The organism is Pseudomonas sp. ITEM 17296, from assembly GCF_028895205.1.
Lineage (GTDB): Bacteria > Pseudomonadota > Gammaproteobacteria > Pseudomonadales > Pseudomonadaceae > Aquipseudomonas > Aquipseudomonas kermanshahensis.
Window position 1 is genome coordinate 54,864 of record NZ_WJRS01000018.1, and the last position, 57,671, is coordinate 112,534.

At 56.6% G+C, this 57,671-nt stretch carries 41 protein-coding genes, 1 tRNA gene and 2 pseudogenes (1 of these 44 only partly in view); 20 read left to right on the top strand and 24 right to left on the bottom strand.

From position 1 onward, the window contains the following. Positions 1-257: 257 nt before the first annotated feature. Positions 258-392, top strand: coding sequence for a hypothetical protein (locus tag GIB19_RS19130; protein WP_274887643.1), 135 nt, complete (start codon positions 258-260; stop codon positions 390-392). Positions 393-668: 276 nt separating this feature from the next. Here the strand turns inward: GIB19_RS19130 and GIB19_RS19135 are convergent, their stop codons facing one another. Next, positions 669-1,229 (bottom strand): TetR/AcrR family transcriptional regulator, encoded by a 561-nt coding sequence (locus tag GIB19_RS19135; RefSeq protein ID WP_274887644.1) that lies wholly within the window; start codon positions 1,227-1,229, stop codon positions 669-671. A 113-nt stretch (positions 1,230-1,342) separates the two neighbouring features. Then, a complete protein-coding gene (locus GIB19_RS19140) occupies positions 1,343-2,821 on the bottom strand; it encodes an amino acid permease (protein WP_274887645.1) in 1,479 nt (492 codons plus the stop codon). Positions 2,822-2,942: 121 nt separating this feature from the next. Here GIB19_RS19140 and GIB19_RS19145 point away from each other — a divergent pair, with 121 nt between their 5' ends. The 3 genes from GIB19_RS19145 (at position 2,943) to GIB19_RS19155 (ending at position 5,003) form a co-directional block, all read left to right on the top strand. Then, complete coding sequence (locus GIB19_RS19145) at positions 2,943-3,110, top strand: hypothetical protein (RefSeq protein ID WP_274887646.1); 168 nt, start codon at positions 2,943-2,945, stop codon at positions 3,108-3,110. A 59-nt stretch (positions 3,111-3,169) separates the two neighbouring features. After that, entirely contained in the window at positions 3,170-4,339 is a 1,170-nt protein-coding gene (gene metC / locus GIB19_RS19150; protein ID WP_274887647.1) for a cystathionine beta-lyase, read from the top strand. A gap of 590 nt (positions 4,340-4,929) precedes the next feature. After that, a tRNA-Gly gene (locus tag GIB19_RS19155) sits at positions 4,930-5,003 on the top strand. A 265-nt stretch (positions 5,004-5,268) separates the two neighbouring features. Here the strand turns inward: GIB19_RS19155 and GIB19_RS19160 are convergent. The 9 genes and pseudogenes from GIB19_RS19160 to GIB19_RS19200 all read right to left on the bottom strand — a co-directional run bounded on the left by GIB19_RS19160 (position 5,269) and on the right by GIB19_RS19200 (position 17,309). Further along, positions 5,269-5,457, bottom strand: a complete 189-nt coding sequence (locus GIB19_RS19160) for a hypothetical protein (RefSeq protein ID WP_274887648.1) — start codon at positions 5,455-5,457, stop codon at positions 5,269-5,271. Continuing rightward, positions 5,445-5,618, bottom strand: a complete 174-nt coding sequence (locus tag GIB19_RS19165) for a hypothetical protein (RefSeq protein ID WP_274887649.1) — start codon at positions 5,616-5,618, stop codon at positions 5,445-5,447. The genes GIB19_RS19160 and GIB19_RS19165 overlap by 13 nt, the downstream gene beginning before the upstream one ends. A gap of 251 nt (positions 5,619-5,869) precedes the next feature. Beyond that, positions 5,870-6,353: pseudogene (locus GIB19_RS19170) on the bottom strand (DUF3732 domain-containing protein); the annotation flags it as partial. A gap of 879 nt (positions 6,354-7,232) precedes the next feature. After that, positions 7,233-13,865 (bottom strand): DUF3320 domain-containing protein, encoded by a 6,633-nt coding sequence (locus tag GIB19_RS19175; RefSeq protein WP_274887650.1) that lies wholly within the window; start codon positions 13,863-13,865, stop codon positions 7,233-7,235. A gap of 681 nt (positions 13,866-14,546) precedes the next feature. Next, on the bottom strand, positions 14,547-14,900 hold the full coding sequence (locus GIB19_RS19180) for a hypothetical protein (RefSeq protein ID WP_274887651.1): 354 nt from the start codon (positions 14,898-14,900) through the stop codon (positions 14,547-14,549). 182 nt (positions 14,901-15,082) lie between these two features. Beyond that, the gene (locus GIB19_RS19185; protein WP_274887652.1) at positions 15,083-15,532 is read right to left on the bottom strand and encodes a hypothetical protein; all 450 of its coding nucleotides are present in this window, start codon (positions 15,530-15,532) and stop codon (positions 15,083-15,085) included. Between the two features lie 185 nt (positions 15,533-15,717). After that, the gene (locus GIB19_RS19190; protein ID WP_274887653.1) at positions 15,718-16,536 is read right to left on the bottom strand and encodes a hypothetical protein; all 819 of its coding nucleotides are present in this window, start codon (positions 16,534-16,536) and stop codon (positions 15,718-15,720) included. A gap of 115 nt (positions 16,537-16,651) precedes the next feature. After that, entirely contained in the window at positions 16,652-16,849 is a 198-nt protein-coding gene (locus GIB19_RS19195) for an MbcA/ParS/Xre antitoxin family protein (RefSeq protein WP_274887654.1), read from the bottom strand. A 61-nt stretch (positions 16,850-16,910) separates the two neighbouring features. Beyond that, positions 16,911-17,309, bottom strand: coding sequence for a DUF6957 family protein (locus GIB19_RS19200; protein WP_274887656.1), 399 nt, complete (start codon positions 17,307-17,309; stop codon positions 16,911-16,913). A gap of 607 nt (positions 17,310-17,916) precedes the next feature. Here GIB19_RS19200 and GIB19_RS19205 point away from each other — a divergent pair. From GIB19_RS19205 to GIB19_RS19235, 7 genes are all read left to right on the top strand, one after another. Further along, the gene (locus tag GIB19_RS19205) at positions 17,917-18,369 is read left to right on the top strand and encodes a helix-turn-helix domain-containing protein (RefSeq protein WP_274887657.1); all 453 of its coding nucleotides are present in this window, start codon (positions 17,917-17,919) and stop codon (positions 18,367-18,369) included. 855 nt (positions 18,370-19,224) lie between these two features. Next, the gene (locus GIB19_RS19210; protein WP_274887658.1) at positions 19,225-19,992 is read left to right on the top strand and encodes a restriction endonuclease-related protein; all 768 of its coding nucleotides are present in this window, start codon (positions 19,225-19,227) and stop codon (positions 19,990-19,992) included. Further along, positions 19,976-23,044: a hypothetical protein gene (locus GIB19_RS19215; protein WP_274887659.1), complete on the top strand. Its 3,069-nt coding sequence runs from the start codon at positions 19,976-19,978 to the stop codon at positions 23,042-23,044. Before GIB19_RS19210 ends, GIB19_RS19215 begins: the two co-directional genes overlap by 17 nt. Next, positions 23,041-25,407: an RNaseH domain-containing protein gene (locus GIB19_RS19220; RefSeq protein ID WP_274887660.1), complete on the top strand. Its 2,367-nt coding sequence runs from the start codon at positions 23,041-23,043 to the stop codon at positions 25,405-25,407. The genes GIB19_RS19215 and GIB19_RS19220 overlap by 4 nt, the downstream gene beginning before the upstream one ends. Positions 25,408-25,462: 55 nt before the next feature. Then, the gene (locus tag GIB19_RS19225) at positions 25,463-27,031 is read left to right on the top strand and encodes an ATP-dependent nuclease (RefSeq protein WP_274887662.1); all 1,569 of its coding nucleotides are present in this window, start codon (positions 25,463-25,465) and stop codon (positions 27,029-27,031) included. Beyond that, on the top strand, positions 27,016-28,041 hold the full coding sequence (locus tag GIB19_RS19230; protein WP_274887663.1) for an AAA family ATPase: 1,026 nt from the start codon (positions 27,016-27,018) through the stop codon (positions 28,039-28,041). Before GIB19_RS19225 ends, GIB19_RS19230 begins: the two co-directional genes overlap by 16 nt. Positions 28,042-28,163: 122 nt before the next feature. Further along, positions 28,164-28,448 carry a hypothetical protein gene (locus tag GIB19_RS19235; protein ID WP_274887664.1) on the top strand — a complete coding sequence of 95 codons (285 nt, stop codon included), beginning with the start codon at positions 28,164-28,166 and terminating at the stop codon, positions 28,446-28,448. 235 nt (positions 28,449-28,683) lie between these two features. Here the strand turns inward: GIB19_RS19235 and GIB19_RS19240 are convergent, their stop codons facing one another. From GIB19_RS19240 to GIB19_RS19250, 4 genes are all read right to left on the bottom strand, one after another. Then, entirely contained in the window at positions 28,684-29,583 is a 900-nt protein-coding gene (locus GIB19_RS19240) for a DUF2971 domain-containing protein (RefSeq protein WP_274887666.1), read from the bottom strand. 880 nt (positions 29,584-30,463) lie between these two features. Further along, positions 30,464-30,709, bottom strand: a complete 246-nt coding sequence (locus GIB19_RS28485) for a DUF7380 domain-containing protein (RefSeq protein WP_446731396.1) — start codon at positions 30,707-30,709, stop codon at positions 30,464-30,466. 263 nt (positions 30,710-30,972) lie between these two features. Further along, positions 30,973-31,248: a hypothetical protein gene (locus tag GIB19_RS19245; RefSeq protein ID WP_274887667.1), complete on the bottom strand. Its 276-nt coding sequence runs from the start codon at positions 31,246-31,248 to the stop codon at positions 30,973-30,975. A 538-nt stretch (positions 31,249-31,786) separates the two neighbouring features. Beyond that, positions 31,787-32,140 (bottom strand): hypothetical protein, encoded by a 354-nt coding sequence (locus GIB19_RS19250; RefSeq protein WP_274887668.1) that lies wholly within the window; start codon positions 32,138-32,140, stop codon positions 31,787-31,789. A gap of 232 nt (positions 32,141-32,372) precedes the next feature. Here GIB19_RS19250 and GIB19_RS19255 point away from each other — a divergent pair, with 232 nt between their 5' ends. Then, positions 32,373-32,732: a hypothetical protein gene (locus GIB19_RS19255; protein ID WP_274887669.1), complete on the top strand. Its 360-nt coding sequence runs from the start codon at positions 32,373-32,375 to the stop codon at positions 32,730-32,732. Here the strand turns inward: GIB19_RS19255 and GIB19_RS19260 are convergent. Further along, positions 32,670-33,521 carry a hypothetical protein gene (locus GIB19_RS19260; protein WP_274887670.1) on the bottom strand — a complete coding sequence of 284 codons (852 nt, stop codon included), beginning with the start codon at positions 33,519-33,521 and terminating at the stop codon, positions 32,670-32,672. The genes GIB19_RS19255 and GIB19_RS19260 overlap by 63 nt on opposite strands. 1,612 nt (positions 33,522-35,133) lie before the next feature. Between GIB19_RS19260 and GIB19_RS19265 the strand changes: the two genes are divergently transcribed. The 3 genes and pseudogenes from GIB19_RS19265 to pncB all read left to right on the top strand — a co-directional run bounded on the left by GIB19_RS19265 (position 35,134) and on the right by pncB (position 39,237). Beyond that, on the top strand, positions 35,134-37,368 hold the full coding sequence (locus GIB19_RS19265) for an nSTAND3 domain-containing NTPase (RefSeq protein ID WP_274887671.1): 2,235 nt from the start codon (positions 35,134-35,136) through the stop codon (positions 37,366-37,368). Between the two features lie 334 nt (positions 37,369-37,702). Beyond that, positions 37,703-38,041 (top strand): annotated as a pseudogene (locus GIB19_RS19270) (isochorismatase family protein); the annotation flags it as partial. Continuing rightward, entirely contained in the window at positions 38,038-39,237 is a 1,200-nt protein-coding gene (gene pncB / locus GIB19_RS19275) for a nicotinate phosphoribosyltransferase (RefSeq protein WP_274887673.1), read from the top strand. The pseudogene GIB19_RS19270 and the gene pncB, both read left to right, overlap by 4 nt. A 24-nt stretch (positions 39,238-39,261) precedes the next feature. On the opposite strand, the gene GIB19_RS19280 is transcribed toward pncB, so the two are convergent. Further along, complete coding sequence (locus GIB19_RS19280) at positions 39,262-40,149, bottom strand: LysR family transcriptional regulator (RefSeq protein ID WP_274887674.1); 888 nt, start codon at positions 40,147-40,149, stop codon at positions 39,262-39,264. Positions 40,150-40,261: 112 nt separating this feature from the next. Between GIB19_RS19280 and GIB19_RS19285 the strand changes: the two genes are divergently transcribed. Both GIB19_RS19285 and ppnN read left to right on the top strand, forming a co-directional pair. Next, positions 40,262-41,323, top strand: a complete 1,062-nt coding sequence (locus GIB19_RS19285) for a YeiH family protein (RefSeq protein ID WP_274887675.1) — start codon at positions 40,262-40,264, stop codon at positions 41,321-41,323. Between the two features lie 50 nt (positions 41,324-41,373). Further along, entirely contained in the window at positions 41,374-42,747 is a 1,374-nt protein-coding gene (ppnN, locus tag GIB19_RS19290) for a nucleotide 5'-monophosphate nucleosidase PpnN (RefSeq protein ID WP_274887676.1), read from the top strand. Between the two features lie 381 nt (positions 42,748-43,128). Here the strand turns inward: ppnN and GIB19_RS19295 are convergent, their stop codons facing one another. Together GIB19_RS19295 and pssA are read right to left on the bottom strand one after the other, a co-directional pair. After that, the gene (locus GIB19_RS19295; protein ID WP_274887678.1) at positions 43,129-44,289 is read right to left on the bottom strand and encodes a GGDEF domain-containing protein; all 1,161 of its coding nucleotides are present in this window, start codon (positions 44,287-44,289) and stop codon (positions 43,129-43,131) included. 84 nt (positions 44,290-44,373) lie between these two features. Further along, positions 44,374-45,687: a CDP-diacylglycerol--serine O-phosphatidyltransferase gene (gene pssA, locus GIB19_RS19300; RefSeq protein ID WP_446731397.1), complete on the bottom strand. Its 1,314-nt coding sequence runs from the start codon at positions 45,685-45,687 to the stop codon at positions 44,374-44,376. A 173-nt stretch (positions 45,688-45,860) separates the two neighbouring features. Between pssA and GIB19_RS19305 the strand changes: the two genes are divergently transcribed. Then, entirely contained in the window at positions 45,861-46,853 is a 993-nt protein-coding gene (locus tag GIB19_RS19305; protein WP_085274324.1) for a GlxA family transcriptional regulator, read from the top strand. 120 nt (positions 46,854-46,973) lie between these two features. Here GIB19_RS19305 and GIB19_RS19310 read toward each other — a convergent pair whose 3' ends face one another. From GIB19_RS19310 to katG, 3 genes are all read right to left on the bottom strand, one after another. Next, positions 46,974-48,308: an MFS transporter gene (locus GIB19_RS19310; RefSeq protein ID WP_186682572.1), complete on the bottom strand. Its 1,335-nt coding sequence runs from the start codon at positions 48,306-48,308 to the stop codon at positions 46,974-46,976. A gap of 122 nt (positions 48,309-48,430) precedes the next feature. Next, positions 48,431-49,642, bottom strand: a complete 1,212-nt coding sequence (locus GIB19_RS19315; protein ID WP_265969071.1) for a M24 family metallopeptidase — start codon at positions 49,640-49,642, stop codon at positions 48,431-48,433. A 245-nt stretch (positions 49,643-49,887) separates the two neighbouring features. Then, positions 49,888-52,146: a catalase/peroxidase HPI gene (gene katG / locus GIB19_RS19320; protein ID WP_274887682.1), complete on the bottom strand. Its 2,259-nt coding sequence runs from the start codon at positions 52,144-52,146 to the stop codon at positions 49,888-49,890. A 460-nt stretch (positions 52,147-52,606) separates the two neighbouring features. Between katG and GIB19_RS19325 the strand changes: the two genes are divergently transcribed. After that, positions 52,607-53,512, top strand: a complete 906-nt coding sequence (locus GIB19_RS19325) for a LysR family transcriptional regulator (protein WP_027595347.1) — start codon at positions 52,607-52,609, stop codon at positions 53,510-53,512. 12 nt (positions 53,513-53,524) lie between these two features. On the opposite strand, the gene GIB19_RS19330 is transcribed toward GIB19_RS19325, so the two are convergent. Further along, entirely contained in the window at positions 53,525-54,403 is an 879-nt protein-coding gene (locus tag GIB19_RS19330) for a DMT family transporter (protein ID WP_027595346.1), read from the bottom strand. Positions 54,404-54,650: 247 nt separating this feature from the next. On the opposite strand from GIB19_RS19330, the gene GIB19_RS19335 reads away from it, so the two are divergent. Beyond that, on the top strand, positions 54,651-55,475 hold the full coding sequence (locus GIB19_RS19335; RefSeq protein ID WP_099453760.1) for an aldo/keto reductase: 825 nt from the start codon (positions 54,651-54,653) through the stop codon (positions 55,473-55,475). Positions 55,476-55,579: 104 nt separating this feature from the next. Here the strand turns inward: GIB19_RS19335 and GIB19_RS19340 are convergent, their stop codons facing one another. Next, positions 55,580-57,671: the 3' portion of a putative bifunctional diguanylate cyclase/phosphodiesterase gene (locus GIB19_RS19340; RefSeq protein WP_274887684.1), read on the bottom strand. The gene runs 41 nt beyond the window's last position; only the last 2,092 of its 2,133 coding nucleotides appear in the window; its start codon lies beyond the right edge, outside the window; the stop codon is at positions 55,580-55,582.

Consider the following 57,671-nt stretch of genomic DNA (forward strand, 5'->3'; position numbering starts at 1 on the left):
CTTGCAACGCCTCATGCGAAATTCACGTCATTACGCATGATTGAGGTGACAGTATCGATACGTGGCCAGCGAAACGTGGGACGAAGGCGCCTGTCCATGACTGCGCGCCTACCTACAGGTAGCTCACTGTAAGCATTGAATGGACGCTGGACTGCACACCCAAGGTGTATCGAGTGACTACAGCTCGGGAGAGGGTTCGGTGCCCCTATCGGGTCGACGAAGCTCAGGATGCCCTCGCTAGCGTCTCCAGAAACAGCTTGAGCAAATTACTGCCGGACACCTACGCCAATGCCGATGCCGATGCCGATGCCGATGCCGATGCCGATGAGACTGTTGTTCTCATCGTCGGCTGGAAAACTGTGGGAAACACACAAATACCGACCGGTAGGTAGCTTTTCGACGGGTATTGTTAAATCACCTGATTTAGGTCTGCTCAGCGACGTCGTCGCGGCTTTGAGCATTGGCTATACGCGCGGGGTATGCACCGCTCGTCCGGATGGGCAGCAGGTGATAAAGAATAGTAGGAACAAATGGCCGTAAGGCTGGGAGAACGGAGGCAGGCAGAAGGAGAACGGGCTACAAAGGAGATCTACATGGGTGACGCCCACCCTGACAGGTGGGCAATCAGGTACGAATTACGATGCATTGATAGGTGTGAATCGCACCAATCAGACAATGATACTTCTCATAATCAAGCTGAAGCCGGATTGCGAGCCTACTTTATCGCTCATCGCCCAAGAAACAAAACTGTCACCTTCTAGAATGTTCAAAATCGCTCTTGAAATTTCTTTTGGATTTAGATCGCCGCGTATCAGATTTTCAGCTTGACCTTGGATCAAATTGCTTTCTAACCACAGGAGATGAATTTGGAAAAACTTTTGTGTAAGCTCTTTGAGACTTTCTGGCAAGGCGGACAACTCTGCTGCAAGCGCACCACAGAGAGGTAGCATTCCATTTTCCGAGCTATCAACAAACAATGAGGCGAAAGCCTCTAAGCGGACTAGCGCATCAGCATTTTGTTCATTGATTAAAGCTAGATTTTTCTCAAACCTAAAGAGATAGCTCTCAATCACCGCGATCCCGAGCCCTTCTTTCGTCGGAAAGTGATGATGGATGCTTGCTTTCTTAATACCAATTTCATCCGCTAAATCTGCATAGCTAAATGCTGCGTAACCCTTGGTACGCAATAGTAATTCAGCAGTAATGAGGAGATCGGAACGCGTGCTCATGACTTTACCTTGATTTTCTGATAGAGCCATATTAACTGCATTAGGGCAGTGATTCAACTCATAGAGCGATAAGGGGGCACCATGAAACGCCCCCTAATCGCCCAAAACCATTTTTATGTGGCCTGTACGGCTTTCACCTCTTCATCAGCCCTGACTTTCGCACGAACGACTCTCGACCACCCAATGAGTAGGACAACTGCTATCACCGGAATCGAAAGGACAGTATACGTACCATTAGGGTAGTCAAAGCCCAAGAGAACTAGCACAGCAAGCAGGAAAGCAAGGGTCAACCATGAGGTAAACGGCGCGCCTGGCATTTTGAAATCCACCATTGCGACCTCCCCTTTTTTTACTGCACGCCGATACCTTAACTGCGACAGAACAATAAAGGCCCATGTAGAAAGTATACCCAAGGAAACCATATTCAACAGCAATTCGAACAATTGGGATGGAATCAAGTAATTCAGAAATACACCAAACACGTTAATACCCATGGTCACTAGGATTCCCATGTAAGGTACCCCTTGTGAATTCATACGCTTGAACATTTTTGGTGCAGAGCCCCCCATCGCAAGCGACCTCAAAACCCGCCCAGTTGCATACAGCCCTGAATTCAAGCTTGAGAGCGCAGCTGTCATCACAACAATATTCATGATGGAGCCAATACCTGGAACTCCGAGCATTTCAAAAAAAGTTACGAAAGGACTAACATTCGCACTATAAGCTGTCCACGGAAGAACAGTAACCAACAAAAATACAGAGCCAACGTAGAATAGGCTTATCCGCCAAATTACGCCATTGATTGCTTTGGGAATAACACTCTTGGGATCCGCCGTCTCGCCAGCCGCAGTTCCAACCAACTCTATACTCGCATATGCGAATATAACACCCTGCACAATTATTACCGCCGGCAGTAAACCATGGGGGAAAATACCACCGTTGTCTGTAATTAGGTGCAACCCAGGTATAGTCCCACCCACCTCATGACCCGTAGCAAAAAAGTACGAGCCCACAATCAAAAAGATGCTAATTGCGGCAACCTTTATCACCGCAAACCAAAATTCCATCTCCCCGAACCACTTCACACCCACCATATTCATCAGTGTGACTACGCCCAATGCGCTTAGTGCAGATACCCACTGGGGCACCTCTGCGAACACCCCCCAATACTTCATGTAAATCGCAATCGCGGTTATATCGACAACACCTGTCAGTGCCCAGACTAGAAAATACATCCAACCTGCGACGAAGGAAGCACGCTCACCCATAAACTCACGAGTGTAAGAAACAAAGCTCCCACTACTCGGCCTGTGCATTACTAATTCACCAAGCGCCCTGAGTATGAAAAAAGCGAAAACCCCGCACACCAAGTACACAACAGCGAGTGCGGGCCCTGCGATCTGCAACCTGGCACCGGCCCCCAAAAACAAGCCAGTACCAATTGCCCCTCCAAGCGCCATCATCTGCACATGCCGCTTCTTTAAGTGCTTTGAATATCCGCTCTCGTGAGATTCGAGCCATTCTGACTGACTTTTTAGATCGCCACTTTTAGCTTTGAATGCGGACTGCGATGTTTCAATTTGGCTTTTCATGTGTCACCTAAGCGATGAATTTGCAGTTTTTGTATTATTTCTTGCAAACCTAAACTTGCGGCAGATTCCAACACAACTATGAAGTATTATATTTTTAAATGTCGCAACACCGAAGCATTGAATGAAAAACCCGCTCAACCCCCAGGCGAACATGACGACACAACAAAAACCTACCATCCAAATGGTTGGCTTTCAACAAAAAATTGAAAACCAACCTATTCTATTGAATTTATTGGGAATTTTCCTTGATCCCAACCACATGGTAGACATTTATCAACGAAATGAATAACCTTGAACCTGCCGGTGGCGCTCTCGCCCACACCCTAAGCCAACGTTCTGGAAGGTAAGATGAACAAATACAATAACGTACAAACGTTACTTGCTCAGGCCTCCGTCCAACCTGAGCAACACCATGGGTTTGTCAACACGCCAATTTATCGGGGCTCTACGGTGGCATTCCCCACCTGTGAGTCGATGCGTGAGGGGCGCCAGAAATACGTATACGGCCGCTGGAATAACCCCACTACGGAGGCCTTGAGTCAGGCATTGCGCCAACTTGAGGGAGCGGAAGGCACAGTGATATGCCCATCAGGCCTCTCGGCCTGTACTACCGCCATTCTTGCGGTGGTCGGCGCTGGCGATCATTTGCTCGTGGCCGACAATGTATATGCTCCTATAAGGACATTCTGTGAAAGCGAAGGTCGGCGCCTAGGAATCGAAGTCTCGTTTTATGACCCCACAATAGGGTCAGGCATCATTGACTTTTTGAGGCCAAATACTAAAGCTATCTACACAGAGTCACCTGGCTCTTTAACTTTGGAAATTCAAGACCTTCCAGCAATTGCCAAGATCGCTCATGCGCACGACATACTCGTAATTGCTGACAATACTTGGGGTACACCACTTTACTTCCCGTCAATAGATCTCGGTGTCGACTTGTCCATCATGGCAGCGACAAAGTATATTGTCGGCCATTCCGACGCTGTCATCGGAACGGTATCGGCATCCAAGCGAGCCTGGGATCGCTTGAAGCGCTATCACTTCAACATGGGGCTGTTTGCAAGCCCTGATGACGTGGCCCTCGCGCTCAGAGGACTGCGAACATTAGATGTCCGGCTTGAACGACACTTCAAGAACGCAACTATTGTGGCTAAGTGGCTGGATAATCACCCTGATGTTGAATCAGTCTATTACCCTGCCTTAGAGTCCCACCCTCAACACCACCTATGGAAGCGAGACTTTAAGGGTGCTTCAGGCTTGCTTTCATTTGTCCTCAAGCCGTCAACGCAAGCAGCGGCAGATGCGCTGCTAGATAACTTGTCATTGTTCTCTATCGGCTACTCCTGGGGTGGCTATGAAAGCTTGGCAATGATAGCAAACCCGAGTCTCGTAAGAAGCGAAACCGCCTGGGAGGTAGAGGGACACCTAGTTAGGCTTCACATTGGACTTGAAAGCCCACATGATCTTATTGAAGACCTAGAGTTAGGCTTTTCCAAGTACAACTCGCTAAAATATTAAGCTCGCGAAATATTTTAAGCGCAGCCTGAAATATTAGGCTGCGCCTTACAACTTTGTTATAATTTGAAGAGCATTCCAATCACTAACACATCCAAACTTGACAATACACCTACCTAGTGATAGGTTTAATTTTCGCCTTGTACCATTCGACATAACTTGATGAGGAAGAGTATTATGGACAAAAACGGCAACCCACCCAATCGGCCAACTTTTCGAGTTAGCATCAACCGATCATCCGCCAACAAAAGAGTTCGCTACATAGAAGGAACCCAGATTGATCCAAATGAGTGCGTATTTTGTGTGCCAGATCTGGATGATGACGTCGTTGACATAGCTGACCGCGTGCCTGACGACAAACTTAATAGAAACCCAAGCTAATCGAGTGAATTCTCACTAGCACTTACAGTTATACCAGATTTGTATTGCAAATTGTCTCAGAGAATTCGTCAGCGAATTGCACGCATTAAAGCAACAGGCCAACATACACTTATGGGACGCCATACCACGCTGAGTGTGAGAGTACAGCGCACCGAGATGTTGAAGGAGCCCCTAAAGTGTCTTACCGTATCTGCGCTAGTAGGTTGAAATAAGCGGGTATAGTCGAATGGTACAACTATAGCTTCCCAAGCTATCGGTGAGAGTTCGATTCCCTCTACCCGCTCCAACCCTCGTTCTAGAGCCTCTCGCCCCTCAAAGATTTACATTTTCCTTGCCCTACTCCTTTCACGGGTGCGAACAGTTCACCTAGAGTCGCTGATAAACATGCCTGAAGTCAGGATAAAATTCAGCGTTTCCTTTGCTCACCAAACAGCAGCAGAGCCACGCAGCAGGCTGACGGCCCTACCTTCACGCGCTCATCCACTGCAAACTGTTCAGTATCCCTTCCTGCCAACCGCGGCGGCGCGCACCAGGCTTGCCCCTCGCCGCACCTAGCATTCGGTTTCACTGAACTCGTCAAAAGCCTCTGCCGCCCTCCCAACGCTATGCAGTTGGCAGCAATGAAACCCGGTATTCAGGCGACCGACCTCCGCCAGGTTCAAGCCTTTCATATGATCACCGAACATCACGCCCAGCACCTTATTGATGGTTGAAACGTTGTGGAAGGTCAGGTCGGCCAAGACCCCAGCGCGATGGATTCCACCAGTTGGGGCTGTTCTGCGATCTCCTTCAGCGTCACTGTGATCCCCCTCAACTTCTGGTAACAAGCAGCAAGCGACATCAACAGGGCTTCGTCGCTCACAATCAGCTTGCGTACCACCGAGCTGATCAGCACCTCCATCAACGTCACGTTGTGCGCGTAGGCCAGTTCGTAAACAGCAGGTGGAGCTCCGCGACGCGCATTTTTTCGGGGAGCACTGTCCAGGCAGCATTGTTTCACGACAGTCGTTCGCAATCGTGGAATGGGTATAACGAAACCTTAAATGGCCTGGCCATATTTCCATTAAGCCTATTTAGCTGTCCTATCGCCCCCGTTAAAACGCTAAAGGCGATCGGCTACCGTCCATGGCTGCCGACTGCCCCAGTGATCAATCAGTCCGCAATAAACCCACCGTGTCGCCATTTCGCCCGCACGAAATCCTTGAAGTTGTAGTCGAGGCCCAGATCGAGTCCATCGGCGTGATCGCAGACGATGATCTGTGGCATCACCCCGTTCTCACGCGCCGTGTCATCGCATAATTTGGCCATCTGCGTGAACATGTTTGACACGGCATCAATATCGTCATGCAGCTCGACACCCCGGGTGTCCTCAGCGCGAAAAATCTCGGCCTCGAACTCTGCCCCTCGTCCTTGGACGGGAAGTACACCTGGGTAAGTTGATCCAGGAAGAGGATGGGTGGGATTGCGCACTTGTCAGCCTGGGCGGCGAACGGGTAATGCAGCGCCATGAACAAGGTGAGGGGTGAGTACACCCAGTTGGGGCCACTATCGAGCGCAGGAACACTTTCTTGTGCGCCTCTTTCTCGTGCCACAGGTCGAACGTGTTCACATCGAAGCGCAGAGATCCCACCGTCCAGGGGAAATTTCCGAGATTTCTCGAAGCAGCGAGGCTCTCCATCGAAGGCTGCCCTCTAGGGCTCCAACTCTTAAAAAAAGCCCGGAATTTGTGATGCCGATCACAAAATTGAGCAGAATTTCAAATTCTTCCCTATAAAAATTTTTTGGGGGACGGAGTTCTTATATTTGAGAGCCAAAAAAAAGCGGGGATCTGCGTCGCACCTATTTCTTGATTTTTCCTAGCTAATCGCCGCTCGCTTTTCCCAGCATTTCAGCACTCCGTGATTCGGAAAGTATCCCGAGTCGGACTGCCGACACGGTCTAGCCCCCACCGGGGGCTTGGGCAGGTCGTCTGGTTCGGCCTTTAGGCCGGCTGCTTTTCACTTTGGGATCAAATACAAGGCGCAATGCGCAACAGCGGGAGTCTATTTGGCGTGATCGAAATTTTCCGGTCAGTGTCGGACAACACCTAGCTGTCTCTACCGGCTTTCACGACATCATGGTGCTGCGCAAAATTGACTCGTCGATGCTCCTGATGCAGGTTTTCACGATTGACAGCTAACGCTCACGGACGCGAAAGGCGTCTGTGAAATCCGTGTCTCGCAGCCAATCCCTCCAACACGCCACGCACCTCGATGACCCTACCAGGTTGCTTAAGGTCATTATGCACACGTTGAAGGCGCGTAATCCCTGACGCACCAGCAAGCCTTCCTACTCCAAGATTCGGAATGCCATTTGCCCAGTCATCCTTGAGACGCCTAGAAGCTCAGCGATAGGGATTTCCAGCACCCTTTGCCCCGCAGCCAACTCACCGTCCATGAGCATGCACTGGATCGATGAAGTGTGCTTGTTAGGGACGCCGCATACGAAAGGGGCGCTTACTCAGCGCCCTTTTCGTTCACCTATTCATAGAATGTCGGATAGCCCTTTCAATGCGTTGGCGGCCCGCATGAGCGAGCTTGCTTACTCCTGCCTCTTTGGCCACTGCATATACGAGCGCATCACCAACGAACCCCCTGTTTAGCATTTCGTCTACCAACGCTCGAAGCTCCTGTAAGCAGATCTCGGCTAATCCTCGTACTGAATCATCGTCTCCAGGTCGACGGAACGTGACTTCACTGTCAGTCCCAATTTGATCAGGCCAATAGAAGGCACCGATCTGCTCTTCATCGTGGGAGCGGAAACGAGCTCTAGCGATTTGATCGACGCGATCACGGATACGCGATCCCGTTCTTACCCAACCATGAGCACGTGCGATACGACGGGCAAGTGCGATGTCTAGTACAGGCCCCTCCTCAGCAACAACCTTTGCAACCAATCTTTCCAGCGTCTGATCGTAGCTTTGATCGAAGAACAGTTCGGGGTTTACACCTTCAACACCCACCGAGAGATCCACCTCCTTATAAACCAGAGGTTCAGTTCGATGGGGCGGCGCGCCATACTCGTCAATTACAGAAGCAGAGGCCACTTTGGCGTATTTGAGCTCTGGGAGTGCACCTTGCGGATCGTTGGCCTCGCTGGCTTCCGATAGCCCTGCCACATCGGTAATGTGATCTACAACCTCAATCACTTCAGCCATAGCAGCATCAATTCTCAGACGTTCAGCTTCGTGGGCAGCGTCGATGACAGTCAGCTTCGCCCGCGACTCGGCGAGCAGCTCTGTGAGGCGCTGATGCACTTTCTCAGCAGTACCCACGGCATCAACCCACCAGTCGGTCGACCAGATCCGTACTATTTCCCAGCCAAGTCCACGCAGCACAAACTCACGCAGCTTATCGCGATCTCGTGCGGTGGCACTGCGATGGTAAGTAGCCCCATCGCACTCCACTCCAGCAAGGAAGCGGCCAGGCGCATCAGGGTGAACAACTCCCAAGTCGATTCGGAACGACGACACGCCAATTTGGGTGTGGATCTGCCAACCTTTTTTGGCCAGGGCTGCAGCAACCGCTTCTTCAAACGGGCTATCGAAACCGCCCACACTACCAAAGTTAGCCTCTGCCAAGGCCTGCGGCCCGCGCTCCGCAAATTCCAAGAAGTGCTTCAGGTCACGAACACCAACGGCCTGCGTGCGAGCAAGGTCAATGTGCTCGGGGCGCAGAGTCGAGAACAGCACAAGTTCCTGACGAGCACGGGTGATCGCGACGTTGAGTCGGCGCTCGCCTCCAGGACGGTTCATCGGGCCGAAGTTCATCGACATGACGCCGGCAGCATCCTTGCCGTAGGTGGTCGAGAAGTAGATGATGTCTCGCTCATCGCCCTGCACACTTTCCAAGTTCTTCACGAACACAGGCTCAAGCTCAGATTCAGCAAAGTAGGAGTCAAGCGACGGATCTTTCCGACATGCCTCATCCAGCATGTCCATGATGAGCTTCTGCTGCTCACCATTGAACGTGACGACACCCACGGTTCGACGGCTCTCTCGGAAGACAGGCGACTGAAGGCGAGCGACGAGGTCAGCGACCAGCGCTCTTGCTTCAATAAGGTTCGTACGTGAACCACCCTTGTCGTAGACACCTGCTACTGGGCACAACCGCACTGCCTTGTCAGCTGTGAACGGTGATGGGAAGGTCACCAGCTTCGAGCCATAGTAACGCTGGTTTGAGAAGGCGATCAGACTCTCGTGGCGACTGCGATAATGCCAGTTCAGGTTACGCATCGGCAGGTTCGCGCTGATGCATTCATCCAGGATGCTTTCGAGATCCGCTTCAACATCTTCGTCATCGGCCGTGGACTCAGCCCGATCGAAGAACGAGGTCGGCGGGAGCTGTTTCGGGTCGCCCACCATAACAACCTGCTTCCCTCGCGCCATCGCACCAATCGCATCCCAGACCGGGATCTGAGAGGCCTCGTCGAAAATGACGAGGTCAAACGGGGTCGAAGCCGGTGGCAGGTACTGAGCGATCGAAAGCGGGCTCATCAGCAAGCACGGCGTGAGTTTCGTGAGCGCCTCTGGTGCCCGAGTCATCAACTCACGCAATGGAATATGCTTGGTCTTCTTGCCCATCTCATGACGCAGCAAGCCCCACTCTGAAGAGCGGCTCACGCTGTCCTGACTCGGCAGGTCAGCACACAGCCGAGCACGGAGCCAGTCCTTCGTCAGCTCGGTGAACTTGTCATCCAGCGCTCGGAAATCGCGGATGCGCTGTTCGTGCTCAACGCTGACAAATGTCCGGATCACTTCCTCGTTATCGACAGTGGTATTCAGCCACCAGCGAGCGTAATTCACCTCGAAGACGCGGCGGACTTTTCCGGAGGTGATCGCTCCGTTTTCCATAGCCTGGACAATTGGGGCGAGGCCAACGGCGAAAGCCTCATCGCGCACCTTCCTCCAGGCACACCAAGCCTTGAGTCTCGCCTCGGAAGAAACTACGGTCTCGCAATTTTTCTTGAGGTCATTCAACGAAAGGTGTGAGGTCTCATCAGCACCGGCCTCGGTGAAGTGACCGATCGAAGTCAGATGCGATGAACGCTCCTGCAACAACGCAAGCTTTTCACGCAGGCCAACGCCGGCGAGAGCTATCGCACCTTCAGGCTCTAGCAGCGCGTTGCCATCGCCCAAGAGCGTTTGAAGGGGAGCCTTGTAAGCTGCAATCTGCTCCGGGTTCAGCGCGAGCTTCGCAACAGCAGTTGCTACCTGCCCTTGGAACGCCACAGCCTGACGTGCAATCTCAAGCTTGGTCTTCAGGTCACTCCAAACCGGTACCAGCTCTCGCAGGTCAGCCAGGTCGGACAGATCACGTTCAACCGCTGCCCTCTGCTTCAACAGGTCGAAGTCACCTTTCAGCAACGCTCCACAGCGGCCCTCCTGCACTTCGGGGTGATCATCAACAAGGCGACCGCGCTCTTCGATATCCCGACGCTCAGCCTGGAAGCGCAGTGCTGCAGTCAGGAGGTCAATGTTGGTGTCCTTGCCGCACCAAAGCTGCTGAGTGCTCGAGCCAAGGTCGGACAAGGCAGCCATATCGCTATCAAGGCGAGTCAGCGTGCGAAGCCGTCGCAGCTCTTCCTTCAATGCATCACCCAGCTGGCCTTGCTCGACCGACTGGAGCCCATCATCGATCCAGTCCGAGTCTGCTTGCTGGAGTCGAATGGCCTCTTGAAGTTTGATCGACGTCGAAAGCTTCTCAGCGTCAGACTTTGAACCTTGCCAAACGGCAACGCACTCGTGCCCTGGCTCAAGCTCATCAATAGCGCGGCGCACGGCACGTATTTCTGCCCAGGTAGCTAGATCCTTACCGTGATCGGCCTCGCCCGCAGTGGTTTGAGTCGGGGCTAGCAAACCCGCGATACGACGCTTACCGAACCAGGACTTTGGCCAGAACGATGCCTCAGCCTCCTTCCACTCTGTCAGCAACAGATCGATGTCGAGCGATTCGATCGTATCGCCATAGGTCGCACTGAGCTGCTGCTTGAGCTCTACAATTTGGCCATGCAGTGCCACCGCCTGAGCTAGCACATCGGTGACACTTTCCGGCCAGGCCGGGCTGAGCTCACCGAATACGGTGCGACGTTGCTGCAGCAGTTCAATACCCTGCTTCGCATCCGCCACAACGCGTGAAGACCAGAGCGGCGAAAGCTTGCCGTTGAGTTCTCGGTGTTGTTCAACCCACGCACAGCCATCGCTCAGTCGTTGGGATATGGAGCGGGCATCAGGCCGCAACGCGAAGCGCCAATCCTGCCCTGCTGCCGCGGGCAGTGCCTGGGAAAGGACTGACAACCCCTCCAGTGCTGTCGCGGTGTATTCCGAAGTCGGGAACCCAACCAACTCAACGAACCGATCAGCCGCCCGCTGCACATCCAGCACAGCAGGCAATACATCGCGAGCTGCCTGCACCAGCTGTTGCTGCCAATGGGGTGACCATTCCGCCTGGCCTATAGCGGACAACGCATTGCCCACTAAATGGCTGTATCCCACAGCCTGCGCGTTCACTTCGAGGCGATCGGCCAACTCTCGCAGCTCGAGCATAGCCTTCTGGTCATGCGTGTCAGGTGACGCCCAACCAACCGGAGCAACAGCTTCATCGCCACCCGAAGTAACGGTGCCAATCGCACCGTAGATGGTGTAACCGTTGCGATGACGCCGGTGCAGCCGCTCCACGTAAATGTTCAGGCTGTCGCGCAGCGTTGCGAGGCGCTGAGCCTCAACCTCCCATGCAGCGGAGTCGACCTGCCCTTTCGCCTCCCAAGCGGACTGCAGCTGGGCCAGCACATCAGTTTTCCGAGCCTTGCTTGAGTGCAACTCGAGGCAGAACTCACCCAAGCCAATCTCACGGAGGCGACGATACACGACATCCAGCGCGGCGATTTTTTCCGAGACGAACAGCACGCGACGCCCTTGGGCAATCGACTGAGCGATCATGTTGGAAATCGTCTGGCTCTTGCCGGTACCGGGTGGGCCAATCAATACGAAGTCTTTGCCCTTGGCTGCCGCCATCACTGCAGCCAACTGAGATGAGTCAGATGGCAGTGGGCAGAAAACATCGGTCGGGCCGTAATCACGATCCAGCGATTGCGCCTCTGGGAACGGTGTATCCGAAATGAACGAGTCGCGTGGGGTATCCAGGAGGTGCTGAACGACAGGGCTCTGCCGCAGGTGCTCAGCGTTCTCGGCCAGATCCTTCCACATGAGGTATTTGGCAAATGAAAACATCGACAGCACGACGTCTTCGCTCAACTCCCACCCTGGGATGTCCTTGATGGCATGTCCGACCTTGTTCCAAATGCCGGCGATATCAAGACCAGAATCGTCCCGAGGCAACTCGTGCTCCAGGGAACCCAAGCCCAACTCGAAGTCCTGCCGAAGCATTTCAATAAGGGTTGGGTTGAAGCGCGGCTCATCATCGTGGAGCACCATGGTGAATCCGGAGCGAGCGCTCTTGCGCTCCAGCGTAACCGGAACCAAAACCAATGGCGCCTTGTACTTCTGCCCCGCCCTGTCCTCACGAGTCCAACTCAGGAAGCCGATGGCCAGGAAGAGCGTATTGGAGCCGCCTTCCTGCAGCGCTGTGCGAGCACCTCGGTACAGTTCGGTGAGTCGAACATCCATCTCGTTGGATGTCAGCGCAACGAACACCTCTCTGCGCTTAAGCGCATCCTCGGCATGCCGGCGACGAACATCCTCACGCTCGCGTTGTTCATACAGAGCGCGCTCCCTTGGATCAGCACCATCCATGAGGTCTGGACGGGTGAGCAGCTTCAGCGACTGACCACTGGCCAGTACATCCTCAAGAGCACCCGGGTCTGGAGACTCGAGCTTCAAAGCCCGCTTGCCCGTCTTGAAGTTGAGAAGGTTGTTTCGAAGCGACAGATCCAGCAGTTTGCGCTGCCAGCGGCCTAGACGATCAGCAGGATCGAGTTTGGAAAGATCTTCGACGACCACCTCATGCACTTCATCAGGCATGTCCAGGCCGTCTTCAACCAGGAGCGGTGCGGCCTCGTCCGAGACTTCCAGAGCAACTCGTGGTATATAAGCCTCGGAGCTCGCCAGGGGCTTGATGCGCTGCAGACGTGCGCGACGTATGTCGAGCAGCATCTCGAAGTCGCTGTCTGAGTCTTCAGCTATCTGCTTCGCTCCGCGCTCGACGGCATAGGAGAAAGACGGAGCAAGGTTCTGAGTAACAAGGGTGGTCTCGAAAAGAACCAGCTCGCGCAGCTTCACCCGTTTGCGCACCGCGGTCACATCATCAACCAGCGCCGTTGTAAACTCCTCCGGCTTCATCCACAGACCCACGAAGGCATGCCCCCGGGTAAAGACGATCACAGGGTTCAGCCCAATTTGCTCAAGAGCTGCACAGAAAAGCAGAGTGAGATCCATACAGGTCGCCAAACCAGTGTCGGCGATTTGGCTGGGACTGCGCACCTTTTGGCCAGTCTGCTCAAAGCTCGCCGGTGGCAACGCGTAATCAAGCTTCATTCGTGCCACGGCGCCCCAGACTGCTGACGCCAGCTGCCAGACACGCTTCGCACCACCCTCGTAGCCATCGAGCGCCGAAGACTTCTCACTGAGGCGCAGCAATTCAGCCGTCTGCTTCAACAACCGTTCAACTGCCGGATCATTGGGTTGTACGAAAGCGGCAGTCATATCTGGGATATGACGAAGCCCACCCCACTGGTTACGCGGCAAAAGGTCTACAACCTGCTCTAGGCGAGCAACTTCCTTCCGACCACTCTCGGACGCCTTGTCATCAGCCTCAAGTGCAAAGGTAAAAGTGGAAAGCTCGGCCTCTGTAAGGCGACTGAGCAAGGGGCCATCCAAGACCAGATCAAGCCCCGGAATAATTCGAAAGCTGTCAGGTGCGACTTCGTCGATTCGCCAGACCTTGGCCTTGAACACCTCAGGCTCTGAAGTCAATGTCAGAGTCACATTGACGAAGCGGTCTTCGGTCTCGTTCGCGATGCGAAGCTCTCGAATCACAGGAATGGCGTTTTGGAAGTCCGCAAGGTTCAGCTTCGCCACCAAGGTGGCCAGGATTTTGACTTCTTTAGGTGCGATTTCTTCTTGAGCAGCGAGGGGCTGAACGATGTCGTCCATGCGCAACCTTCCTTGTCGTGATGCCCAAGGGAGTGCCGGAATTGGCCGGCCAGAGGGCCCCTCTTGAGCTAATGGCAGGATGATAGCGTTTCCTGATTCAGGCGTAATGATCCTTTGGTCGTTGAAATGCGCACGACTCCATACAGCACACCCGATAGGCAGGCTAGCTACGAGGAGAACCCTGCGAGACAGATCTATTGGTCAGCTCACCGCGAATCCCCTTCGCTACGAACTGACTTCATCCAAAATAGGCACCAAAAACGTGATGGATATCACATTTTACAAATAAGTCGCCTCTTTGATCTGTCAATTTTTTTTCCGAGACGGAGTTCTATATTTGAGACCCAAAGAAAAGCGGGATCTGCGCCCGCTCCTCTTTCTTCGGTTTTTCCGCGATCTTGGCCGCACGCTTTTTTGTGCAGTTCTGCTTCTCACAGATTCGACTCGTTTCACAAATGTCGTAGCAGATGTGGGTAGGCCCCTCGGGCCCCGGGGCAATCGTCTCTTCGGCCGTAAGGCCGCTGCTTTTAGTTTGGGTTCAACTCCAAGGCGCGCGCAGCGCTCGATAGATCAATCCGTTCAAAATGGGCTGAATTCCCCGGTCAGTGACAGACAACACGTCTAGCTGGTTAGATTTCGCCTGGCAGGCCCACGAATACCCTCCCCGCCAAGTGGAAGGCGTCAGACGCCGATATCGTAAGCCAGCAGATCTTCAGTAACCGGTTCCGGCGCTATGCCACTTAATACCAGCCGCTGCTGCATGGCCCGGCAGATGTGCTCCCATAGACGCGATCGCAGTTCGATATGCCCGCCATGATCGTAGTACCTGACATCACGACGGGACTTTGCATTCAGGGCTACGAACAGGAACGAGTAGCCATCCTGGCCTATCCATTCGGCAGTGATCCTAACAGGCTCATCTTTACCTGGGTTGCGCTGGTAGTTATTGAGCAATTCGCTCAGGACGTGCACAAACCCATCACCCCAGCAAGCCGAGGCACGTCTCCAGATCTCAGTGGTGATGGTGCTATCCATTTCACGCGCTCGGTCGCCGAGGAAGCCATGATGACTGTTTTGGGCTAAAGGTCAGAAATATACGCCAAAATCATGCTTTCCAACCCGCTAAGCTCACTTCTCAGCCTTGCTCGAGATGCGTCAGAGTCATGGGGTCAGACCCATGAGCCTTCGACATTTTCGCTTTGCAGTCAACGTACTATTTAGTGCAAAGAGCCAGCCGTGGCTGTCTGGGTGTTTTTGAAAGCAGATAAGGCAGATTCTGACTTTACCCTAGCGCGCCACTCGGGCTGATAAAAATCCAAGCTAGGCCAATAGTTCTGGAAGGATTGGTAATCCAACGAAAGCGCGGTCTTCCTGGCCTCATCGTCCACAGCATGCCATGCCGCGCTCATCCGGCTCTCCCAGGTCTCAGCGGCTAACAACAACTCAATGACTTCGTCCGCCCACCCTTCCCCGCCGAAAATTCCTCGAGCAACGCCAAGCGCTGAATGTTCGAGCCCTGGATTTAGCTGAGCGATGTAATCAAGCATATGGTAAAGAAGTCCTATAGCCTGAAATTTAGAGAGCTCCTCACTTTCGTGCTTCTCTATGCTATGCCGGACATTCAAGTGGCCCCCGACAATCTCGATGAAAACCTTGATCTCGGACACTGTGCACCCCTTTTTATTGTTATTTTAATTTCAGGATACTCTGGAGCTTGTGCCTGCACAACTTTATTGATGACCAACACCCCCTTCACATATGAAAGATCCTGCCAGTGACAGCCAACTCAATCACGCCCGTTTCTACCTCTAAAAACCCCAGTCAAAGTGCTCAAGAACATTAAGGCATGCGCCTAACTCAAGTCGAACGAGATCGACTGGCGCCCCTTCTCCAAGGCATTAGCCAGTTCACCGAGCGCATCACGCAAATGGCTATCGGCCTGAGCACGATCCGGCCCCGACAGTAACTGGCGCGTATGGCTGAGTAACGCATCGAGATTCTTGACACTGAGTTTTAGCTCGATCAGGACGGGTGAATCACATGTGAGTTCTCCAACCTGCTCGAAGAAGATAGGGATCACACGGGTCTCATTAAAATCCCCAGGCTTTGGAGCCCCCAGCAAATAGCCATGGAAAACATTGCCGTGGATGACCACCACCATCAACAATTTGTTAGATTCGCGGCTCCTTTCCATGACCCACGCCTCCAAAAATCGTGGCGAGTCAGTCACATTAGCAACAAAAGCATTCAGTTCCTCCATCGACTTAGGCCATGTTTCATGTACCCACTTAACATCGTGAGACACTGGGACTAGCAAACAACGACCTCCCCTCAAGGTCAGATTTTCACCCATGTGGCAGGAGCTAACGGGGGGCGGGTCGATATCACCTAACGGTACGATAAACAGCGCGCAGTTCATTTGCTTACCGCCAGAAAAACTGACCGCAATCCGAACCTCCATAGGCCCATCAATCTGGGGGAACTCAACGCGAGGACAGGCAATTTCGGAGGTGTCTTCCACCGCTCGATGCCGGAGACAGAATCTGGCCCACTCAGCGCTTCTGACCTCGGCGTCGATTTCACCGGAACCGGTGCCCAAGCTAGCTTCGGTCGAGGCGTTCACAGTGGCAGATAACTCGTTTTGCAAACCAGAGGAGTCCATGCCTTTCATGATATTCGGATGGCCTCGCCTAAGTAGTTACGATGGTACAAAGCATCACTTCACGGCTGGGTGTGCCTGTAGATTGGAACCTACCGCGTCTACTAGACCTACAGCATCGGTCACATTAACAGGCATATCCCTGATCAATCCGGTCGAGCGAAGCCTTCACTCTCCGATATCCAGCCTCTTTGCATGCGCACTCCAGTGCAGCTAACCCCCCAAGTGCGATGTGAGGGCGAGCCAACCAGGCATCGGCCTTGACTTTGCTGCCAAACACCTGCTCGGCATGGCGTCGAATCAGCTCCTCAAAATTCGTTTCCATTCTCATAGTTCCTTCGCCATATGATCATGTATCTATTGGGCGAATAGCGCATTGGCTACGTTCATGCATTTTCCAAGGCTTGTAGTGCAGGAAGGCTCACATGTTTTCTTGTCCCTGGCCCGGCTAAGATGTAACTCGTGTGCATGCTTTCAAAAGTGCAACCATCTAGTACACGCAGGAAGCTAGAGCGAATTGCACCTACTCGGGAGCCTCGAGCTCTACTGTCATACACCACAGTATTGGCAAAAACCACCGTTGGCTGTAGGCCCATAGCATTGAGATCATCTTCAACATCGCTAGGCACCATGATGTCGAGCAGGAGCCAATCCCGGACAATATAAAATGGTCGGCCCTGATTATTTGTCCATGCCGTATCCACAATCACGTCATCTGGTTGGCCATCCCCTTCCAGGGGAAGGCTGTATCCGGATAAAAAGTCTGCTACCAACGCTGCTTCCACTGTACCTACCTGTTTCGTCTTAGCGCGCTACATCTTGCATCGCGTTGTTGCGGGATATGCCGGCCTTAGTGAAGGGCGCCTTCGAACTGAGGGCTTCCACCTTCCAGCGCCCAGTCGCAGACGACATAGACGCTTCCGTTTCTCGTCTCAAACAGATGGTACGCACCACGCTCGATGCGCTGCCTGAGCGTAGAGGTACGGATTGTGGAACCATCTCGGAATCGACAGCGGCTCTCGCGATAGACAATGCCCACCAGACAATTGATTGACTGGTCGTACACAGCGCAGCAGAGGAAGCCCGTTATAGCGATGCCAAAGTTTGTGGCCATCGCCCGCTCCACATTAGCAGGCACTGACCCGGGTGGTGTTTCTGCGGGTGACTGCTGGCTAGCCAACAGCTCAAAATCGCTGGACTTCAAGGGTGCATCCTTGGGAGTTAGCCGTATATTGAATGGGTTATCGGACACCAGCCTTCCAGCATTCTGCTCAAAAACAAGCGTCAAGCAGGTGGCTGACTAGCCAGCCAAATCCCACAATGATGAATATATACATTTGAGTGAGAGCACGCAAACGCGGCATACCGTCCGTTTTTATCAGGGCGGATGAAATGAGCCTGCGTGAAGCCTATGCAGCGGTTCTGCAGCTGCTGAGAGATCAGCAGCAGCTATCTCAATACGACGTCGCTGGCGGGGTAACCCAATCGCAGGTCAGCCGCCTGGAAGGCCGCCAATCCAACCCCACACTTGAAACGAATCGAGCGCTGGCCAAGTCATTGAGTGTGCACCCGTTGACTTTTTTGGCGCTCGTACATGCGTCAGATGAGCAGAACACGCCTAGGGACATCCTCAATCTGGTGCTAGAAGAGCTCAAGGTTATGGGGCTTCTTGATGCACCTCTTCCGCTGGCACCGGCAAAAAAAGCGCATCCCCGCACTCGCAGCGCCGAGGAAAACTTGAAGAAAGTGCGCGAGCTGAAATCTGAGGGTAAGACCCAGGCTGAGGTGATCAAGCTGTTGGGGATCCCTCGTTCCAGTGTCAGCCGTTACTGGCGCAAGGAATGATGTCTTTATCCAGTGTGTGGTGCGCATCGATGCCAGCTTCAAAATCAATACTTCAGCGCTAGGTCGACCAGAGATCACTACTGATCGGCCATCCGACCCTTTCTCAGAAAATTGAACAGAAGTCGTCTGCTCGATTCGCTAGCATGTGGATGAACTAGCTACCCGATTGGCCGCTTGTGTGTTCGCATACGTGCCCCCGGCCATCCGCGAAACGCTGTGGGCAAGAAGTTACTTGGTCATTACCTCCCGGCGACGCTTCTTTAGGAAAACTCACAGAGAGCAGCGGCCTTCGGCCAAGACGTCGATTTATGCATGACCCATCCCACTGAATGGCCATTCAGAGACGAATCAATCCAGTTGAATTCCTTCCACGCTCACAAGCCCATTCCCACACAAAACGTCACACCTTGAGTAGTGGCAAACTAAAATCAATTGTTAGATCATCGGGTTAAGCAAGACAACGCTCGGAACAAGTAGACCTGCCGCGTGGCGGCCTCATCCTCGACCCTTGACTGCTTGCCGTTGCCGGCTTTCGCACGATTGCGAGCAAGCCTGGCCTTCATGGGATAAGGCGCAGGGGACGTACACGTGGACACCCAACGATCGGAGTACTTACTCAGGCTTCTGTCAAAGGCAGCGTCCCAGTGCGAGTCGGATCGAGGCGCCTCACTGTTGTTGCTCCGAGAGGCCCAGGCACATCTTTGGCGCCTCTCTCCCTGCGAGCCCCTCAGCTCAGCCCTACAGCTGGAACGTCAATTGTCGCTCCCATTGGAGTCATGGCTTCCAGAGTCCGTACGGTTTGATTACACCGGCTCCCTCCTCGCTTCTGGTATCTCCACCCAGACCTGCAATGAAATGCTCCTCGAACTCGACGTTCATCAGCTCTGGGAAGAAATCCAGTCGATCGTCCGAGAAGTGCGTGACCTGTGCCAGGTGATTTCCAAAGGGGATGAGCTCTACAGGCGCTTCAGACGCTTCCTGATCGAGAACGCCGTAATCGATCCTGTGCGGGCGGCTAGCGTTTTCATCCCGCTTGGCAGGGATCTCGATGACTTTTATGAGCCCATTCCGGAGCACCTTGCTCACAACGGAAAGCTCTACCAATGCCCAGAATGCCGATGGCCCATGAACCCACAGAGACTAGAGGTTCAGTGCGACTCGGCCTGGTGCAGAGAGAAAAGTAGCCTGTACCGATGGATGCAAGGACGGCTGGTCAACGTTGTCACCGACCAAGTGCTGGAAGGCGAAGCTGCGGGTAAGCGCCACATGCTCAAAAGCGCACTCTGGAAGTACACATTGCTGCCCGGGCTGCTCGAGCTTCAATTGGCCGAGAAACTCTCAAAGCATGGACTCGATGTCACCCTGTGGCCAGACGTAGACCGCTCAGATCTGCGAGTCACCTACGGCGGCATGACGCTCGACATTGATGCGAAGGTCTGGATATCACCGCGTGCCTTGGGCGCCTATTTGGAATCACTGCGGCCAACAACGATGCGCTGGTTCGTCATCCCGGATTACCAGCAGGCTCATGTCCCATGGCTCAGAAGCGTATGCCCGGGCTTGCAGGTATTCACCCAAAGCGAATGCATCAAGGAACTGACCACTCGTGCGAACCCTTTCTGACGTCGCAACCACGCTGTTCCTGGCACTGGCGGCACGCCACACTGAAGGCACGCCTTGCTTGGCAGATGCAGCTGCACTCATTGCAGGACGCACCCACAAATGGAGCACGTGGGACAGCCTCACTGTCGAGCAGCAGATCACAATCGCGATGGGGCTTCGGCTCCGCCCCTCATCGCTCGCACAGCCGGCGCGATTCGTCGAGGTTGCGGCAATCGTTCTCGCAGACGAGCTATGCCCGTTTGAGCTAACTGAACCGGAATGCTTGCGCCCCAAGCTGGCCGAGAGTGATCACTACCGCATCAAAGTGATTTTGGACGTCGACCAGGTTATCCAGGAAAGCTTGGATGCATTAAAGCGCTGGCATCAGCCTCCTACCGTCGTAAAGCTGCCTGACACTGGCAACCTGGTCTTCAAGTACATCACCGCTGAACGCACCCGTATCTTCAGCATCCCGGTCAACGAGAGGAAGCGATTACCGCCCTCGGGTCAATGCCTCAAGATTTCCAATACGCCAGCGATCCCAGACATCAGCTGGGACTACGAAAATCTCCGGTCGATTGCCGAACAACTAGATGCCGCCTCGACGCCGCATACGCAACACTGCGCGTCCCTTAACAACATTTGGGGAAACAGCAGCCAGCGATCGGCGAGCTCAGGCAACTTCTATCGCGTGAATGCCGCCACCGGTACTGGTAAGACGGTAGTGATGTCATTGATGGCGCTCGATGCAGCTAGCCGCGGTCACAAAGTCGTTATCGCAGTGCCAGGCTACGTGGAGTTGGACAATACCGTGAGGATCATGCGACTGGCGGCATCAGTCGTAGCGCCAAACCTGAAGGTTGCGCCATTACATTCTCTTTCTCGAACCCATGAGCGCGCGGGCGTACATTTCAAGCAGCGCAATGAGGATCATCCTGACGACTACGCGTGCTTGCTAAACGCCTACTCGAGCGAGCTGGAAGCTATGCCGGCAGGCTCAGAGCCGTGTTTCAAGCTTCATATCGTGTCCTCCAAAGGCAATGCGAAGGAAGAGACAAAGCGCTTAAGCCATTGCCCTTTCCTGTTCTCTTGCGGTCGGACAAAGATGCTGTCGCAAGCGCTGGATGCTGACGTCATTGTCATCAATCACCATGCCTTACTGTCCGGCACATCGCGTATACCGCTCAACGATTCAGAACAGTTCCCGGGCCCTCGTAGCTTCATCGAGCTGTTGCTACGTATCTCACCCGTGTTCTTGATCGATGAGATCGATGGGCTGCTCAAAACCGCGATCGACACAAGCGCCTTTAGCCTTCAGTTGGGCAACACGGGCGAGGCAAGCCCACTCGTACAGCTCTTCACTGCGATTTTCAGCCGACTGAATATTCCAGGCATCGAAGAAAGCAGCCGAATTCGCTTGTCCTTAGCCCTCGGCTTCTGCTGTACCAACGTCGATCAGTTGATGAACCTTCAACAACGCAAGTACTTCGACTGGCCAAAGAAGGAAACAACCTGGGCAGAGGCAGAAGACGGCTACATCATGACCAAGCTGGAGATTGACTTCGAGACGCTTAAGGCCCTGTACAGCAGCGGTAATGCCAGCGTCCCGGAGCACCTGCGCAGCTTGCGAGAAAACCTGATCTACTGGCAAACGAATGAGATGGCCAGCAGGCCTGAAAATCAGGCGATGGAACTGGGGCGATTGCTCACAACCCTTGCCGGTAGCGGCCACCTGAAGGCAAAACTGAACACGAAAGACCTGCAGCGCCTTAAAGCAGCACTGATTCTGCGCGGCATCCTGGACAATCTTGAAGTCGTCTTACGGAATCTGCAGATCGAACTGCCCAGCTTTGCCAATGCGGAAGTCCCTTATGCCCAAGAGGTCTACAGCAATCTGAAGGGCCGCGAGCCACTCTCGTTCAGTCCCATCGGCCCACTGCATCGCACCGTTTTTGGATTCAAACGCAAGCCGGCCAGCGAGGCGACATCATCACTGAACGTTGTGGCAATGCGAGGTGACCCCCACGGCACCCTACTGGCTCTTCCCGAACTCGCGTCGCTTGGGTATGCCGGTGTCAGGCGCATGTTCATGGGTTTCTCGGCCACTGCTTACTTCCCCGGTGCCAGTGCATACGACCTCAAGGCCAAGGACTTCATTGATGTGCCCGACGCCGCGGGCCAAGTTGCATTTGAGAATGTAGGGCTCACCACGACGGTTTCAGGTGCACCTTTCTTCGAGCGAAAGGATCGGATCAAGCAACTTGCCGCCGAGCTATGGCCTTGGATTGAAAAGCGCCTAAAAGCGTTGGCCAAGGATCCGGTCACCGCGGATCGTGCTCGACTGCTCCTGGTTGCCAGCAGCGACGCCGATGCTGAGCTACTGGCAATCACGCTTGCTGGCCTTTCTCCCACCCCAACCGTTGGCTGGGTGCGAGGTCGAGCTAGCGAGTACAAGCCCACATTGCTAAACGCTGAACACACGCTGGTGTACGACGATCTTGCGCAGTTCATTGAAGGGGCGCACCGGGACAAAACGATTCTGGTCAGCGCGCTCCACCCTATGGCTCGCGGCCACAATATCGTAAACAAAGATGGCCTCTCAGCGATCGGTGGTGTGGTGATCTGCGTGCGCCCATTACCTGCCTCGGATAGCCCCGAAAACAACCTTGCGCACATCAGCTACGAAACCTGGAACCGGATGCGTCCCGAGCCCAGCCTCCAGCATGTGCTGCACAAAGAACGTGCTATCGCGAACTCAATCCTCAACGAGATTCGCACCGCTCCGCCAGCTTTTGGCCAGCAGCCTGCCAACATTCGCCATTACACCGTGATGAACATACTGGTGACCCTCACTCAGTTGATCGGGCGTGGCCGGCGCGGCGGCACACCGGTGACCTGTTACTTCGCAGATGCATCGTTCACCAATGGCCGTACGCCGTGGGCAAAACTGCTCTCGGAGTCCGTCCAAAGACTGAAAAATGAAGGCAGCTGGAATCAGTTTTTCCTGCACCACAACGGCATCGCGAGTGCTATCACGCACTACATTGATCGATCAGCTAAGGAAGCTCGATGAAGAACCTTGACCTGCGCACCAGCCTCTTCAGTTTCGACCCGCAAGCGCTCGCGCATGCCTATCGTGCCCAGATCGGAGAGCACTACCTGGCTGCTTGGCAAGTCCTGCAGAACCTGGGGAAAAAGCATCACCCTGGATTGCCTACGAATGCGCTGAAAGAAATGCTGGCCGCGGTCTCGGGCGGGCCCGTTGAAGTCAACCTGTTCCCCTACAAAGACAAAGGTGCGTCAGCAATCCTCATGCTGAAGCCCCTGCCCGTCGATACGATCAATCAGATCCTGTATCTCTGGTCGCTCGAAGTGATGCGCATGTGGGACGAGCAGGTTGAGGGACTGGAAACCAAGCTCGCAGTCACAGAACTTCATCCCCTGCTACCAGGCGATTTGATCAACCCCGACGGAGTTTCGCCCCTGGCCTACACCGTTGTTCCGTGGCTGGTTGGTCAGGCAATGTGCTCGACACCACTTGAATCGACCCAGAACGGAAACCCCGATCCCATCCCGAAACTCATTCCCTTGCAGCAAGCCTCAGACGGTTCGCTGATTGCCTGGAACGATCCAATCATGCCCACGGGTGATCGCATTGCCAGCGCCCTGCATGTCATCGAGCCGAGTCTGAAGCTACTTCGCGACTGCACTGAGCCTTTCATCCAGCTGCGCGTGAAGCTAAGCCAGATCATGCCCAACTCGATCGGGCGTAAGCGACACGCTTGGGTGCACACTGGCCAATCGATTGTGAAAGCGGTTATTCGAAGCAAAAAGACTGACACCGGCTGGCAGACTGTTTACGACTTCCCGACCAACAAGCTGCTCGCATTCATGGGCGTTCAGCCTCTGCCCGATCTGATTGAAGGTGATATACCCGTCGACAGTCTCGTTAGGCCAATTTACGTCACACCACCACTCAAGCCCGCCATCGGCTCCGGCCCAGGGCCCCTCTTCCTCGACCAAACTTGCTTCCACCTATTGCGCAACCTCCAGGGCTCGCAGCCGCTGCTCGCTCGTAAGGCCGTTTCCAGTATTCGCGTGGCAAAAAATGTGACGGGCTCAACGCCTGTGAAGGTGCATGCTGCGGTACTGGCAGCACACTCCGAGATCATGCTGCGACTGGTCAAAGCCAGCGAGACCTTGGGCACGGCCATGCCGTTCTTCAAGAAAAACGCGCCTCCAGAAATTCTACTGACGCGCCTAGCTGTCGAAGGCGCAACCTCCATGTTGGAGGGCAGCGCTTCTTCCATTGAACTCGATGGGTGGCTTCGAAACAGCGTCGTCCCCGAAATCAAGAAGCTCGGCACATCAATCCTGATCGTTGAAACCAGTACCGTAGCTGCAGCACTCGATTCAGACAGAGACCCAAAACATTATATCCGCAGGGTACTGGCCGAGCATGGCATCGTGACTCAATTCATCATGCATGAGGTACCAGACCCGGACAAACCGCAGCCCAAAAAAGAGTCGCGGGACTACAAGGCGCTCAACACTGTCACCGAGGCGATCCGCCTAACGGGTTACTTCCCAACCGCTTTCGTCAAGGCGAAGACCATCCCGACAGGCACAACGATTTTGTCTATTCGCCTGGATCGCATTAACGAAAAGGGTGACATGATCTACCTGCCAGTCATCACCAGGACGGTGGCTGATACTCAGAAATGCGAGGTCTACTGGTTCGTCAAGAACGACCCTAGCCGCGGACAATGGTATCCGTTCACTGAGGGCGTCGCTGCCATTCATGCCACGCCTTCGCTGATTAACCCTGAGGCCATCAACAAGCTCGTGACTTGGTCGATGTTGGTGGCCACGGATGAGGCAGACACCCCGCTGATTGTCTGCCTCGATAGCAATTTGCGAACATTCTATCGGGGGCTGAAGGACAGCCCCGACAGCGGCCTGCCGCCCGTCCCGGCCAATGCGGCCATTGTGCGAATCAGGGTGGACAACGACATCGCTCAGATGTCCGGCAACCACTCCGAGCACCCTACCCAGCCCCAGTACATTGGGCAGAAAATCGGCGTCTTCCAGTCACTTCGAAGCCCTGCCGTTTATTACTTCGTATCGCCTTCAAAGATCTACAGCAAGGCTGAAGGCCAGCGTAAAAACACCCGCTACCAGGTCGGTGATTTCTTGTTGGCGGATCCTTGGCAGCAACTCGGCGTTACCGAAATCACCGTCATAGAGCCTGCTTCCTTTGCCTCATCAACCGCGATCGCAGAGCAAGTCGCCCTGCTCTGCCGTAATGCGCCCTTGTGGGACGGTCAACTCAAACTGCCAAGCCCCATGCATCTGGGGGCTCAGATCGCCAACGACCACCCCATCATGGAAATACGCCGAAAGAGTGATGCCAATCGCCTGGCCGAGAAGGCCTGACCACTCGATATCCGCTAGCCAACCTTGAACTCAAACACTGAGGGAATGATTTGAGATGCCTGCCATCAAGAAAGTGATGCTCAAAAACTTCAAGAAATTCGAGTCGCTTACGCTTGAGTTCGATGCCGGGGTGAACGTACTGATCGGTGACAACGAGACTGGAAAAAGCAGCGTACTGCTTGGCCTCGATCTCGCGCTCAGTGCCAGTCGTAGCCACGTTGAAACCATCGGGTACGAGTCACTGTTGGCGCAGTCTGCAGTAAAGGCTTTTCAGAAGGGCCCACGTACGCTCGACCGATTGCCGGAATTGGTCGTGGAGGTGTTTCTCGAGGAAGGCGATGATCAAGGCTACTACGGCACGCAGAATCTAGCCGGCGCCATGACTGACGGAATTGGGATGAAGATTGCTCCGCTGATTGAGGAGTTCGGTGCAACGATCCATCAGCTTTTGCAAGACGACCCGGAAGGTTTCCCGTACGAATACTACGGTGTGAAATTCTACACCTTCTCTGGCGGCCCGCATGTCAGCTATCGGCGCCCGGTGAAGCACCTTCTCTTGGACAGCTCTCGCATCGACAGTGAGTACGCGGCAAGAGAGTACACCCGCACAGTGTTCAGCTTCAACGCCGAACCACCAGAACGCTACAGCCTGGAAAATCGCTATCGCCGCGGCAAGGAAGCTTTTCGCGACAAGGAATTGGCCGCACTCAATGCTGACCTGGGTGCCTACCAATTTGGCGTGAGAACCAGTATCCGCTCCAACCTCGAAACTGACCTCGTCATCACCAAGGATGGGATTCCGATCGAGAATCGAGGTAAGGGTGAGCAGTGCTTCATCAAAACCGAGTTCGCGCTGCGCCGGCATGAAGCCAAGGGCGAACTGCATGCCCTCCTGCTGGAAGAACCTGAAAACCACCTTAGCCACACCAAGATGAAGCTCCTGGTTGAGCAACTGGCCGCCACAGCAGGCACGCAGCTCTTCATCGCCACTCACAGTAGCCACATCTGCTCACGGCTCGACCTTCGGCATGCACTTCTCTTGGGTAGCGATCAGCAGGCTGGTCGTCTGAAGGCACTCACCGAGCCGACCGCCAGCTTCTTCATGAAGGCACCGGATAACAATGTCCTGGAGTTCGCGCTCTCCAAAAAGGTCATTCTGGTGGAGGGTGATGCCGAGTTCATCCTGATCGAAGAACTCTACAAGAAGCACTCCAACGGACGAACGCCGCACGCCGATCAGGTGCACATCATTTCGATTGGTGGCACGAGCTTCAAACGCTATCTGGAGCTCGGGAAGCTTCTGGGAATCCGAGTCGCAGCGATCCGTGACAATGACGGCGACTACCAGCAGCACTGCGTGGAGAACTACAAGGAAAGCCTGTACAAGGGCGCCCAGATCTTCGCTGACAAGGATGACACACGTACGACGTTCGAAATCGGGTTGTACCAGGACAACAAGGCGGCTTGCGATGAGCTGTTCGCAGCCGGACGCAAGAAGCTGACAGTCCAGGAGTACATGCTGAAGAACAAGGCCGACGCTGCGTTCGAACTGCTCACGAAGAAGTCAGCAGCACTCGTGGCCCCTCAGTACATCAAGGATGCGATCGCATGGATAAACGAGTGATCTTTGCGGTAGCTGGGTCAGGCAAAACGACCCATCTCATCAGCAAGCTCAGCCTTGAGAAGCGCGCCCTGATCATCACCTACACGGAGAACAACTACAGCCATCTGCGCAACAGCATCATCAAGAAGTTCGGCACCCTCCCGTCGAACATCACCGTGATGACGTACTTTGCATTCCTACACGGGTTCTGCTTCAGACCATTCATGCAGAACGAGATGAACACGAGAGGCCTGAATTTCAGGAGGCCCCCACAGAGTAATTACGCACTGAATGATAGGAAGCGGTACCGAGATCCGGGTGGTCGGCTCTACCACAACCGACTGGCCAAGCTGATCGAGGTCGAGGGTCTGCTGCCTGGCGTCAAGGCGCGAATCGAGCGTTTTTACGACTCGGTCTACGTTGACGAGGTGCAGGATTTTGCCGGCCATGACTTCAACCTGCTGCTCCAGGTATCAGCTGCGAATACCGAGATGCTGTTCGTAGGTGATTTCTACCAGCATACCTTCGACACCAGTCGCGATGGTTCAGTGAACAGCACCCTGCACGACGACATCACGAAATACGAGAAGCGGTTCGTCAAAGCCAAAATCAAGGTGGACAAGGAGACACTGAGCAAGAGCTGGCGGTGTGGTACGACGGTTTGCGATTTCATCAGCGCCCACCTGCAGATCAAGATTGACTCCCACAAAGGCAGGGTGACCCAGATCATCAAGGTCGACTCTCAGGAGTTTGCAGACCGTCTGCATGCTGATCACGGCATCGTTAAGCTGTTTCAGGAGCAGCACTACAAGTACGGATGCTACTCGCAGAACTGGGGGGCCAGTAAGGGGCAGGATCACTACGAGGACGTCTGCGTCGTGATGGGAGCGAAGGCGTGGAAGCAATTTGAGGACGGTAAGCTGAGCGAGGCCGTGGCTCAGACGAGGAACAAGCTTTATGTGGCCTTCTCGCGGGCTCGGGGGGAGGTTTATGTGGCCTCGGACAAGCTGTTTAAAGCTTTTAAATCATAAATGAGCTTGGCCTGCACACCGCAAAAAATATGCGTTTAATTAAAATGATCGAAGGTGCGATGGAGCTAGAAACCTTCGATCACCCTCGACCGCACCATCACTAGGTGAACAAGGAGTGATCAATGTCAGTATATATGGTGACTTGGAATCTGAATAAAGAGCGTAGTAATTATGCCCAGGCACGAACTGCATTCATTGAACATTTAAAACGCTATCAAAACGTTAAAGATCCAGGCCTGGATTCAGTTCGCTGGATTAGCACCAATTCGACAGCGGATCAAGTCTGTGCCGACTTGAGAGCCAAGCTGGATGCAAATGATCGAATTTTTGTAACTCAGGTCACTACAGACACTCATCAAGGTTGGCTTGAAAAAGCCGTTTGGGACTGGATCAACGCACGGCTTTAGCAATTTCCGGACGCTCGTTTCAGGAGCGTCCGATCTCACCGCCCAGCGGTCTAAATGAGCACCGACAACATCCTGACTCAGATAATCTTCAATTCAGCGATGAAGCAGCTTCTCTTTACTTCGATGACTCCAAAAGCCCGTAGCCAAGGCGGGTTAAGTAAAAATCACAATCTTTTCTTCACACCCACGTCAATCAAAAAAGCTGCCAGGTGAGTGAATGCAAACTCCTTCAAGCTTAATCCTCATCGGGCAAGATTAGATCAAGGCCTCGCTTTTTAGCCTTCGTAATCTTCACGCCAGGGTAACCACTATGAACCAATGCCTCAATATTCTGCATTTTTTCTGGGGGACAATTGACACCAAATATAATTTCACTCAAATCACCAGGAGCAAAAGACACCGTATCGAGGTCTGTTTTACGGGTGAGTTCAGGATTATCAACACTGAGAATCACACGATACTCCTGCTCGTACACCCACTCTTCTCGCTTAATGAGCAAATACCTGAATAACAACTCGAAGTTCTTATCAGACATTTCAGAGGCTAATTTGTCGAGTTCAGATTCTGGCCTATCCCGGCTAATATGCCTCGCGAGCTCGGTGGTTGCTGCGGTCAAAAACATTGACATTAGTTTCTCACCGCCGCCATATTTGACCTTAAGTGCTTTTTTGAAGGCAGGCGCATTCGCACTGAATTTGAGCACGGCACCCGTATGATTTTCAGCGTAATGTGACCACATCAATATGTTGTCTGGCTTTGTGGTGAGCGATAGCACCCTAAACTGAGAAAGCAAAACATCCCAGTTGCGGGCAACATCACTAGTCTGCCGCAGCACCACTTCCGCCATTTCATCTATCTCAGAGCGGAAGCTATTCATCTGCTGATTGAATTTAGGATTATTTGAAAGTCCTAGGCGTGCACCAAACTCATCCTTAAGCATCTTCAAGAGATTGATCTTACCGAGATCCATCAATGGAATATTACAGTCGAACGGATCATTAAACTTTGTTGGATCAGTAACCTTTATACTTGCCCCATTCAAAATCAGAGGAATCGAATCAATAGGAGAATATTTATAGAAGAAATCCGGAACTGCAATATTAGAGCTCTTCTTCCCTGACTTAGAGCGAACCATTTTCTACCTCAAAATCCAGTTGATTTGTTCGTGATCACACGAGCAATGGCCAGCGGCCACCATAAACCATATCCGATATGAGCAAGCAAGTCATCACCACGGCAGGGCAAATCGAAGCAGCTGCTGGCATGCTGGTGCTGCAATGCTTCTTCTGCGCTCGAGAGACACTCACTAAAGCCTTCGCTCTCCAGGCGCTCTGTTGGTGGGTTGAATGTTCCCGAGTACGTTATGGTAGCCACACCTGAGGCAGATCTTAGTTTTAAGCCCTGCGAGGCTGCGATACACCTCCAAGGAAGGCCATTGAACCCTCTATGCCCTCACGGGTGAAACCACATCAGTGAAATGTTGTATCCCAGCGTGATTGGAGAGATCTTCACCCCACTCCCCTTCAGAATCGCACCATTGTCCTTTGTGGTCAGAACCGAGCAGCAGAAGGAGGGTTCAGTGGCAGGGCATAGGGAAGCCTCAGAGGCTATGGTTCTGGGAGTGCTCTAAAAGCAAGAAGCCATAAGAGGTTTGACACCAAATGCTTGGATGTCCAGTGTGTGACAAGCAGCGGTTTTTTGCCTGTGCATATGCATTCTTAGCGCTTGCATAGCAGTGCCTGGCTAGCTCAATGGCCCCTTGCTCAATATGCGTCGCCGCAGCGTTGGCTAGGCGCCCAGCCAGATCAGTGGAGTACCCTGCTTTCATGCCAAAGCTGATCACCAGATCTGCAAGTACTGGGAACAGAAATCCGGCCTCATTTTCAGCAACGTCAACAGCCTCAAAGACTCTGGATTCGAGCAGCTCGAACGTATCGCCCCCACTCTTTTGCAACCTACTCGCGAGCATAAGGGCCTGGGTGATGCATTCACGGCCACCCTCGTGCCAGCCATCTTCATCCAGCGAAACGGTTGCGTAGCCTCTGGATCGCAGCCAACGCATGACGTTTATGCCGAGGGCCCTTGGTATTCCAGATGACATCACTCTGGCGAGCCATCAGTAGCCCGGGCTCTAGCAACTCCATAGCCTGATCCAGAAATCCCCGCTCTTCATCTGATAGATCACTCAGCGCCACGGAGCGACGATCACTGAATATTACGTAGGGTCTGAAGGGCTCGTTCGCGTTATCAACATCGAACACACATCACCGAGCAGCCACAGCACCCGACCCTACTCAAACTCCTCACGCTCTATAGCGCAGCGAGCCGCGTCGCTGAAGCCTTTCCAATACTCAGGGTAGGTAGGCTTGAGGGGCTGCAGGATTGCTCCGATATCCAGGCTGCTAAACGCGCCTAGGAACAGGGGAGGCTATCTCCGGTGACCTGAACCAGGGAAAACGGATCAAACCACATCTAAATGCGAAACCCGTCGAGCAGGTCGACGGGCATTCGAGGGTGACTGACGTTACCAGTCCAACGCTTTCTTGACCTTGCTGGTCAGTTCATCGCGCATCACCACATGATTGAGTTCTTTGACGTGCAGCGCATCTTCTGCCTTATGGACATCGCCCAAGGTGTCCTTGCCCGCGTCATTCATCAGGTTTTCGATGAACTCCAGCACCTCGTAACCTTCGTCCTTGTCCACACGTACGCGGTCTTTAGGGCCAATATACTTGCCATCACCGTCATCACGCTCCCAGGTGTACGTGTACTTGTCTTCCTGGAGATGCTTCCGTTTCAAAGCTACAGCCATATCTGTCTCCAAATTCAAGCTATGCGCTCAAACAAAGCGCCGATAATGTTTGCGACTTAGGGACTGGGAAGTCAGAGAGTTGTGCAGCCTGGGCAAAAACACATACCGTTAAGTCGCATTTTACCGCACACACAAAAAGGACAAGCTGAATGCGCCACCGAATAAGTTCCGTGTAGACCACATACTAAATCCCTGCTCCCCTCCACCCCTTGAGCTCGCACCCTATACGAACACTGTTTCGATTTCATTACAAGACCTAGAACACCCGAACCAGGGACACTGCACTGCGTACTAATTTAGTTACAAGCTCACGATCAACATTTCGTGAAAGCAAATCCTTAACAGCTGAAAAATGATTCACCAATTCAGCGCTGTAACTTGCGTCTTTCGCCGCACCGGAAAACTGACACCAAATCGTCGCTAGGAAGGCTCATTATACACATGACTCGTATGGATTGCGGTCAGCCAGCGTGATACAACTACGCACCTAAAAAAGCTCCACCTTATTACCTAAAATAATCCAGCCTTATTTACTCACCGGATAGCCAAATAAAGAATAAATTTCATTGGCTGTCATCCCTCCCGCAATGGCAAGTACGAACGCAAGAGCCAACAAGAAAATCTTGAGATGACATACCACAGCGAGATAGCGCCCCATAGGAGCGTTATTAGGAAGGTATCGCTTAATAATCGCCCTGTAAGGCCCTCCCACCGAAAACAACCAGAGCACGCTAACAACAAGCGCTATAACTGCAAAAGGCCTCGGATGAGCGAACTGCAACGATGTGAACCCCAGCGACAGAAGCAGAATCGCCGCTGTCCCATTCGCATGCGAAAAATATTCTGCAGCAACCGCATCATCAGGATTGGAATGAATCATTGTGGCACCTTCTGAAAACACAAGACGCAAAGCCGATCAAGCAGGAGCGAACCCTCCATGCTCAATGAATCTACCTCAACCTTGGCGCAGCTACCAGCGACGTCATGCAACAGCATCACTTCTGACTTGCATCAGGGCTTGCTCCACATTCAGAATTGAATTACCTCAGTAACTGGCAACACAAGCCAGCAAACCACAAGCTACACGTCGAACCATTGCAGGAGAGATGATCTTGGAATTCCCATACGAATACACGGCACGCAATGCCCGAGACAATATCATCCTTACCGCGGCGCGTGACCTTGACCACCTCCGCAGAATCGCCCTCCCTGTTGCCAACCTCTCCGGCGTTATAGGACTTTATTCTGAGGAAGAGGGCACATTGAAACTCATCAATAGCCTTGCCTATCAAGCCATAGAGCGCGCTGCACATGCAAGCCACGCCGAGTTTCTCAGAAAAAACCTCGAGGAAGAGCCTATCGACCTGCCGGAACTTGTCTCAGTGCTCAGCAGGCCGATCGGAGACGTCCTAAAGGTGCTTGACCGCGATTTGGCGCAGACGCTCCCAGCGCATCAAGGTATTGAAGAATAATGTTCCAGAAAAGCTGATGGTTTTGCTGCAAATCTTCTGCGGCGCGGTCGTTGCATCCTTGAGCTCTACGACTTCGAGATCGACCGTTTCCTTAGTAGGATACGTATCACCCATGCGGTGATTATTAAAATAAAGCCGCAACTTCGTTCCTTTTGCCCCCGACTTTCGACGAACCACTCCCCAATCATTGGTTTCGAATCCAGTAGATTTAGCGTTAATTTTAGCTGCAACGTTACCATCGACAATCTTGCAACCATACAGATCTTTGGCCTCGGTCATGTAGGCGAAACCTATTGGCAGATTGTAGAGGCTGATTGCCTTGTACTCGTACCCTCGATTCCCGCTGAAATCGAGAACCATCGCATCTACTACCTGGTCGGTGAGCTTGATACCGATCAAGCTTTCCAGTTGAGTGATGACGAGGTCTAGATGGTGCAAGAGCATTTGCCGAATTTCTTGATCAAGCGACCCGCTCTCGCGACGTACCTTGCTATCGAAGCGCTCAGGGTTGTGGAAAGGGCAGTTCTTAAACGCTCGTTCGTTGTAGTCAGCTAGGCCGCTCACAGAGTAACCGGAGTGGCGCGCATACAGCGTGTTCGACTGCGTGGATGCAACATATCGGTTAATCAACAGAACAGGATTCTGGCAAGCCGGGCACAGCGCAAACGACTTGACCTCGCCATTGTGACTCTGAACGTAAGGCCAGTTCCTACTCGTTTTGCTGTTGTACCGTTTTTCGGATAACTCGAAAGATTCCGTCGGATTGGCCATTACGCTGAAGACATTCACACCATTTTCCTTGTCAGCTCACCTATGCAGCTCGTAATGACCGCGCAGCCGCTTCCTCGATCGCCTGCATTCGCGTCGCTCGAGGACAAAGCAATCACCGCTTGCTAGGCTGTCGCGGCCTCGTTAGAAAACGATAATGGCAAGATGCAGCTACTGGCTGCAACCCTTGCCCTAAAGCGGTTGGCTAGAGAACCAAGAGCTCGGTCGATGTGCGCAGGGAACGTAAGGTTGGTCAGGAGGAAGCATGTCTGGTTCGAGCAGTCAGACCTCTCACTTGCATCGTTTATCGGCGTAAAGCTGAGCCACGTCGGCTTCAAGAAGACCTCGCTTCAGGCCACATCGTATTTTGATATTGACTGTCGAATGGTCGAAGTCTTGGCGCCGAGACCCTATCAAATATTTGCGGTACCGGAATCAGACGCTTGGCCTAAGAAAGACAACCCTATGCTGGTGGTGAATCCAAAGGCAGCCCTTGAGAGCCTACGGAGCCAATTTTGCATGCCTAAGCTTAAGCCCAGCTGGGATTACGCTTGGAACAAGTTCATCCAGACCGGTGCAGCTTTTGCGAGAGCGGAGCCACGGTTGGAGTCAGTGGTGCAGGATTTCCCGGCACACCAGGAATGCAAAGAGCTCTCCGATCACGGGATGAGGGGACAAACCGCTCCCAGGCACTGATCTTCAAACACGAACACTGCAAGTCAATCCCCCCCCGCCAACTTGATCGATCAACCCTTACCTTTTTCACCTGCAAAAATACCTATATGAATACCCATAAAACCCAAAAACACCCAATTGAATTCATGACAGGGTATATTCAATACACACCGCCTTGGAGCCTCCACAAAGTCTAGGCGCGCAACCCTCTGACTGTGGATTTCTTAGGTACAACGCGAATTGAAAAAGCTGCCATTACGGCAGCTTCAGCCAGCTGCGAGCTACTTTTTCGTAGACTTGCTAGGCTTCAAGTCAGGATTATTCCCTGGCGTGTCTTTATTGTCACGACGACGTTTATCCACCTCGCCGGTTGACTTGGCAATAGGCTTGGGGCCCGGTTTAAGCGCCATATGATCCACCTCAATAGCAAAGGTTAAGTTGGGTTAAAGCCAAATGATCATATTGCTAACGGCGGGCGCTTTCAAGAGGTGTGACAGACCTGATTAACCACCTATACATGTAACTTTATTTTACAACTGCTATCAATCATCTATTGATAGCCAAACTGTTGGGTTCCCGCCCTTCGGTGCGGTGTTGCATGTACCGCAGCGTTTCCAGATTCATTCAGGCATCGCATTGTCTTTGCGCTCAATAGCTTACCCCTTCGAGGGCTGCAAGCCTTTCACCTAAGTAACTAGAAAGCCATAGTTCATCGAACTGTTGACCTGCTTGTGGGGCTACCGCGCGTTCAGAGTGTTTAACAGCGACCTGGCGAATGGGTCGTTCAATTCGCCCTGTAGTCACGCCCATCACCGCCCCGCTGCCCCTGAAGAGAACATTTGTACCCATAGGCTTTGAGCGACCTACGCGACTGCTGTCCAGCAGCTTGCTTGGGCTAAATCCTCACCCAACGTAGCTAAATGCTATCGTACCCCTCTGTCATGGAGTGGATGCCCGAGTGAACGACTACGATTTTTCGCGCCTCAACGACAAAGAATTCGAGGTGCTTTGCACCGACCTCATCGGCGCATCGGAGGGTGTTCGATTTGAGCGCTTTAAGCCTGGTCGTGACCAAGGCGTGGATGGGCGCTACTTCAGCCCGGATGGTGGTGAATGGATCCTGCAGGCCAAACACTGGGCTGCTACGCCTTTTTCGAAAATGGTCACCCATTTGCGCACATCGGAAGCGCCCAAGATCGCTGCGCTTAAGCCTAAGCGCTACGTTCTAGTGGTATCGATTCCACTATCAAGGTTGAACAAGGATGAGCTAACAACGGCTCTTGCCGCTTCTTGCCCTGTGAGCGTCTACGGAAAGGAGGATCTCAACGATTTGCTTGCCCGGCATCCCAGGGTTGAGCAAAGGCATTTCAAGCTCTGGATCAGCAGCGCTACCGTGCTTGTCCACCTGCTCAACAACGCCATCATGGGTCGTAGCGATGCGATGATGAGCGAGATCATTGAGAAATCGAAGATCTTCGTCCAGACCCGCAACTACGAATGGGCTGTCGATAAACTCAACCAGCTTGGGACGGTCATCATCACTGGCCAAGCAGGTATCGGAAAAACCACACTCGCCGAGCAACTCATCTTGCTCTATGCCAAAAATGGCTTCGAGTTTCTGTCCATCAGCAATGACGCTCATGAGGCTGAACAAGCTTACGTGCCTGATAGGCGGCAGCTATTCTATTTCGACGACTTCTTAGGAAGGAACTACCTAGAAGCATTATCCGGGCATGAGGGAAGCCAGATCGTCAATTTCATTAAGCGAATTCATCGCGATCGAGCAACGAAGAAATTCGTACTGACGTCACGATCTACTATTTTGAATCAGGGGCGAATTCTGAACGATGCCTTTGAAGACGGCAATGTCAATCGGAACGAGATGGAGATCAAGCTTCAATCCCTTTCAAGCCTCGACAAAGCCCATATCCTGTACAACCATATATGGCATTCGGGGCTAAGCCCTGAGTATGTAGAATCATTCTACATAGACAAGCGTTACCACAGGGTTATTGGACACCGTAATTTTAACCCACGCATCATACAGTTCATCACTGACCCGCAGCGTTTGGTCGACATCCCCGCTGAAGCCTACTGGAATCACATCACCAACCTCCTGGATAACCCAACGAGAATCTGGGAGCACCCATTTGACGCTCAGCTCGACGACTTTGGTCGATTCCTGGTGCTTTTGGTCGCATTTAACGGAAACGACATTCTTGAGCAGGATCTTGCTAAGGCCTATGCCGTAGGTCTGCGCATGCCTGAGCATGCGAGCTTTAAGGGCAAACGTGAGTTCGGCTTCGTAGTTAGGCATCTCTCAAACTCACTGCTGACGCGCGTGATGGCCGGCGAGAAGCGCTACTACAAACTCTTCAACCCCTCTCTGGGAGATTACTTGATTCATCGCTATGCGAATGACACCCTGCTGCTCAGAACTGTTTGCAGCTGTCTGCGCAGTCTCAGTGCTCTTGATATGCTCGAAGACATGAGGCGCAACAAGCTGATTTCTAAAGAGAGCGTGGGAAGCATATTCCAGTCTTTGTTCGAGCATGAGGAACATCTGGGCTTTGTGGACAGCTCGCCTGAACACCTGGCAAAACTATATCAGGGCACGACCCATGGACTCAGTGAGCAAGAGAGTGCAAAGCGGCTATCACAAACCACTGAAGTCATTATAAGAAGCCCCATCAGCGAAACTTATCTGCACTGCTTGGATACGCTAGCCGATGCTATTGATGACGAGATAATTCCAGCACCGTCGCTGATAGACTTTGTTTTGGGAATAATAGTCACTGGAGTGGCAGAAAAAGAGCTCTCTGCACTTGGAAATTTAGTCAGATCGCTTGAAGCATATGACATCACCGAAGCAACGGAACCGTTCGCAGATTTAGCGTACACCACCATGAGCGAATCGCTTGACGAGATGTTCGAGGAAAGCGATGTGTTCGGGAATGGCTATGATTTGGCTGCCGCTAATCGTGTCCTTACCAATATGATTGACGAGAAGTTTTCCAGTTGGCATGCATCGCCCTCAAACGCACTGATCGACGGAATCATCGACGCCTATGACGTCCAGTACCGTATGAAGCGGTTCTTCCATGAAGAGGAACAGAGTTACGTGTCCCCTCGAGCGGAACAGAACCGGCTCGAAGCGCTGGATATTGATGACCTATTCAGCAGTGAGCGTTAGTGTTTTAGGTCGGATGAGGGTGTCTTTCGGCTTTCTGGGCATTTTTTGTAGCGGCCTCAGCCGCGAATGAGGTGGCTCGCCGGGCTCGTAATGAAGGATTTTCGGAGAGGCAGTGAATGGAGTTTTCGAGATCGTGGCACCTACCGGGGTGTGATTCTGGAGCGCGCCAGGCGCTTCGTTGGATTGCTCTCTCCGGGCGGGTTGAGGTGGTCGAGGGGCTCCCTTTGAAGGCACTAAAGGGCTGGAGGCCTGTCAGAACAGGGGCTTCAGGGTAGAATGGTGTGGCCATCCGACGTTGACAAGAAATCGATGGATTTGGTGCATTTCACAAAACGTGTGGAAAGGCGTCGAACCCGACTTGCACCCCTATGGCGCCTGCTACCACGACCTGGCCGAACGCCGCTCCACTGGGGTGATCGAATACCTCAAGGTGCAGCAGGTGGGCGCCGTGATCGTCGGCGGCTTGGCCCTGGACTACTGCGTCAAGACCACCGCCCACCAGCTGCGCCGAGCCGGGTTTCAGGTGTTGCTGTACCTGCCGGCTTGCCGCGCCCTCACCCAGGCCGGCGCCATCGCTGCCTGCGGCGCATTGGCCGCCGAGGGTGTCATCCTCTGCGGCGACGAAGCCGCGCTCGACTACCAACTCTCGCTGATCAAGGAAGACCGCCCATGAGTGACAGCGTTTTCGGCCCGCGCATCATCCAGAACCTGCTGGACACCGACTTCTACAAGATCACCATGATGCAGGCGGTGCTGCACAACTACCCCAACGCCGAGGTGGAATGGGAATTCCGCTGCCGTAACGGTGAGGACCTCTCCCCTTACTTGGCAGAAATCCGCTACCAGGTCGAGCAACTGGCCGATGTCACCGTCACCCACGACCAATTGGCCTACCTCGAAAAAATCCCGTTCATCAAACCGGACTTCATCCGCTTTCTGAGCCTGTTCCGTTTCAACCTGCGCTACGTGCAGGTCGGCCTGGACGACGCCGGGCAGCTGGCAATCCGCGTGCGCGGGCCGTGGCTGCACGTGATCCTCTACGAGATCCCGCTGCTGGCAATCATCAGCGAAGTGCGCAACCGCTACCGCTATCGGGAAGTGGTGATGGAGCACGTGGGCGAGCGGCTGTACAAGAAGCTTGACTGGCTCAAGGCCGAAGCGAGTGCCGATGAGCTGGCAGGCTTTCAACTGGCCGATTTCGGCACCCGACGGCGCTTCTCGTACCGGGTCCAGGAGCAGGTCGTGCACATTCTCAAGCGCGACTTCCCTGGCCGCCTGGTCGGCACCAGCAACGTGCACCTGGCCCGCGAATTGGAACTCAAGCCCATCGGCACCATGGCGCACGAATGGTTCATGGCCCACCAGCAACTGGGCCCGCGCCTGGTCGACAGCCAGGCCGCTGCGCTGGAATGCTGGGTACGGGAATACCGCGGGCTACTGGGCATCGCGTTGACCGATTGCATCACCATGGACGCGTTCATGGGGGATTTCGACTTGTACTTCGCCAAGCTGTTCGATGGCCTGCGCCACGACTCGGGCGACCCGCTGGCATGGGCAGAAAAGGCCATTGTCCACTATGAAAAACTGGGGATCGACCCGCGAAGCAAAACGCTGATCTTCTCGGATGGGCTGGATTTCGCCAAGGCGCTTGGCCTGTACCGCGCACTGCATGAGCGGATTAACGTGAGCTTTGGCATCGGCACCAACCTCACCTGCGATATCCCAGGGGTGGAGCCGATGAACATCGTGATCAAGATGACGGCGTGCAATGGGGCGCCGGTGGCGAAGATTTCCGACAGCCCGGGCAAGACCCAATGCCGGGACGAGAACTTCGTGGCGTATCTCAAGCACGTGTTCAAGGTGGGTTGATGCCGCCGCGAGAGGCCAGCTTTGCTAACCGTCTTTGGGCTCGCCCACACACAACTCCATGAACCGCGCCGCCGCCCGCGACGGCGTGGCGGCATGGGGCATCAGGATGGAAAAGCGCCTGACCAACGGCTGCGGCGTAATGCGCAGCCGCCGCAACACGCCATCCTCATGGCGAATCGACATGGCCGACACAAAGCCAATCCCCATACCTGCCCGCACCGCTTCCTTTACCCCTTCCACCCCGGCGATTTCCATCGCGACGCGCATTGCCACGCCACTGCGGGCAAACGCCCGCTCGACAATCTGCCTCACCCCGGAGCCACTCTCGCGCAGCACCAGTGGGTAGGCCCCCAAGAATTCCAAGGTCTGCGCCTCGTCACCGGCCAACGGATGAGTACTGGGCACGATCGCGACGATCTCATCCTCACGCCACGGCGTGACCCCGGTGCCCAACGGCAACTCCTGCCCGGGAGGCCCTTCGATCAAGGCGATATCGACACTGCCCAGCGCGGCGACAATTTCAGCCGTGTTGCCATTGGAGGTGCTCACCGACACATCTGGGTAGCGTGCGTGGAAGTCGGCGATCAGGTACGGCAGCAGGTAGCTGGCCGGCGTGGTACTGGCGCCGATGCGCAAGGTGCCGCGCTCCAGGCCGCGCATGGCCTCGCGCAGGGCCTGGGCCTGGCGGAAGGTATCGCGCAGGCGCTCGGCATGGGCCAGCAACTGCTCACCTGCAGCCGTGAGGCGCACGCCGCGCCCTGCGCGTTGGTAAAGGGGCTCACCAAAAGCCTCCTGCAGCAACTTGAGCTGCCCGGACACAGCGGGCTGCGACAGGTGCAACGCCTGGGCCGCGTGGCTGATGTTGCCATGCTCGGCGACGGTGGCGAATGTTATCAGCTGTTCTGGGGTCATGAATTCAAAATATCAGCTAAACGGATACTTCACATCCTAAATTACGATTTTTTATAAGCTTATAACCATATTAACGTAGGCCTTGTCGAAATACTTTTCCCGGAGGACTCACATGGTCACGGTTCCATCCCACCCCGCCTACGCGCCTACCCTCTCTACCCGAGGGCGGCTCAATGGCATTTTGTTTGTGGCGCTTTTCGCGCTTGCCGTCACCCAACTGGCAGCCTTGCCCGCCATCGCCAACCTGGGCATCAGCCCGCTGATCGTCGGTATCGTTGCCGGTGCCCTGTACGGCAACGCGCTGCGCGATGGCGTGCCGGCGAGCTGGGCGGCGGGCATCAACTTCTCGGCCCGCGGGCTGCTGCGCATCGCCGTGGCCTTTTTCGGCCTGCGGGTCAGCCTGCAGGAAATCGCCGAAGTCGGCTGGTCGGGCCTGACGGTTTCGCTGCTGGTGGTGGTCAGCACCCTCCTGATCGGGCTCTGGTGCGGCATGAAGCTGCTCAAGCTGGACCGCGACACCGCGCTGCTCACTGCGGCAGGCAGTGCCATTTGCGGCGCCGCTGCAGTACTTGCGTTCGAGTCGGCGCTGCGCAGCGCCCCGCACAAGAGTGCCATGGCCGTTGGCAGCGTAGTGCTGTTCGGTACCCTGTCGATGTTCCTTTACCCCTTGGCGATCAATGCCGGCTGGCTGCACCTGGATACCCTGGGCGCGGGCCTGTTCCTGGGCGGCACGATCCACGAAGTGGCCCAGGTGATAGGTGCAGCCAGCAACGTCAGCCCCGAGGCGACGCACATCGCCACCATCGTCAAGATGACCCGGGTGATGCTGCTGGTGCCGGTGCTGCTGGTGGTGGGCCTGTGGATCAGCCGCTCGCGCCAGCCGGGGCAGGCGCAAGGCAATGGCCGCATCGCCATGCCCTGGTTCGCTTTCGGCTTCCTGGCGCTGGTGCTGGTGAACTCGCTGCAGGTGCTGCCTGGCAGTGTGACCCAGGCGATCAATAGCCTCGACACCTTTGCCCTGACCATGGCCATGACGGCGCTGGGGATGGAGACACGCTTCAGCCAGATCCGCCAGGCAGGGCCACGGGCGCTGTTGACCGGGGCGATACTGAACCTTTGGCTGGTGGGGGGCGGGCTGGCAATTACGCTGGGTGTGCAAAAGCTCTTCGCATGACTTATGGTGTTGTCTAAGAAGGATGTTTTACCTGCACAGGAAAGACTTAGATGCCCCAACGCCATGTCATAAATGCATCCGTCAGCCCCAAAGGCAGCCTGGAGACGCTGTCGCAACGTGAAGTCCAGCAACTGAGCGAAGTCGGTACCGGTAGCCTCTACACCCTGTTCCGCCAATGCGCGCTGGCCATCCTCAACACCGGCGCGCATGTCGACAATGCCAAAACCATTCTCGAGGCCTACAAGGACTTCGAGGTGCGTATCCACCAGCAAGACCGGGGCGTACGCCTTGAGCTGCTGAATGCCCCCGCCGATGCCTTCGTCGATGGCGAAATGATCGCCAGCACCCGTGAAATGCTGTTCAGCGCCCTGCGCGACATCGTCTATACCGAAAGCGAGCTGGCTAGCCAACGCATCGACCTGGAAAGCTCCCAGGGCATCACCGATTACGTGTTCCACCTGCTGCGCAACGCCCGCACCCTACGCCCAGGCGTGGAGCCGAAAATGGTGGTGTGCTGGGGCGGCCACTCGATCAGCAGCGAGGAATACCAATACACCAAAAAGGTCGGCCACGAACTGGGCCTGCGCAAGCTGGACATCTGCACCGGCTGCGGCCCTGGGGTAATGAAGGGCCCGATGAAAGGCGCCACCATCGCCCACGCCAAGCAGCGTATGCACGGCAGCCGTTACCTGGGCCTGACCGAGCCGGGCATCATCGCCGCCGAAGCGCCCAACCCGATCGTCAACGAGCTGGTGATCTTGCCGGACATCGAGAAGCGCTTGGAAGCCTTCGTGCGTGTCGGCCACGGCATCATCATCTTCCCGGGCGGCGCCGGTACTGCCGAAGAGTTCCTCTACCTGCTCGGCATCCTCATGCACCCGGACAACCAAGGCCTGCCCTTCCCGGTCGTGCTCACTGGCCCCCGCAGTGCCGAGCAGTTCCTGCTGCAACTGCACGCCTTCGTCGGCGCCACCCTCGGTGAAGCCGCGCAAAGCCACTACCAGATCATCATCGATGACCCAGCCGAAGTCGCGCGCCACATGGTCGAAGGCCTCAAGGAGGTCAAACAGTTCCGCCGCGAACGCAACGACGCCTTCCACTTCAACTGGCTGCTGAAGATCGACGAGGGCTTCCAGCACCCGTTCGACCCGACCCACGCCAACATGGCCGAACTCGCCCTGCGCCGCGAGCTACCGCCCCATGAACTGGCCGCCAACCTGCGCCGAGCGTTTTCCGGCATCGTTGCCGGCAACGTCAAGGACAAAGGCATCCGCCTGATCGAAGAACACGGCCCCTACCAGATCCGCGGCGACAGCGCAGTATTGGAGCCACTGGGGCGATTGTTACAAGCATTCGTCGACCAGCACCGCATGAAGTTGCCGGGTGGTGCCGCCTATGTGCCGTGCTACCAAGTAGTGACCTGAAAACGATGTCTGGCGCCAGCTCTCGAGCTGGCTGTTGATCTTGATCTGGCTGTTGATCTTGATCTTGATCTGGCTTTTGACCTTCAGCGACTCAGGAGGCCGAGCGCAGGCCTTGCGGAGGGAGGTGACGGGCAAGGATGCCCGTCAAGCGCTGGGGCCCAGGATGGGCCCTGCAGCGCGGTCCTCCCGGGAGCAAGGCCGTAGCGAGGGGACCCCGAAGCGCAGCGTAGGGGCCGTATGATGGAGCGCAGCCTTTTTTGGTTACTTTTTGGGGCGTTTGCCAAAAAGTGACCCGCCGTAAGGGCGGAAAGGTGACTAAGCGTCGCCCCAATGCTGGATCAACCACCCCCTCAAAACCAACACCAACACCCACACCAACGATCAAGAAACCAAACCCTCCCGCTCAACCAGCCGAATACTGTCACGCCCCCCGCGCTTCGACTCATACAACGCCACATCCCCCTGCTCAATCAACGCCGCCAAACTCACCGGCGGCTGATCAAACACATTAGCCCCAATACTCAACGTAACCGCCTGCGGCGTAGGCACCGTCTGCCCAGCAAACAGCTGAAACCGCTCACGCAACTGGCTACCCAGCTCCACCACCCGCTCCCGCGTCGCGTCACTGAGCAGAATCACAAACTCATCCCCCCCAAGCCGCGCCGCCAGCGACCGCTCCGGCAACACCGCACGAATCATCTCGCTCAAGGCGATCAACAGCCGATCCCCCGCAATGTGCCCGTGCAAATCGTTGACCAGCTTGAAGTTGTCGATATCGATCAACAGCAAGGCCCCCGGCCGCGCCGGGCTGACCTCTTTGAAAAAGTGCGGCGCCCGCACTTCCAGCGCCCGCCGGTTGTACAGCGCCGTCAACGGATCGCGCGCCGCCAGCCTGGCGATACGTTCTTCACGGCGATAACGCACCGTCCCCGTCATCGACAGCGCAATCAACATGATCGCCATCGCCCCCTCGACCAGGGAAATCTGAATGATCAGCCCGCCAAAGGTCGCCAGGTCAATCAAGGTGCCCGGCGTGATCGCAATGATCGCCTTCGCCACATAGAACAACCCATGGATCAGCAACACATAGCGCAATTGCACCGCGCCCACGCTCAGCGACCTGCCGTGGGGCTTCAACAAAAAGCTGGCCTTGAGGGTCAACAGCGCCACCAGCAACGAGTTGACCATCAGCATCACCTTCGACCACTCCGGCCCCGCGGGCAGCAGCAGCAAGGCGAACCACACCGGCACCATCAGCAGCCAGGTGCGCGACAGGCGGTTCTGGGTAAAGCGCAACACCCCCATCAGGAAAAACGCATGCGCCACCACCAGCAACCCGTTGGCGAACCAGATGCCGATCAACAGCAAGCCAATGCCACGCAACAGGGCCAGAGTGGAGCCAACGGTAATAGTGGCGAAGCCCGCGCTCCAAAACAGGAGTGAAGCCTCGCGAACGCTGCGCCATTCGATCGCCAGGTACAAAGCAGCAGCGGCTGCCAGGGCGATCGTAATCGTCAGCATCGTGGGTGGATCAAGCGCCATAGACGGTTTGGCCTATCTGGTTAACGTGGGAAATGGGCTGATTGTATGCGCTTGCCACACTTTTTCAGAGCCCCTCCCACACCGTTAAAGCACCCGTTTGATCAACGGTTCCAGGCGGCTATAGCGCAACCTCCGCAACAGCTTGCGCACCTCCTTGGGGTGCTCGGCCTTGACCCCGAGCTCGGCCGCTGAATCGATTTTCCGTGCGTGCCGGCGTATCCCCGTCAATTCCACGTCTCGAGGTACCAACCACTGCCCTGCTGGGTCATCGATAAGCAGGCCATTCTCAAGGTCCAGGTTGAACCCACGCGGGTTGAGGTTGTTACCGGTCAGCAGCGAATAACGCTGGTCGATCCACAGCCCCTTGGCATGGAAGGTGTGCCCAGGGTCGTTCCAAATCCGCACTTCGAGCTGGCCATTGGCAAGCGCGGCCTGGCGACGGCGGGCAAAGGCGCGCAGGTTGTCCTCGTACAAGTAGGGCAACGCACCGCTAGCACTGAACGGCTCACCCGGAGCGATATAAAAGTCATTGGCAGTACGATCGCCGACGATCAGCTCCACGCGCACGCCACGGTCCAGCGCGTGGTCGATTTCGCGCATCAATACCCGAGGCGGGTTGAAATAAGGCGTGCTGATGATGATCTGCGTGCGTGCCGCGGCCAGCAGTGCGCAAAGTGCTTTGTTGAGCGGGTTGCCCCGCCCAACGCCAAGCAGCGGGATGACCCGCAAGCCCTGCCCCGCTTCGCCGGCGGGTACCTCATAGACCATGCGCCGCAGCCGCGCGCGCAAACGCCGGATGTCACCGCGCAAGCTGCGGGTCGCTGGCGGTGCCGGCAAGTCCAGCCGCGGTGTGGCGGTGTGGTGCAGCAAACGTCTAACCAGGTCGACCATGGCATCGGCTAGCGCAGGCGACTGGAACAGGTGATAGCGATCCAGGCGATAGCGGTCGAAACGGTGCAGGTACACGTTGTTGAGGCTGGCACCGGTGTAGATCACACAGTCGTCGATGATGCTGCCTTTCAAGTGCAACACACCAAACAGCTCGCGGGTTTGCACCGGAACGCCATGGATCACCACATCCAGCCCACGCAATTGACGCTGGGCCTGGTACCAGGCCGCATTACCCGGCTGCCGCCCGCCCCCCAGCAGGCCACGGCGGGCACGGAACCAGTCAACCACAATGGTGATTTCCAGGCCTGGCCGCGCGGCCTTGGCCTGGTACAAGGCATCGAGCACTTCCTGCCCGGCCTCGTCCTCCTGCAGGTACAGGGCGACGATGACGATGCGCCGGGTCGCCGTCGCGATGCGCTCGAGCAGGCAGCGACGGTACGCCGCGGCATCGGGCAATACCTGGATCGCCTCAGGCGCGAGGGCGAAACCTGGCAGCGCCGCCAGCATGGATTCGGGGTTCACGTAGGTTCACCTTCTGTCTGCATTCAGGTCCATTCCTGGCCACCAGCCCGGGGTGTAAGATCGACCGGGTAACGACCTATAACAACAAGAATCATGCGAGGCCTGTTTTTCTCACTGCCCCCGACGAATCACGCCTCAGCTTGCACAGGAAGATCGCAATGGTCCACCCCGTTTCTGCAATCGTAACGCCTTCGCCCGCCAAGACCTTCGGTTTTCTGATCTTGCCCAACTTCACCACCATCGGCCTGGCGTCGGCGGTGGAGACCCTGCGCATGGCCAACCTGGCGGCCCGCCGGCCGATGTACCGCACCGTGCTGATCGCCGCCAGCGATGAACCGGTGGCGGCCAGCAACGGCATGCGCGTGTTGCCTGACTACAGCATCGGCAACGCCCCGGCGCTGGACGCCCTGTTGGTGGTCGGGGCCAACCCGATCGATCGCAGCCGTGGCAACCGGCCCTTGATCGACTGGCTACGCCAGCTGGCCCGTCAACGCCTGCCGTTGGGCGGCATCTGCACAGGCAGTTACCTGCTGGCCAAGGCCGAGTTGCTCAAGGGCTACCGCTGCACCATCCACTGGGAAGACATGCAGACGTTGCAGGAGCAGTTCCCCGGTATCGTCATTTCTGGCCAGCTGTTCGAACTGGACCGCGACCGCTACACCTGCTCGGGCGGTGTGGCGGCCATGGACATGATGCTGCAACTGGTGGCCCGCGAAGAAGGTGGCCAGGACATCGCCGCCAAGGCCGCCGAACTGCTGCTGTGCGACCGTGTGCGTGGCGAGCGCGAACGCCAGCGGGTGCCCCTGCGCACCCTGCTCGGCAGCGCTCAGCCCAAGTTGAGCCAAGTGGTGGCGATCATGGAAGCCAACCTGGAGGAGCCACTGGCGCTGGAGGAGCTGGCCAGCCTCAATGAAGTGACCGTGCGCCAATTGGAGCGGTTGTTTCATAAATACCTGCAGCGCACGCCCAGCCAGTATTACCTGGAGTTGCGGCTGTCGCGGGCGCGGGAGTTGTTGTTGCGTAGCGATGTGCAGGTGCGTGAGGTGGCGCTGGCCTGTGGGTTCAGCTCGCCGGCGCATTTTTCCAAGAGTTACAGCCGGTTTTTTGGGCTGTCGCCGCTGGGGGAGCGGCGGCAGGCTTCGTTGCACTGACATCAGACAGTGCTGGGCTCTTCGCGGGCAAGCCCGCTCCCACAGGAATGGTGCTGGACCTGAGGGTGCACCCTACTGGTGGGAGCGGGCTTGCCCGCGAAGAGGCCGGCACAGATCGAATCAATCCTTCAAGGCCGCATGCGCCGTCTCCCGGCACATCAGCATCGCCACCAGCGCCACCAGTGCTGCGGCCAACAGGTACCCCGCCGGCGCCAGCTTGCTGCCCGTCACCTGTATCAGCCAGGTGGCAATGAACGGCGCCGTCCCGCCAAACAAGGCATTGGCCACGTTGAAGCTCAGGGCGAAACCACTGAAGCGCACCCGCGTCGGGAAGATCTCCGCCAACAGGCACGGCAAGGTCCCATCGTTCATCGCCAGCATCGCGCCAAACAGAATCTGGATGGCCAGAATCACCAGCAGCGGTTGCCCATCGAGCAACGTGAACAAGGGCACGGTGAGCCCCAAAAATAGCAGCGAGGCGATCACCAGCATGGTCTTGCGGCCAAACTGATCAGACAGCCGCCCCATCAGGAAAATCAGGCCGATGTAAGTGGCCAATGAAACCGTCGAGGCAATGAAGGCATCTCGCTCGGTCATGCCCAGCTCAGTGGACAAGTACGTCGGCATATAGCTGAGCAGCAGGTAGAACGCCACCGCGTTCAGGCACGTCACGCCGATACCGATGCCTAGGCTGCGGCGATGCTGGGTCAGCAACTCGCGAATCGGCGCCGGGGTCATGCAGGCCTTGTTCTCGAGACGCTGCTCCATCTCCAGAAACTTGGGGGTGTCCTGCAGGCTCATGCGGATGTAACGGCCCACCAGCCCGAACGGTGCAGCCAGCAGGAACGGCAGGCGCCAGCCCCAGCTGTGCAGGTCCTCGGTGCTGAGTAGCTCATGCAGCACCGCCACAAACGCCGCACCGAACAGCAACCCCGCTGCCGTGCTGGCCGGCACGATACTGGTGTACAGGCCACGCCGGCCCTGGGGCGCGTATTCGGCCAGGAAGGCCGATGCCCCCGCGTATTCGCCCGACGCCGAAAAGCCCTGCACCAGGCGTATCACCAGCAACAGGCACGGTGCCCATAGGCCGATCTGCGCATAGCCAGGCAGCAGGCCGATGCAGAAGGTCGAGATCGACATGATCAGGATCGACAACGACAGCGCATTGCGTCGCCCATGGCGATCACCAAAGTGGCCCCAGACCACGCCGCCCAGCGGGCGAACGAGAAACGACAGGGCGAACACCGCGAAGGTCGCCAGCAGGCCGGTAGTTTTGTCGGTTTGCGGGAAAAACGTGGCGGCAATGATGGTGGCGAGGTAGCCGTAGGCGGCGTAGTCGAACCATTCGACGAAGTTGCCCATGAAACTGGCGCGCGCGGCCTTGCGCAGGGCCTGGCGTTCGGCGCTGTGCGCGACGTTGCCGAGGGTTGAGGCGTTTAGGGTGGTGCTGGACATGACGGGTACCCTCTGGTTCTTCTAATTGGAGGCAGGGTCTGGTGGTCATACAGTGATTTTATTGTTGTTGGTGCCGGCCTCTTCGCGGGTAAACCCGCTCCTACAGGGGCCGGCACCGAGCATCATTTGCGGATGATGTTGTGCTCCGGCCCGTACGGGAACTTGGTGATGTTTTCGGCGCCGCTGTCGTTGACGATGAGGATATCGTGCTCGCGGTAGCCGCCAGCACCCGGTCGACCTTCGGGCAGCATGATCATCGGCTCGATCGACACCACCATGCCCGGCTCCAGCACGGTGTCGATGTCTTCGCGCAGCTCAAGCCCCGCCTCGCGACCGTAGTAGTGGCTCAACGTCCCAAACGAGTGGCCATAGCCAAACGTGCGGTACTGCAGCAGGTCGTGACGCAGGAAGATCTCGTTCAGCTCACGAGCAATGTCACTGCAGCGCATGCCCGGGCGCACGAGTTTCAGCCCAGCCTCATGCACCTCGACGTTGGCCTGCCACAGGCGCAGGTGATCATCCGGGCAATGGTCGAGGAACAAGGTGCGCTCAAGGGCGGTGTAATAGCCGGCGATCATCGGGAAGCAATTGAGGCTGAGGATCTCGCCCTTGCCCACCGTGCGGCTGGTGACCGGGTTGTGCGCGCCGTCGGTGTTGAGCCCGGACTGGAACCAGGTCCAGGTGTCCATCAGCTCGCCGTCGGGGAAAGACTTGGCGATCTCGCGAACCATCGCCTGGGTGGCATGCAGCGCCACTTCGTACTCGGGCACATGCTCACGCAGGGCCTCGACCACTGCCGCGCCGCCGATATCGGCCACCCGCGCGCCGTGCCGGATCAACGCCTGCTCTTCTGCGGACTTGATCATGCGCATGCGCATGCACGGGGCGCCGATGTCCAACAACTCGGCCTTGGGGTAGCAGGCGGCGAGCTTGGCGTGGTTCTGCAGGTTGAGGTGGTCGTATTCCACGCCGATGCGCGAGGCCAGCGGCAGCGCTTGTTGAATGGCGACGAAGAAGTTGTCGCGTTGCCAGTCGGTGTAGACGATGTTGTCGGTGCCGACCGTGCGCCGCCAAGGCTGGCCGCCATCGATGTTGGCACTGATCGAGACGACCTTGTCCTGGGTCACCACCAGTGCATAGGGGCGGCCAAACGAGCAGTAGAGGAAATCACTGTAGTAATTGACGTTGTGGTACGAGGTAAAGATCGCCGCTTCGATGTCCTGCTCGGCCATGTAGGCCCGCAGGCGGGCGTGGCGGGCTGCGTATTCCTGAGCGGAGAAGGTCGCTTTGACCTTGTCGCCGTTGCGGATCTTCAGGGTTTTTGGCATGTGCATGGTCGGGTTCCTTGTCGTTGTGAGCACGCTGTTTCAGGCCGGCCGCCTGAGAAGCATTGCAACAGAACGAACGAGGACGCTTTTGTATCTATCCGACCTGGAATTGGCGGGATGGCCACCGACGTGTAGGAGCAGCCTTGTGCTGCGAAGAGGCCGGCACAGGCAGCCCGAATTGCGGCTATCTGTACCGGCCTCTTCGCAGCACAAGGCTGCTCCTACACAGGCTGTGGGGTTTCAGGCACGCTTTATTTCAGATCAAAGCGGTCCAGCTCCATGACTTTTACCCAAGCTGCAACGAAGGCCTTCACAAACCTGTCCTTGCCATCGCTGCTGCCATACACCTCGCTCAACGCCCGCAACTGGGCATGCGAACCGAACACCAGGTCAACACGGCTGCCCGTCCATTTAACCTGCCCGGTCTTGCGGTCCCGGCCTTCAAAGCGCTCGTTGTCGGCTGACGTCGGCGTCCATTCCACGCCCATGTCCAGCAGGTTGCGGAAGAAGTCGTTGCTCAACGTACCCGGCTTGTCGGTGAACACCCCGTCCTTGCTGCCGCCATGGTTGGCGCCCAGCACACGCAGGCCGCCGATCAGCGCGGTCAGCTCGGGCGCCGTCAGGGTCAGCAGTTGGGCCTTGTCCAGCAGCAGCTTCTCGGCCTTGACGCTGTAACGGTCCTTGGTGAAGTTGCGGAAGCCATCGGCCAGCGGTTCCAGCACGGCGAACGACTCAACATCGGTCTGCTCTTGGGACGCATCGACGCGGCCGGGGCGGAAGCCGACGCTGCCACTGTAACCCGCATCCTTGGCGGCCTTCTCCACGGCGGCGGTACCTGCCAGCACGATCAGGTCGGCCAGGGAGACCTTCTTGCCACCGTTGTTGAACTCGCCCTGGATCTTCTCCAGCGCTGCCAAGACCTTGCCTACGCCCTGGTTCGCAGCCCAGTCTTTCTGCGGTGCCAGGCGCAAGCGTGCGCCATTGGCTCCGCCGCGCTTGTCGGACCCACGGAAGGTCGAGGCTGAGGCCCAAGCAGTCGATACCAACTCGCCCACGCTCAAGCCTGAAGCCAGAATCTTGGCCTTGAGCGCTGCGACATCCTGATCGCCCAACGATACCGGGTCGGCTTTAGGCAGCGGGTCTTGCCACAGCAATTCCTCGTTGGGCATTTCTGGCCCGAGATAGCGCGCCAGCGGGCCCATGTCGCGGTGGATCAGCTTGTACCAGGCACGAGCAAAGGCGTCCGCCAGTTGGTCAGGGTTGTCCTTGAAGCGGCGGGCTATCGGCTCGTAGATCGGGTCAAAGCGCAGCGCCAGGTCGGAGGTGAGCATGGACGGCGCATGGGTTTTGCTGGGGTCATGGGCATCCGGCACGGTGCCTGCGCCTTTGCCTTCCTTCGGCCGCCACTGGTGCGCACCGGCCGGGCTCTTGGTCAGCTCCCACTCGAAATTGAACAGGTTGTTGAGGTACTCGTTGCTCCAGCGCGTGGGCGTCGAGGTCCAGGTCACTTCCAGGCCGCTGGTGATGGTGTCGGGGCCTTTACCGGAGCCGAACTTGTTGGCCCAACCCAGGCCCTGCATCTCCAGGCCCGCAGCCTCGGGCTCGGCCCCCACGTTGTCGGCGGGGCCTGCGCCATGGGTCTTGCCGAACGCATGGCCCCCGGCGATCAGCGCCACGGTCTCTTCATCGTTCATGGCCATGCGGCCGAAGGTTTCGCGGATGTCTTTGCCCGAAGCGACCGGGTCAGGGTTGCCTTCCGGGCCCTCCGGGTTGACGTAGATCAGGCCCATCTGCACGGCGGCCAGCGGGTTTTCCAGGTTGCGCTCTGCCTGCAGATTGCGGCTCTGTTCTTCGCCGTGCTTGGCGGGTTCGGCAACCAGGTCACCCTGGCCGGGTTCCTGTGCCTTGACCTGCTCCTTGCCGTAGCGGGTATCGCCGCCCAGCCAGACCTTTTCCGAGCCCCAGTACACGTCTTCATCCGGCTCCCACACATCGGCACGCCCGCCAGAGAAACCAAAGGTCTTGAAGCCCATGGACTCCAGCGCGACGTTGCCGGTGAGGACGATCAGGTCAGCCCAGGAAATCTTGTTGCCATACTTCTGCTTGATCGGCCACAGCAGGCGCCGGGCCTTGTCCAGGCTGACGTTGTCCGGCCAGCTGTTGAGCGGGGCGAACCGCTGCTGACCGGAACCGGCGCCACCGCGGCCATCGCCAATGCGGTAGGTCCCGGCGCTGTGCCAGGCCATACGGATGAACAGCGGGCCGTAGTGGCCGAAGTCAGCGGGCCACCAGTCCTGGGAGTCGGTCATCAGGGCAGTCAGGTCTTGCTTCAGGGCCTGGAAATCGAGGCTCTTGAAGGCGTTGGCGTAGTCGAAATCCGGGTCCATCGGATCGGATTTGGCGGTATGTTGGTGAAGGATTCTCAGGTTGAGCTGGTCAGGCCACCAGTCACGGTTGGTGGTGCCGCCACCTGCGGTTTGATGGAACGGGCATTTCGATTCGTTCGACATCTGTGGGTACCTTTGGGTCGGTTATCCAGATTTCCGGTCTATGCCAGGTGTTCTATCAGCCGAGCGCTTGGGCTCGTGCCTACCCCTCATCAGGTCTGGTCGGTGTCTTGCCGACACGGGGCTTGCGAAGCTGTCACGGCGGGGCGCTACGGTCTTGAACACAGGTGCTCAGGCGCGCCCCGGCCGCGGAATTCACAGGGCCAGGGGAAAGACTAGCCGAGCTTGGGCAGACTTCTAATAGAGCGAGTATTACGGGGTAATAGGCTGGCTCTGTCAGCGTTTTGCCGTGCCGGCCTCTTCGCGGGGCAAGCCCGCTCCCACAGGTAGATTCGAGCCCCGTACCAAACCTGTGGGAGCGGGCTTGCCCCGCGAAGAGGCCCGCACATCCATACAAGGCAATCGGGCCTGCTCCGTGCTTCAATACACCGCCAATCCCCTCAGACCCCGTGAGCCAACCCCCATGAACCGCAACGACCTGCGCCGCGTCGACATGAACCTGCTGGTGCTGTTCGAAGCCCTGATGATCGAACGCAACCTGACCCGCGTCGGCGAAAAACTGTTCATCACCCAGTCCACCGTCAGCGCCGCCCTCGCCCGCCTGCGCGAGCTGTTCGACGACCCGCTGCTGATCCGCAACGGTCGGGCCATGGAGCCCACGCCACGGGCGATGCAGATTTTCACCGAGCTGGGGCCGGCCATGGATGTGATTTCTTCCGCCATCAGCCGTGCGCGGGCGTTCGACCCCGCCAACAGCTGCAACGTATTCCGCCTCGGGCTTTCGGACGACGCCGAGTTCGGCCTGCTCCCTGCCCTGCTTCAAGCCTTGCGCGAAGAGGCACCCGAAATCAGCGTGGTGGTGCGGCGGGCCAACTTCCTGTTGATGCCAGGCCTGCTCTCCAGCGGCGAGATTTCGGTGGGCGTGAGCTACACCACCGACCTGCCGGCCAACGCCAAGCGCCGCAAGTTGCGCGACATTGGCGTGCGCGTGCTGCGCGCCGACGATCGACCGGGGCCACTGACCCTCGACGAGTACTGCGCCCGCCCGCATGTGATGGTGTCGTTTTCTGGCGACATGAGCGGCAACATCGACCTGGACCTGGCGCGTATCGGCCGATGCCGCAAGGTGGTGCTGGCCGTGCCGCAGTTCGGCAGCCTGCGCGCACTGCTGCGCAACACCGAACTGATCGCCACAGTACCGGACTACGCCGCCTGCGCCCTGGCCGATGACGGCAGCTTGCGCGCCGACCCAGCGCCCTTCGAAATCACCGAGGCAGAATTGTCGATGGTCTGGAGTGGCGCCCAGGACAACGACCCGGCCGAGCGCTGGTTGCGCGAGCGGATCCTGCAGTTCATGGCATCGCCATGAACCCAGGCCGTGTCACTTGCTCCGCTGCATCCACGCCGCGCCCAGGCCACTGATGCAGATGATCGAGATCCCCACCAGGCTCAGGCTGTCTGGCACCTGGCTGTAGAACAGCAGCCCAAGCAGCCCGGCAAACACGATCTGGCAGTAGCTGAACGGCGCCAGCAGCGCCGGTGCAGCATGGCGAAACGCCTGGGTCAGCAGCAGGTGGGCCGTCATGCCAAAACCACCCAGCGCCAGCATCAACAGCGCGTGGTCCCAGCGCGGCACCTCCCAGAAAAACGGCACCAGCGCACTCATCGCCAGGGTGTTGCACAGCCCTGCATAGAAGTTGCTGGTGGTGGGGCTGTCATGGGCAGCCAGAATTCGCGTCAGCAACTGATAGAAGCAGAAGCCCAGCGCCGAGCCGAAGGGGTACAGGATCGCCGGCGTGAACATCGCACCACCGGGGTGCACCACCACCAGTACCCCGATAAAGCCCATCACCACCGCCACCCACTGCCCCACCGTCACCCGCTCCTTGAGCAGGGGTGCCGACAAGGCCGTGACCAGCACGGGCGCGAGGAAGTTGACCGCCGTGGCCTCCGCCAGCGGCAGGTATTGCAGGCCGGTGGTGAACAGCAGGCTGGTGCTGAGCAGGCTCAGGGCACGCAGGGTCTGCAACAGCGGGCGACGGGTGCGCAGTACATTGAGGCCAGACTTGGGCAGGAAGATCCCGGCCATCAGCAGGGTGTGCACCACATAACGCGCCCACACCACCATGATGATCGGGTACAGGCCACCGAGGAACTTGGACAGGGCATCGTGGCTGGCGAACAGGAACGTCGCCACCACCACCAGGGCGATGCCACGCAGCGGTTGGTTGACTCCGGACAGCGGTGTGCTGGAACTCATGGCGTTCTCGACGGCGGCGCGGCCGGATGCTGCGCCCAGGGAAAGCCGCACAGGGCTGGCCTGGCGGATGAAACAGCTCGAATTCTAGAAGAGATAGACGAGGATAAGGAAGTTCAATTGGCGCTTGTCGAGGCCAAACGCAATTTCCGTTCGCTGATCGACCACTTTCGCCCCGCCGCGCATGGTCCGCACCGGGCTGATCGAAGACCATCCCCTACGGACTCTGTAACCACTACAAGGAACTGTCATGCGAAGGCTCACCACCCCTAACGGCCTGGACCTGCCCTGCATCGGCCTGGGCACCTGGCCGATGACCGGCAGCGAGTGCACCCAGGCTGTGCGCCAGGCCCTGGACCTGGGTTACCGACACATCGACACCGCCACCGCCTACAACAATGAAGCGGCCGTGGGCCAAGCCCTGCGCGAGAGCGACGTGCCACGCGAGCAGATCCACCTGACCACCAAGGTCTGGTGGGACCGCCTGGACCCCAAGGCCATGCGTCAGTCGCTGGAAGACAGCCTGCGCGTGCTGGGCACCGAGCAGGTCGACCTGTTCCACATCCACTGGCCGGGCAAGGACTGGGACCTGGCCCGCAGCATCGAGACCCTGGTAGCCCTGCGTGACGAAGGCAAGGCGCGCAGCATTGGTGTCGCCAACTTCCCACTTGGCCTGCTGCGCCAAGTGGTCGAGACGCTGGGCGCGCCGTTGTCGGCCATTCAGGTGGAGTACCACGTGCTGCTCGACCAGCAGCCGTTGCTCGACTATGCGCGCCGCCACGACTTGCTGCTCACAGCCTACACCCCGCTGGCACGCGGGCAGGCGGCGCAACAAGAGGTGATCCAGGCGATTGCCCGTAAGCATGGCGTCCTGCCGAGCCAGGTGGCACTGAAGTGGTTGCTCGACCAGGACGGCGTCGCCGTGATCCCCAAGGCCAGCAGCCGCGAGAACCAGTTGGCGAATTTGGCGGCGCTGGACGTGCGGCTGGATGATGAAGACCGGGCATTGATTGCGGGTTTGCCGAAGGATCAGCGCGTGGTCAGCCCCGACTTTGCACCTGACTGGAATAGCTGATACTGGCCCCCTGTGTAGGAGCAGCCTTGTGCTGCGAAGAGGCCGGTGATAACACAGTGAATCTTTAGTGCTATCACCGGCCTCTTCGCAGCACAAGGCTGCTCCTACAGGGATCGCGCAGGGCCGCCGGGCATCACCTCGCCCCACAGCAACGCCACCTGCTTCAACCGCTCACTCGCCGGCACAGGCCGCCCATACAGGTAGCCCTGGAAGTGCGAGCACCCCTCTGCCGCCAGGCGCCGCATCTGCTCTTCTGACTCCACACCCTCGGCCGTGGCCTTGATCATCAGGCTGTTGGACAGCTCGGTAATGGCGCGGATGATCGACATGGCTTCGCGGCTGTCGCACATGTCATGCACGAACGACTTGTCGATCTTGATCCGGTCGAACGGGAACGAACGCAAATACCCCAGCGACGAATACCCGGTACCGAAGTCGTCCAGCGAAATCGACACACCCAGGTCTTTCAGCGCCCGCAAGGTGCGCACGTTCTCCTCACTGTTGCCCAACAACACCGACTCGGTGATCTCCAGCTCCAGGCGCCGCGCCGGCAAGCCCGAATCAGACAGGGCCAAAGCCACGGTGTGAACCAGGTTGGCATTCTTGAACTGCACCGGGGACAGGTTGACCGACACTGTCTGTTCGCTGTCCCAGCTGGCCGCCTCCTGGCACGCCAGGTTCAGCGCGCGGATGCCGAGCTCGTGAATCAGCCCGGTCTCTTCGGCGATGTGGATGAAGTCCATGGGCATGACCATGCCGCGGGTCGGGTGCTCCCAGCGCAACAACGCCTCATACCCCGTCACACTGCTGGTCTGCTGGTCGACCACCGGCTGGTAGTGCAACTGCAGTTGACCAAGGTGCAGCGCCGTACGCAGGTCGGTTTCGACCAGGCGGCGTTGGCGGGCGGCGACATCCAGCTCGACATTGAAGCACTCGTACCGGTTGCGGCCATTGCGCTTGGCTTCGTACAACGCCATGTCGGCATAGCCCAGCAGTTGCTCGGCCTGGTCGTTGTCATCCGGGGCGATCGCCACGCCGATACTCACACCCACCGTGAACTGATGCCCCTCGATCTGAAATGGCGGGCAGATGGCATTGATCAGGCGCTGCGCGGTATTGCACGCGGCATCACGGCCATCCAGCCCCGTGAGCACGATGGCAAACTCGTCACCGCCCAGGCGGGCCAACGTGTCGTGCTCGCGCAGTTCGCGGCGCAAGCGCTTGCCTAGCTCACGCAGCAGCTTGTCGCCGAACGCGTGACCTAACGAATCGTTGATGTTCTTGAAATTGTCCAGGTCCAGGCACAGGGCAGCGGTCAGCTTGGCGTTCTCATCAGCACGCACCAAGGCTTGGCGCAAACGCTCATGGAACAGCGTGCGGTTGGGCAGCCCGGTGAGGGCATCGTGGTGCGCCATATGGTGGATCTGCGCGTGGGCCGCCAACTCTTCAGTGGCATCTTCGGCCACGAACAGCACATAGTCGGCCTGGCCCTCGCGGTGCTGGCTGAGCAGCGTACGGCTGCGCAGGGTGCGTGGCCCGCACTGGGTGTCGACCCGGGTTTCGGCGGCATAGCCCTTGGTGCTGCGTGCCCCGCGAGCGAGCTGTTGCTCCAGGTAATCGGCTGCAGCCGGCGCCAGGCTTTGGGCAGGCAGTTGCCCAATCATGCTCGAACCCGGCACACCAAACAGGCGTTCGGCCTGCTGGTTGGCCAGCAGGATGCGCTGGCTCTCCAGGTCCTGGACCATGACACTGGCCGGGATGTTGGCAATGACCGAGTCGAGAAACTGCGACAGCTTGGCCATCTCTTGGCTGTACTGTTCGGCCAGTTCCTTGGCTTTGAGCAGCTCCAGCTCCTGCTGGTGGCGTTCGGAGATGTCGCGGGTGACCTTGGCGAACCCCACCAGGCGGCCGTCATCGTCATGCACCGCGTCGATCACCACATGCGCATGGAAGGCCGAGCCATCCTTGCGCAGCCGCACGCCCACCTCTTCGAAGCGCCCCGTGCAACGGGCCTGTTCAAGGTTGTGCGCGGGCAGCCCGGCAGCCCGTTCGACCTCGCTGTAGAACAACGAGTAATGCTGGCCGACGATCTCGTCGGCAAGGTACCCCTTGGCCCGCTGAGCGCCGGGGTTCCAGTTGGCAACAATGCCTTCGGGGGTGAGCAGGTAGATGGCATAGTCCACCACGCTCTGGATC

What these genes read in the sequence shown, in the direction of transcription:
- GIB19_RS19310 (WP_186682572.1), bottom strand. Translation starts at nt 48,308, where the DNA reads ATGTCCAGCACCACCCTAAACGCCTCAACCCTCGGCAACGTCGCGCAC.
- GIB19_RS19220 (WP_274887660.1), top strand. Translation starts at nt 23,041, where the DNA reads ATGAAGAACCTTGACCTGCGCACCAGCCTCTTCAGTTTCGACCCGCAA.
- GIB19_RS19210 (WP_274887658.1), top strand. Translation starts at nt 19,225, where the DNA reads ATGCTCCTCGAACTCGACGTTCATCAGCTCTGGGAAGAAATCCAGTCG.
- GIB19_RS19230 (WP_274887663.1), top strand. Translation starts at nt 27,016, where the DNA reads ATGGATAAACGAGTGATCTTTGCGGTAGCTGGGTCAGGCAAAACGACC.
- GIB19_RS19280 (WP_274887674.1), bottom strand. Translation starts at nt 40,149, where the DNA reads ATGACCCCAGAACAGCTGATAACATTCGCCACCGTCGCCGAGCATGGC.
- GIB19_RS19145 (WP_274887646.1), top strand. Translation starts at nt 2,943, where the DNA reads ATGAAAAACCCGCTCAACCCCCAGGCGAACATGACGACACAACAAAAA.
- GIB19_RS19295 (WP_274887678.1), bottom strand. Translation starts at nt 44,289, where the DNA reads ATGGCGCTTGATCCACCCACGATGCTGACGATTACGATCGCCCTGGCA.
- GIB19_RS19250 (WP_274887668.1), bottom strand. Translation starts at nt 32,140, where the DNA reads ATGATTCATTCCAATCCTGATGATGCGGTTGCTGCAGAATATTTTTCG.
- GIB19_RS19235 (WP_274887664.1), top strand. Translation starts at nt 28,164, where the DNA reads ATGTCAGTATATATGGTGACTTGGAATCTGAATAAAGAGCGTAGTAAT.
- GIB19_RS19135 (WP_274887644.1), bottom strand. Translation starts at nt 1,229, where the DNA reads ATGAGCACGCGTTCCGATCTCCTCATTACTGCTGAATTACTATTGCGT.
- GIB19_RS19180 (WP_274887651.1), bottom strand. Translation starts at nt 14,900, where the DNA reads ATGGATAGCACCATCACCACTGAGATCTGGAGACGTGCCTCGGCTTGC.
- pncB (WP_274887673.1), top strand. Translation starts at nt 38,038, where the DNA reads ATGAGTGACAGCGTTTTCGGCCCGCGCATCATCCAGAACCTGCTGGAC.
- GIB19_RS19190 (WP_274887653.1), bottom strand. Translation starts at nt 16,536, where the DNA reads ATGAAAGGCATGGACTCCTCTGGTTTGCAAAACGAGTTATCTGCCACT.
- ppnN (WP_274887676.1), top strand. Translation starts at nt 41,374, where the DNA reads ATGCCCCAACGCCATGTCATAAATGCATCCGTCAGCCCCAAAGGCAGC.
- pssA (WP_446731397.1), bottom strand. Translation starts at nt 45,687, where the DNA reads ATGCTGGCGGCGCTGCCAGGTTTCGCCCTCGCGCCTGAGGCGATCCAG.
- GIB19_RS19225 (WP_274887662.1), top strand. Translation starts at nt 25,463, where the DNA reads ATGCCTGCCATCAAGAAAGTGATGCTCAAAAACTTCAAGAAATTCGAG.
- GIB19_RS19175 (WP_274887650.1), bottom strand. Translation starts at nt 13,865, where the DNA reads ATGGACGACATCGTTCAGCCCCTCGCTGCTCAAGAAGAAATCGCACCT.
- GIB19_RS19325 (WP_027595347.1), top strand. Translation starts at nt 52,607, where the DNA reads ATGAACCGCAACGACCTGCGCCGCGTCGACATGAACCTGCTGGTGCTG.
- katG (WP_274887682.1), bottom strand. Translation starts at nt 52,146, where the DNA reads ATGTCGAACGAATCGAAATGCCCGTTCCATCAAACCGCAGGTGGCGGC.
- GIB19_RS19335 (WP_099453760.1), top strand. Translation starts at nt 54,651, where the DNA reads ATGCGAAGGCTCACCACCCCTAACGGCCTGGACCTGCCCTGCATCGGC.
- GIB19_RS19195 (WP_274887654.1), bottom strand. Translation starts at nt 16,849, where the DNA reads ATGGAAACGAATTTTGAGGAGCTGATTCGACGCCATGCCGAGCAGGTG.
- GIB19_RS19305 (WP_085274324.1), top strand. Translation starts at nt 45,861, where the DNA reads ATGGTCCACCCCGTTTCTGCAATCGTAACGCCTTCGCCCGCCAAGACC.
- GIB19_RS19315 (WP_265969071.1), bottom strand. Translation starts at nt 49,642, where the DNA reads ATGCACATGCCAAAAACCCTGAAGATCCGCAACGGCGACAAGGTCAAA.
- metC (WP_274887647.1), top strand. Translation starts at nt 3,170, where the DNA reads ATGAACAAATACAATAACGTACAAACGTTACTTGCTCAGGCCTCCGTC.
- GIB19_RS19165 (WP_274887649.1), bottom strand. Translation starts at nt 5,618, where the DNA reads ATGGAGGTGCTGATCAGCTCGGTGGTACGCAAGCTGATTGTGAGCGAC.
- GIB19_RS19285 (WP_274887675.1), top strand. Translation starts at nt 40,262, where the DNA reads ATGGTCACGGTTCCATCCCACCCCGCCTACGCGCCTACCCTCTCTACC.
- GIB19_RS19140 (WP_274887645.1), bottom strand. Translation starts at nt 2,821, where the DNA reads ATGAAAAGCCAAATTGAAACATCGCAGTCCGCATTCAAAGCTAAAAGT.
- GIB19_RS19205 (WP_274887657.1), top strand. Translation starts at nt 17,917, where the DNA reads ATGAGCCTGCGTGAAGCCTATGCAGCGGTTCTGCAGCTGCTGAGAGAT.
- GIB19_RS19240 (WP_274887666.1), bottom strand. Translation starts at nt 29,583, where the DNA reads ATGGTTCGCTCTAAGTCAGGGAAGAAGAGCTCTAATATTGCAGTTCCG.
- GIB19_RS19330 (WP_027595346.1), bottom strand. Translation starts at nt 54,403, where the DNA reads ATGAGTTCCAGCACACCGCTGTCCGGAGTCAACCAACCGCTGCGTGGC.